This is a genomic window from Thioalkalivibrio sp. ALE20 (assembly GCF_000381405.1).
Lineage (GTDB): Bacteria > Pseudomonadota > Gammaproteobacteria > Ectothiorhodospirales > Ectothiorhodospiraceae > Thioalkalivibrio.
The window spans coordinates 114,847-171,643 of the sequence record NZ_KB906476.1 but is presented as its reverse complement, the minus strand read 5'-3'; the positions used below and the strand labels follow the sequence as shown (position 1 = coordinate 171,643).

The following is a 56,797-nucleotide window of genomic DNA, read 5'->3' as shown; positions in this document are numbered from 1 at the left end:
CCGGGGAACTGGAGGCCGCCCTGCGCGAGCAGATCGAGCGCCTGCGCGAGGAGCCGGTGGGCGAAGATGAACTGGAACGCGTGCAGGCGCGGGTCGTGGCGTCCGAGGTCTACGGCCGCGACTCGGTGCATGCGCAGGCGTCGCAGCTGGCGATGCTGGAGACGGTCGGCATCGGCTGGCGTGAGCTGGGCGCCTTCGTCGAGCGGGTGCGCGCGGTCACCGCGGAGGATGTGCGCCGCGTCGCGCAGGAATACCTGGTGCCGGAGACCCTGACGGTGGGGATCCTGGATCCGCTGCCGCTGGACGAGCGCGAGTCGGAGGAACCGGCCGCCGAGTATGGAGGTGCCCTGTGATGCGCTGGACGGGAGTGTTGCTGGCGGTGCTGTGCGCCGCGCCGGCGGCGGCGATGGAGATCGAACGCTGGGAGACCGACGAGGGCCTGCAGGTGCTGTACTTCGAGGCGCCCGAACTGCCCATGGTGGACCTGCGCCTGACCTTTGATGCCGGTGCGGCGAGGGACGGCGAATTGCCGGGGCTGGCGCGCATGACCAGCCGGAGCCTGCGTCACGGCACGACGGAGATGGATGCCGATGCGCTGGCCGAGCGCTTCGAGTCCGTGGGTGCCCGTTTCAGTACCAGCTCGCAGCGGGACATGGCCGTGGTCTCGCTGCGCAGTCTCACCGAGACGGACTGGCTCGACACCGCGATGGAAACCCTGACCACGGTCCTCGCGGAACCCGCCTTCCCCGAGGACGACTTCGACCGGGCGCGGCGCCAGGCCCTGCTGGGACTGCAACGGGAGCGTCAGGAGCCGGGCAGCGTGGCCGCGCGGCGTTTCCACGAGCTGGTTTACGCCGATCATCCGTACGCCAACTGGCCGGCGGGGGATCGCGAGAGTCTGGAGGCGCTGAGCCCCGAGGACGCGCGCGGCTTCTTCGAGCGGTATTACACGGCGCGCAACGGCGTGCTGGCGATCACCGGCGGCGTGGATCGCCGGCAGGCCGAAGCTCTGGCGGCGCGTGTCTCGCAGGCCCTGCGCCCCGGTGAACCGGCCGAACCGCTGCCGCCGGTGCCGCCGCTGGAGGGTGCGGTGACGGAGCATGTCCCGTTCCCCTCGGAGCAGGCGCACATCCGCATCGGCGCACCGGCCCTGCGGCGTGGTGACGATGCCTATTACCCGCTGACCCTGGGCAACCACGTCCTGGGCGGAGGTGGCTTCACCTCGCGTCTGTTCCGCGAACTGCGCAGCGAGCGCGGACTGGCCTATTCCGTCAGCAGCGGGTTCGGGTCGCGCGCCGCGGAGGGGCCGTTCAGCGTCTCCATGCAGACCGGCACCGAGCAGACCGGCGAGGCGGTGGAAGCCCTGCACGAGCAGATCCGGCGCTGGCATGCCGAGGGCGTGGAGCCGGCCGAGCTGGAGGCCTCGCGCGCCAACGTGGTCAACGGCTTCCCGCTGCGCCTGGCGTCCAGCTCGGGGATCGTGTCGCATCTGGCCCTGATCGGTTTCTACGATCTCGGCGCGGATTATCTGACGCACTACCCCGCACGGATGGAAGCGGTGACGCCGGACGACGTGCAGCGGGCCATACGGGAACGGGTCGATCCGCAGGCCCTGGTCACGGTGATCGTTGGTGGCGAAGAACCGTAGGCGCGGGGCGGGTTCCGCGCGGCGCCGCGGCCACGAGTCCCGGGTCCGCATCATCGGCGGCGCGTGGCGCCGGCGCTGGCTGCCGGTGGCCGACGTACAGGGCCTGCGTCCTACCGCCGACGCCCTGCGCGAGACCCTGTTCAACTGGCTGCAGCCGCATCTGCCCGGTGCGCGGGTGCTGGACCTGTACGCCGGTACCGGGGCCCTGGGGTTCGAGGCCGCGTCGCGCGGGGCGCAGTCGGTGCTGATGGTGGAGCGCGACCGGCGTGCCGTCGCGCGGCTGCAGCAGGCCGTCGAAGAGCTGGGCGCCAGCGGCGTGGAGGTGCGCTGCGCCGATGCGGCGCGCCTGCTGGAGGCGGGCCCGGACGTCGTCGCCCCGTTCCACGTGGTGTTCCTCGACCCGCCGTTCGAGCGCGACCTGCTCGCCCCGGCTCTGCGCACCCTGGCGGGTGAGGGCTGGCTGGCGCCCGGGGGGCGCGTGTATGTCGAGCTGGAAGCCCATCGCGACCCGGCGGAGGTGACGGGGGCGCAGTGGCACATCCTGCGCGAGCGCACCGCAGGGCAGGCCCGGGGGCTGCTGCTGGAGCCGGCGGAGCCGCTTTTTTGCAGTACCCCGGGGCATTCGCTACCGTAGGATCATCCGTTCAAGGCATTTCCATCCGCGTGCGGGGCCGGCGTCAGCGTCCCACGACCCGGCCGCCACGCTACCCATGCACAAGGGGAGTCATCCATGGATGAATCATCCACCCCCGGTCTGTCCCAGACCCGCGTCCGCGGCTTCGGGGTCATCTGCAGTCCGGTCTTCATCATTGCCAGCATCATCATCGTGGCCTTCGTGGTTTTCGGGGCGGCGTTTTCCGAGACGGCCGAAGGCCTGTTCGTGCAGACGCGCGACGGCATCTCCCGTTACCTCGGCTGGTACTACATGCTGGTGGTGACGATCTTCCTGATCTTTGCCCTGTACCTGATGTTCAGCCGCTACGGCGGGGTGCGTCTGGGCGATCAGTTCGAACCCCCGCGGTTCAGCTATGCGTCCTGGTTCGCGATGTTGTTCTCCGCCGGCATGGGCATCGGGCTGCTGTTCTTCTCCATCGCCGAGCCGATGTACCACTACATGTCGCCGCCGCATGCCGAGGGTGAATCCAGCGCGGCGGCGATGGAGGCGATGCGCTACACCTTCTTCCACTGGGGACTGCACGCCTGGGCGATCTATATCATCGTGGGCCTGTCGCTGGCCTACTACGCCTACCGGCACAACCTGCCGCTGCTGATCCGCTCCTCGCTGTACCCGTTCATCGGCGACCGCATCTACGGCCCGTGGGGGCATCTGGTCGACATCCTTGCCCTGTTCGGGACGATGTTCGGGGTCGCGACCTCGCTGGGTCTGGGGGTCATGCAGATCAACTCGGGCCTCAACTTCGTCTTCGGCATCGAGGAAAGCACTCTGAACCAGGTCGTGCTGGTCGCGATCATCACCCTGATCGCGGTGGGCTCCGTGGCCCTGGGCGTGGACCGCGGGATCAAGCGGCTGTCCAACTTCAACATCGGCCTGAGCGTGGTGCTGATCGCGCTGCTGCTGGTGCTCGGGCCCACACTGTTCATCCTGCGGACCCTGGTCGAATCCACCGGGGTCTACGTCCAGAACCTGCCCGCGATGAGCCTGTGGGCCGATACCATCGAGGATTCCGGCTGGGCCACGACCTGGACCATCTTCTACTGGGGCTGGTGGATCTCCTGGGCGCCGTACGTCGGCATGTTCATCGCGCGGGTCTCGCGCGGGCGCACCATCCGCGAATTCGTGACCGGCGTGCTGCTGGCGCCGACCGCGGCCGGGTTCGTCTGGCTGTCGGTGTTCGGCGGCACGGCCATGGGTTTCCAGCTGGAGGGTGTGGCCGACGTGGCCGGGCAGGTGTCCGAACAGATGGAGACCGCGCTGTTCCTGACCATCGAGGCCCTGCCGATGCTGGACTGGATGGCGATCGCGGTGATGAGCGCGGCAACCCTGCTGATCGTCACCTTCTTCGTCACCTCCTCGGACTCCGGTTCGCTGGTCATCGACACCCTGGCCTCGGGTGACGTGCGCAATCCCACCGTGACCCAGCGCGTGTACTGGGCCGTGGCCGAAGGGATCGTGGCCTCGGTGCTGCTGGTGGCCGGGGGGCTGGGCGCGCTGCAGGCGGCGGCGATCAGTGTCGGCCTGCCGTTCTCCATCGTGATGCTGATCATGATGGTGGGGCTGTACCGCTCGCTGCAGCAGACCGAGGCCGTCACGCCCAGCCGTTATCAGCGCGAGGCACCGCCGCCGCATACGCTGTTCGGCTACACCGAAGACCTCGACGAGAAGATCCGCTAGGAGGCATCGATGTCACAGGTGGCACTGCTGGGCTGCGGGCTGATGGGGACCCCCATGGGCCTGCGGCTGCTGGACGCGGGCTTCCCGCTGCAGGCATACAACCGCACCCCGGCGCGGGCCGAGGATCTGGCCCGCGCCGGGGCAACCGTGTATTCCACCCCGGACGCCGCGGTACAGGGCGCGGACTGGGTGATTCTGATGCTCAGCGATGCCCTTGCCATCGAGTCCGTGCTCGCCGATCTGTCCCCGGGAACGCTCGACGGGCGCTGTTTCATCCAGATGGGCACCATCCTGCCGGCCGAGAGCCGGGCCCTGGGCGAGCGCGTGCGGACGGCCGGAGGGTGCTATGTCGAGGCCCCGGTGCTGGGGTCCATCCCCGAGGCGCGCGACGGGCGGCTGCTGATCATGGCCGGTGCCGAGCATGAGGTGGACGTGGAGCGGGTCGCCCCGGTGCTGGAGGCCCTGGGCAGCACGGTCCGGCATGTGGGCGGCCCGGGGCAGGGCGCCGCGCTCAAGCTGGCCTTCAACCAGCTGATCGCCAGCCTTACGGCGGCATTCTCCCTGAGCCTGGGACTGGTGCGGCGCGAGGGTGTGGAGGTCGACACCTTCATGGCGATCCTGCGCGAGAGCGCCCTCTACGCACCCACCTTCGACAAGAAGCTGGACAAGATGTGCTCCGGGGAATTCGGGACCGCTAACTTCCCGGTCAAGCATCTGCTCAAGGACGTGCGCCTGACCCATCAGGCAGCCGCCGACGCGGGACTGTCCGACCCCTGGTTGCCATTGCTGGCGGATCTGCTCGAGCAGGCCGCCGATCGGGGGCTGGGCGATGCCGACTACTCGGCCATCTATTCGTCCATCGTGCCGGAGGCCGGCAACCGCGACTGACCCGCGTCAGCGCACTTCGGCGAGCAGCTGCTGTGCCATGCGCTCGGCCTGCGAGCCGTAGCCGCCGCCGAACAGGTGGTCGTGGTTGAGGATGTGGTACAGGTTGTACAGCGTCCGGCGGGTGGCATAGCCCGGATCCAGCGGCCGCTGTTCGGCGTAGGCCGCGAAGAAGTCCCGCCCGGGGTGGCCGAACAGTTCCATCATCGCCAGGTCGGCCTCCGGGTCGCCGTAATAGGTGGCCGCGTCGAACAGCGTCGGCCGGCCGTCGCCGAGGAAGTCCCAGTTGCCGCTCCACAGGTCGCCGTGCAGCAGGGATGGCTGCGGGCGGTAGTCCGTAAAGAAGCCGTCCAGGCGCTCCTCCAGCTCGGCCAGGGTGTCCAGACGCCCGCGCGGGGCCCCGCGGTCGCGGGCCAGGCGGCGCTGGAACCCCAGGCGCTCCTCGCGATAGAAATCCACCCAGTCCGCATGCGGCCGATTGGACTGTGGCGTGGATCCGATGAAATTGTCCTCGTCGAGGCCGAAGCGGCTGGCGGTGTGCGAATGCATGTCGGCGATGCCGTGCGCCAGCGCCACCGCGTCGCGCGGGCCGCCCAGGTCCAGGTCCTCTATGATCAGGAAACGGGCGCCGGCGGCCTCGCCGGTGCCGATCACCGCGGGGATCTTCAGTACCTCGCAGCGCTGCAGTTCGGTCAGGCCACGGGCCTCGGCGGCGAACATGCCGGCGTGGTCGCCGCGGTTGAGCTTGACGAAGAAGCGGCGGCCGTCGGTGCCCTCCAGACGCAGGGCCTGGTTGATGGAGCCGCCGGAGCGCGCGCTGCGGCCTGTCGCCTCGAACGGCACTCCGGTATGGTCCGTGATGCACCGGGCCAGGGCGCCGGTCAGGTCGTCGTCCCGTGCGCTGCTTCGCGTCATGTGTCTGTCTCCCGTGGCGGATGTGGCTGACAGGTTAACCACTACACACCCCGAACGTCAGGAGTCCCGAGATGGCCTTCCGCAAACTGGAACCCCTATGCGACAAGATCGGGGCGGAGCAGATCCGCGCCGTGATCGACGAGTTTTATCGCCGCGTGTCGGCCGATCCCCGGATCGGGCACCACTTCGAGCGCATCGAGGATTTCGAGGATCACGTACGGCGGATCAGCGATTTCTGGTACCAGAACCTGGGCGGGCGCCTGGAACAGCCACCGACCATCGACATGGTGGGCAAGCACGCGCCGCTGAAGCTGACCGAAGACGATCTTCAGGCGTGGATGGAGCACTTCCGTGCGACCACCGACGAGATGCTGGATCCGGCGCACGCGAAGGAATGGCAGCAGCTGGCCGAGGGTATCGCCAGCCGCATGCGTCAGGACATCCTGACCGGCTGAGGCGGCGTCAGCAGGGGTCCGCGCCGCCGCCGGGAAAGCCGCAGTAGCCGCGATTCAGGGCGATGTCGTCCCCGCCGTGCACCTCGCGCAGATGGGCCTGACGGGCCTCGGCCAGGTGCGATTCCGCGGTGACCGGGTACAGCAGGCTGGCCATCGACGGCGGTTCCTGACCGAGACGCACGGCGTACAGGATGCGGTAGGCGTACACCCGGCGGATGTACTTGCGGGTCTCGGAGAACGGGATCAGTTCCGCCCAGATGTCCGCATCCAGGGTCTCGCCGTCTTCCGGCAGCCATTGCCGGACCCGGTGGGCCCCGGCGTTGTAGGCGGCGGTGGACAGCAGCCCGTGGCCGCCGAAGCGCTCCTGATTGCGCCCGAGATAGTAGGTGCCCAGGCGGGCATTGTTCGCGGGCTCGAGGATGTCCCAGTCGGAATTCACCTGCACGCCCGCGGCCGAGGCGATGTTGCGCCCGGTGGCCGGCATGATCTGCATGATGCCCAGCGCGCCCGCGTGTGAACGCACGTCATGCAGGAAGGCGCTCTCCTGGCGTGCGACCGCCATGGCCCAGGCCGGATCAATGCCCTGATCGCGGGCGCCGGCAACGATCAGATCGTCGAAGGCCAGCGGGAAACGCAGTTCGACGTCGTCCCACTGGCGCGCGCGGGCCACGGTGAAGATCGCCCGGTCGTGCCAGCCCCATTCGGCGAACTCGTGTGCCGCGGCCACCCGCTCGTCGTTGTCCATGCGCGCGACCGCATGCTGCCATTCGCGCCGCGCCTCGGCATGGCGATCCAGCCGCAGCAGTTCGCGCATCCGCAGCATCGCGGGCTGGTTGCGCACACGCACCCGCAGGCCGTTGTCCAGATCCGCGCGCCGATGTCCGATACGGTAAGGCTGCCCGATCCGGTCGGCGGCGAGAAACCCGTGGAAATTGCGTTCGGTGGCGGCCCGCTCGTAATGATCGCGGGCGCTGTCCGCATTGCCCAGGGCCTCTTCGGCGCGCGCGAACCAGTAGCGCCACTGGGCCTCTTCGCGGGTCTCGCGCGGCATGGCGCGCACCGCGTCGCGCACGGTTTCCCAGTCCCCCGCCCGCAGGGCCACGCGTACCTGCCACTGGCGCAGCTGGGCGTCGAAGACCTCTTCGTCCAGTCCGGCGAGGAACTCGGGGGCCTCGTCGCGGTAGCGCACCGCCAGGCGCAGGCCCAGGGCGTGGGCCACCGCGTTGCGGCCCTCGCTATCCAGGGTCGCCGGGCCGTTCGCGGGCCGCTCCTGCCAGGCGTCCAGGGCGGCGTCCAGATCGGAGCGGATCCAGCGCTTCCAGGCGTCTTCGGCCATGGGGCCGGCCTGCGGGTGGTCGTCGGCGTCGAAGTCGGCCTCCGCGACCCGGGCCGGCCGTTCCCGGAGTTCGAGCCAGCGTTCGGCCCAGGCTTCGTCGTCACGGTCGAGGTAGCGGCGCAGGTAGCGCGCGAGGCCAGTCTGGCCGGCGTCCATGGCGAGGGCGAAGCGCTGCATGGCCAGTTCACTGGTCAGGCCGTCGGCCGCGCGCCAGGCATCGAGGGCCGGGTCGCAGGCCGAGGGCCGCGAATGGCCGTGCAGCCAGATCGACTCGATGTCTTCCAGGGCGGCGTCGTTCTCGTCCCGCTCCAGCAGGGCCTGGCGGCGATGGCAGTCCTGGGTCACCCCCATGGAACGCTGGTCGTCGACCATCTCCAGCAGGGTATCCCATTCGGATTCCTCGCCGAGATGGCGCAGGTAGTTGGCGTACAGGCGGTCGGCCAGCGGGGTGTCGCCGTGATGCTCGAGGAATTCCCGCACCGCGTCGGGTTCTGCCCGCCCAAGGTCACGGGCGAGGCGGCGGTAGTCGAGATACGGTGCGAGGGGGTAACCGGCCAGGGTCTCGCGCGCGCGTTCGAAGGCCTCCGTGTTGCCGCGGTTGAGCGCCCGTTCGGCGGTGACGAACAGGCCGCGCTCGAAGGCGTAGCGAGTTTCTTCCGCGCCGGAACCGGAGTCCGCGGCAGAGGGGCCGCCGACCAGCAGGGTCAGGACCATGGCCAAGATCGTGCCGGGGCCGCCGGCGATCAGCCGCTGACGAATGCGCATGCCTGTGTCTCCTGAGCCTCCGCGTATTCCACCATCATCCGTCAGGTCCGGCGGGCTGGCAATCCCCGTGCCCGTGTTTTGCGCGGCATGACGCGCAATGCCGCCCGATCAGCCGGAAAGCAGCAGGGTCTCGCCGCGGGCCAGCCCGTCGATGGTCCAGGAGGCGACGCGGTAGCGCACCAGGCGCAGGGTCGGATGGCCGACCGCGGCGGTCATGCGCCGGACCTGGCGGTTGCGCCCTTCGTACAGGGTGATCGCGAGCCAGCGGGTGGGGATGTGGCGGCGAAAGCGCACCGGCGGGTCGCGTTCCGGCAGGTCCGGCGGGTCCATACGGTCGACCTTCGCCGGCAGGGTGAGTCCGTCGCGTAGTTCGACCCCGGTGCGCAGGGCCTCCAGCGCGGCCTCGTCGGGATCGCCTTCCACCTGCACCCAGTAGGTCTTGCCCGCGGAGTCGGGGCCGGGGCGGGTTATGCGGGCGTTCAGGACGCCATCGTCGGTGAGCACCAGAAGGCCCTCGGAATCGCGGTCCAGACGTCCGGCCGGGTGCACGCCGGGCAGGTCGATGTAATCGGCCAGGGTGGGACGGCCCTCGCGGTCGGTGAACTGGCTGAGCACGCCCCAGGGCTTGTGGAACAGCAGGATCCGGCTCATGCCCTCAGTCGCAGCGCAGGGTCACACGGTCGGCAAAGTGGCGGCCGAGGTTTTCTTCGGGTTCGGCACCGTAGTCGAGCGCCATGGCGCGCGCGACCATCGCCGGATCGGGCCGTGGCCGGTCGACCTCGGCCTCGCATTCCGGTGCCCCGCGCACCCGCGGAGGGCGTTCATCGGGATGCAGGATCTCGATGAAATAGGTGGGATCAAAGACGCGGTAATCCACCGGCGTCCGCGCCGGGTCGGGTGCACCCTCGAGCGCCAGGGTGAACCGGTATTCCAGGGTGTCTCCGTCCTTTTCCATCCGCGCCTCGCCCTCCGGCCGCACCTCGATCGCGTGGCCTTCGGCCTCGAAGTGCGTGTACCAGTCGTATTCCTCCAGATTGTCGAGGATCTCGCGCGCCAGCGCGTTCAGGCGCTCGGCGTCGCTGTCGCCCTCCTGGTGGGCCAGGGCGTCTTCGTGGAGGTATTCGGAGTACATCGGGTCGAATTGCCACAGGTGATGCATGCGTACCAGCTGGCCGGTGGCGTCGCGCTCGAAGTCGACCTCGAGATCGATCCAGGCGTGCGGATGGGCGGCTGCGGTGCCGGGCAGGCCGGCCGTCGCGGCCAGCAGCAGGAATGTGGCAAGGCTCGTCGCGAGGCGCGGTTGTTTGCGGACCGGGTTCATGCCGGGATGGCCTCCGGGGTCGGGGCGGCGGCATGCAGCAGCCGCTCGTGGTAGTCGGGGTGCACGCCGAGGTCATGCAGCCGGGCGTATATGTCCCTGACCGGTCCGCGCGGCTGCAGTTCGGCGAGCAGATCGGAACCCCGGGGGAGTCCCGGGACGTGATCCACCAGACCGGTCAGCCGGCGCGACAGACGCAGGCGTTCGGGGTCGGCGGCGATCGCCTGCGCGAGGGCGGTGGCGCGGCGCAGGTTGCAGCGGCGAACCGCGTCGGGATCGGCAAGCACGCTTTCCAGGTCACCCAGGCGGCGCAGGATGCGGGCCGCTCCGCGTGGGCCCAGGCCGTGGATCCCCGGGATGTTGTCGCTGCGGTCACCGGCCAGCGCCAGCAGGTCGGCCACCTGGTCGGGGCGCACGCGCAGGCGCTTCTCCAGGGCCCGGCGATCCATGGGTCGGCCGCGTTCCGGGTCGTGCAGGTGGTCCCGGTCGCCGAGGATGGTCTGTGCCAGATCCTTGTCGGCGCTCATCACCGCGACCGGCAGCCCTGCCGTGCGCGCGTTGCGGGCCAGGGTGGCGATCAGATCGTCGGCCTCGTATTCGGGGTGTGAGAAGCGGGCCAGCCCGAGGGCGTCCAGCAGCTCGCCGATCCGCTCGAACTGTGCCCGCAGCTCGGGTGGCGCCGGCGGGCGATGGGCCTTGTACCCGGGGTCGAGACGATGGCGGAAACCGCGCCGCAGCGAGGTGTCGAAACAGAAGCCCAGCGGCCCCGGGGCGCGCTGCGGCAGCCACTGGCACAGGGAGTGGACGAAGCCGTGCAGCGCACCACCCGGACGCCCCTGCGGGTCGGGGTCGAGGCGGCGCGCGAACCAGGCGCGGAACACGAAGATGCTGGTGTCCACGACCGTGCAGGTCGGACACGGGGCGGGTTCACTGCAGGCGTTCAAGATCCTTCCGGATGCCGCCGATGGAGCGTTCGAGATCCGCCTGTTCGTCGGCCTGGAGATCCAGTTCCACGATGCGTTCCATGCCCCCCTGGCCGAGGATGCAGGGGACGCCGGTGGCGACATCGCGCTGGCCGTATTCGCCGTCCAGCAGCGCGACCGTGGGCAGGACCCGGCGCCGGTCGAGGGCGATCGCCTCGACCATCTCGGCGATCGCCGCGGCCGGGGCCGCATAGGCGCTGGAGGTCTGCTTGAGGGCGAGGATCTCGGCGCCGCCGTGGCGGGTGCGCTCGACGATGGAGTCGAGGGTTTCGCGGTCGAGGAACCGGTCCAGCGGGATGCCGTTGACATGCGAGTAGCGCAGCAGCGGGACCATGGCATCGCCATGCCCGCCCAGCACCAGGGCCTGGATGTCGTGCACCGACAGGCCGGTCTCCAGCGCGATGAAGGCCGCCATGCGCGAGGTGTCCAGCACGCCCGCCTGGCCCATGATCCGGTCGCGGCTCCAGCCGGTCTGCTGCGCCGCGCGCCAGGTGAGCACGTCCACCGGATTGGAGACCACCAGCAGGCGACTGTCGGGGGCGTGGCGCCGGACCTGGTCGAGGATTTCGTCGAGGATCGCGACGTTCTTGTCGAGGACATCGGAGCGCGACATGCCCGGCTTGCGTGGCAGCCCGGCGGTGATGATCACCAGTTCCGCACCGGCGATGACGTCCGCCTCGTGGGAACCGGTCAGGCGGGTGTCGAAGCCCAGCAGGGGCGCGGTCTCCTGGATATCCAGTGCGGCCCCGGCGGCGGTCCCTTCATGGACATCCAGCAGCGCGATCTCGCGGGCGAGGTCACGGCGGGCAAGGAACTGCGCGGTGGATTCCCCCACCCGCCCGGCTCCGACGATGGCGATCTTCTGCATGGCCTGCGCTCCTCGGACTGTGTGTTCAGGTTCGCGCCACGCCGCTGTCGCGGGCCGCCCGAGCCACCGCCTCCGGGATGGTCTCGATCAGGCGTGGATCGAACGGCGTGGGCAGGATGTAGTCCGGTCCGAACTCCAGGTGGTCGCGGCCGTAGGCGTCCAGCACGCTCTGCGGCACCGGTTCGCGCGCCAGGTCGGCGATCGCGTGGGTGGCCGCGACCAGCATGGCGTCGTTGATGCGTCGGGCGCGCACGTCCAGCGCCCCGCGGAAGATGAACGGGAATCCGAGCACGTTGTTGACCTGGTTGGGGTAGTCGGAGCGGCCGGTCGCCATGATCAGGTCGTCCCGGGTCTCGCGGGCCAGGTCCGGCTGTATCTCCGGGTCCGGATTGGACAGGGCGAAGATCACCGGATTCGGTGCCATGCTTTGCAGCATCTCGGGGGTCAGGATGTCCGGGCCGGACAGCCCGATGAACACGTCGGCGTCGCGGCAGGCATCCTCCAGCGTGCGGTCCTCGGTGTCCACCGCGAAGATCTGCTTGTATTCATTGAGGTCTTCACGGTGGCTGTGGATCACGCCATTGCGGTCGACCATGTGGATGAGATGCTTGCTCGCGCCCAGACGCACCAGAAGCTGCATGGAGGCGATGCCGGCTGCGCCCGCGCCCACGCAGACGATCCGGGCGTCGGCCAGGTTCTTGCCCTGGATGGCCAGGGCGTTGAGCAGCCCGGCCGCGGTGATGATGGCCGTGCCGTGCTGGTCGTCGTGGAACACCGGGATGTCCAGGCGATCACTCAGGCGGCGTTCGATCTCGAAGCAGTGGGGCGCCGCGATGTCCTCGAGGTTGATGCCGCCGAAGCCGCCGGCGATCCGCGCCACGGTATTGATGAAGTCCTCGGGCTGGGCGGCGTCGACCTCGATGTCGAACACGTCGATCCCGGCAAAGGTCTTGAACAGCACGCCCTTGCCCTCCATCACGGGCTTGGAGGCCAGCGCACCGGTGTTGCCCAGTCCCAGCACCGCGGTGCCGTCGGTGATCACCGCGACCAGGTTGCCCTTGCCGGTGTAGCGGTAGACCTCGTCGGGGTTGTCGGCGATGGCGCGCACCGGGGCCGCCACGCCGGGCGAATACGCCAGCGACAGGTCGTCCTGCGTGGCGGTGGGCTTGGTGACGTGGATGGCCAGTTTCCCGGCCGGTTCGCGGGCGTGGTAGTCGAGGGCGCGCTGATTGAAATCGTCGGACATGATTGCGAACGGGCCTTGTGCGGGCGGTGGGTTCAGTTGACCGGGTGGGTCGGCAGATCATTGCGGTCGCGGGCCGCCTCGTACAGCGGTCGTACCTCGTCGGCCAGCCGGGCGAGCTCGCGCTGGCGCCCTTCCGGCGCCGGATGGGTGCTGAGGAACACCGGATGGCGGCTGCCATTGGACTGTTCCGCCATCTTGCGCCACAGCGCCGGGGCGGCGTCGGGGTCGTAGCCGGCGCGGGCCGCCAGTTCGATGCCGATCTCGTCGGCTTCGGTTTCCATGCGCCGGCTGTGGGGCAGCTGCACCGCCAGCACCGCGCCCAGCGCGGCGCCGGTCAGCGCCAGCTCGGAGCGGTCGCCGGTGATGGCGAAGCCGGTGACCGCCAGATTGGAGGCCATCGCCACCGACATCTTCTCGGCGCTGTGGGCGGACAGGGCATGGCCGATCTCGTGGCCGATGATCTGCGCCAGTTCGTCGTCGGTCAGTTCCAGCTGTTCGATGATGCCGGAGTAGATCGCCATCTTGCCGCCGGCCATGGCGAACGCGTTGAGGGTGTCCGGCGCCTCGATGACCGCGATCTCCCAGTCCCAGTCGGCGGTCTCCGGGCGGTACTCGATGGCCTGCGCGACCAGGCGTTCGGTGATCCCGTGGACCCGTTCGGTCATCTCGGGGTCGGCGTTGATCCGGCCTTCGTCGCGTGCGCCGGAGAGCATCTCCACGTACGCCTCGCGCGAGGCGTCGATCGCCTGGTTCTCCGAGACCAGCATCAGCTGGGAACGTCCCGTCACCGGATTGGTGGTGCAGGCGGGCAGGCCCAGGGCCATGCCCAGTACGGCGATCAGGGCCAGCACCGGCAGGCGCCGGCGCAGCGGACGGAACAGCGAGTTCATGCGTGACCAGTTCATGCGGTTTCTGCCTGCAGGTCCCGCGGGGATGCGGGATGATGACACCTCTTCAGCATACACCCTGCGGACCGCCCTGCGGAGCCCGCACGCAAACGAGGGCACCCCGAAGGATGCCCTCGCCGGATCGGCCACGCCGGCGGGGCCGATGGGCCGCCGCCTGCCTGCGGGGCCGCGTGATGCGACCTCGCGCGGGACTTCAGAACGCGAAGCGGCGCTTGAACTTGTCCACCTGGCCGGCGGTGTCGACGATCTTCTGCTTGCCGGTGTAGAACGGATGGCACTGCGAGCAGACGTCCAGGTGCATCTCGTCCTGACCCAGGGTGGAACGGGTCGTGAACTTCGTGCCACAGGTGCAGATCACGTTGACTTCGCGGTATTGGGGATGGATCTCGGCTTTCATGGTCGACTCACGCGTGTTCGGGCGAAAAGTGCGCTAGCATAGCCGCCTCCTGTGGCCGGGCGCAAGTCGACGGCGGTCTTCGCGGGGGGCGGCCGGGATCCGGACGTGCTGTCGGGCGGTGCGAACAACTCGTTGTCTTGCGGGGCGTTCCGGCGGGGCGTGCGTTTTGCCCGAAACCGGTCGGTTCGCGTCCGAGCACGTTCCCGTCATCGCGAGTCGCGAAGCGATGTGGCGATCTCCATCCGAAGCCACCTGTTCCTGCATGCAGCCCGCTTCGGCCGATTGCCACGTCGCCTTCGGCTCCTCGCAATGACGGGGCGAGGGGGCTGCGACTCGCGATGGCGGGAGCCTGCCCGCAGGCGAACAGGGCCGGCGGGCTGCTCTCCGGGCGGTACGGGCAAGTCGTTGTCTTGCGGGGCGTTGTGCCGGGGCGCGCGAGTTTTCCCCGAAACCTGTGGAAAACTTTGTGGACGAACTGTCACTGGATGGCGCCAGCGGCTTGCTGCGGCGCAGGACTCTGGATTGGTCAGTTTTTGCCCAGAGTTTTTATATTACTGAAAATAAAGTGTTCCTTGTATGTCAATGGGCCCGGGCCCGGTGCTGCCCGGGGTCGGGACCGGCGTGAAAGGACGGGAGTCGCGTTGTGAATAACATGTCCGCATTGTCAAGCGCAGTGCCGCAGGTCGGCTTTGTCAGCCTGGGCTGTCCCAAGGCGCTGGTGGATTCCGAGCGCATCCTGACCCGGCTGCGTGCCGAGGGCTACGGGATCGTCGGGGACTACACCGGGGCGGACCTGGTGGTGGTCAACACCTGCGGGTTCATCGACGAAGCGGTGGAAGAATCGCTGGGGGCGATCGGCGAGGCCCTGGCGGAGAACGGGCAGGTGATCGTGACCGGCTGCCTGGGCAAGGATGCCGAGACCATCCACGAGCGCCACCCGGACGTGCTGGCGGTGACCGGGCCGCACGCCTACGAGGACGTGGTGACGGCGGTGCACGAGCACCTGCCGCCGCCGGCGGGCACCTTCGAGACCCTGGTGCCGCCGGAGGGCATTCGTCTGACCCCGCGCCACTACGCCTATCTGAAGATCTCCGAGGGCTGCAATCACCGCTGCAGCTTCTGCATCATCCCCGGCCTGCGCGGCGACCTGGTCAGCCGCTCGATTGGCGAGGTGCTGGCGGAGGCCGAGCGCCTGGCCGAGGCCGGGGTGCGCGAGATCCTGGTGATCTCGCAGGACACTTCCGCCTACGGCGTGGACGTGAAATACCGTACCGGCTTCCACGGCGGGCGCCCGATCCGTTCCGACATCGCGCATCTCGCCGAGGCCCTGGGGCAGCTGGGCATCTGGGTGCGGCTGCACTACGTCTATCCCTATCCGCATGTGGATCGCCTGATCCCGCTGATGGGGTCCGGCGAGGAGGGCGGGCTGCTGCCCTATCTCGACATGCCGCTGCAGCACGGCCACCCGCGGGTGCTCAAGGCGATGCGCCGTCCGGCTGCGGCGGAGAAGGTGCTGGAGCGGATCGCCGACTGGCGCGCGCAGGTGCCGGACCTGACCCTGCGCTCGACGTTCATCGTGGGCTTCCCCGGCGAGACCGAGGCCGAGTTCGAGACCCTGCTGGACTTCCTGCGCGAGGCGCAGCTCGACCGCGTCGGGGCCTTTGCCTATTCGCCGGTGGACGGGGCCGAGGCCAATGCCCTGCCGGACCCGGTGCCCGAGCCCGTGCGCCAGGAACGCCTGGCGCGGTTCATGGAGGTGCAGGCGGAGATCAGTGCCGAGCGCCTGCGCCGTCGGGTGGGCACGCAGCCGGTGGTGCTGGTCGACGGCACCGACGAACACGGCGTCGTGGTCGCGCGTTCGGCCGCGGAGGCGCCGGAGATCGACGGGGTGATCCGCGTGCCGGATGCCGATCCCGACTCGGTGGAGGCGGGGGACTTCATCGAGGTGCGGATCACCGCTGCCCGCGAGCACGACCTGATCGCCGAGGTCGCCGACCCGGACGAGTGACCGGGGCGGCCTCGCTCGGCGGCCGTGCTCAGCCGCCGTTGCGCTTCGGGGCCACCGGTTCCGGCGTGGCGTCCCAGATCTTCTCCGCGTAGTCACGCACCGTGCGGTCGATGGAGAAGAAGCCCATGCGCGCGATGTTGGTGAGCGCCGCGGCGTTCCAGCATTCCGGCTGTGCATACAGCGTGTCGGCCCGCTCGCAGGCCTCGCGGTAGGCGGGGTAATCGGCGAGCACGAAGAACGGATCCTGATGGCGCAGATAGTGCCCCAGTTCCGCATGGGTGGCGTTGTCGTCGCAGGTGAAATAGCCCTGCTCGAGCATCTCCACCGTACGCGTCAGGGCCGGACGTCCGGCGAGCATCGCTTCGGGGACCTCGCCGCGGGCGCGGTGCGCGACCACCTCGGACTCGGTCATGCCGAAAATGAAGATGTTTTCTTCACCCACCGCGTCGCGGATCTCGATGTTGGCACCGTCCAGCGTACCGATGGTCAGCGCACCGTTCAGGGCCAGCTTCATGTTGCCGGTGCCCGACGCCTCGAAGCCCGCGGTGGAGATCTGCTCCGAGAGGTCCGCCGCGGGGATGATCACGGTCGCGGCGCTGACCTCGTAGTTGGGGATGAACACGCACTTCAGGCGGTCCCCCACCTGCGGGTCGTGGTTGATGATGTCCGCGACCTCGTTGATGACCTGGATGATGTCCTTGGCGCGCTGGTAGCCGGGGGCCGCCTTGCCGCCGAAGATCACCACCCGCGGGGGCACGTCCTCGCCGTCGCGGATGCGGTTGTACAGCTCGATCACGTGCAGCAGCTTGAGCAGCTGGCGCTTGTATTCGTGGATGCGCTTGATCTGTACGTCGAACAGGACGTCGGTGCGGATGCGGATGCCGGTGCGTTCGCGCACCAGCGCGGCCAGGCGCTCCTTGTTCTTGCGCTTGACCTGCTGAAACTTCTGTTGAAGCTCCGGATCCGCGACCCAGGGCTCCAGCGCGCGCAGGCGTTCAAGGTCGTACTGCCAGTCGTGGCCGATCTTTTCGCCGAGGAACTCGGTGAGCTCCGGATTGGCCTGGATCATCCACAGCCGGGGGGTCACGCCGTTGGTGACATTGACGAAGCGTTCCGGCCACAGCTGGTAGAAATCGGCGAACAGGGTCTGTTTCAGCAATTCGGTATGCAGCGCGGCGACACCGTTGATCTGATGCGAACCGACCACCGCCAGATGGGCCATGCGGACGTTGCGCCCGCCTTCCTCGTCGATCAGCGACAGCCGCTTGAGGCGTTCCTCGTCGCCGGGGAAACGCCGGCGCACCATCTCGAGGAATTCGTGGTTGATGCGGTAGATGATCTGCATGTGCCGCGGCAGCACGCGGGTCATGAGGTCCACCGACCAGGTTTCCAGGGCCTCGGGCATCAGGGTGTGGTTGGTGTAGGCGAATACCTTGCGGCACAGCTCCCAGGCACGGGCCCAGTGCAGCTCATGGCGGTCCATCAGCAGGCGCATCATCTCCGCCACCGCGATCGCCGGGTGGGTGTCGTTCAGCTGGATCGCGACCTGGTGGGGCAGGTCGTCCAGGGTATAGCCCAGCTCCAGGTGGCGATCGAGGATGTCGTGCAGCGAGGCGGCGACAAAGAAGTATTCCTGCTTCAGCCGCAGTTCCTTGCCGATGGCGGTGGCGTCGTTGGGGTAGAGCACCATGGAGATGCTCTCCGACTGGCTCTTGTCGGCGACCGCGCGGATGTAGTCGCCCTCGTTGAAATAGCGCAGGTCGAAGTCGCGGGTCGCCTTGGCCCCCCACAGGCGCAGGTTGTTGACGTTGCGCCGGCCATAACCCGCGGTGGGGTAGTCATAGGCCATCGCCAGGATCTGTTCGCCGTCTTCCCAGGAGTAGTGCACCGAGCCGTCGCTGCGGTGATGCTCCACCACCTCGCCGTAGAAGCGGATCGGGTATTTGCGTTCCGCGCGCGGGAACTCCCAGGGGTTGCCGTAGCGCAGCCAGTTGTCCGGGTGCTCGACCTGACGGTAGGGCTCGAACTGCTGGCGGAACATGCCGTACTCGTAGCGGATACCGTAGCCGAAGCCCGGATAGCCCTGGGTCGCCAGCGACTCGAGGATGCAGGCGGCCAGGCGCCCGAGGCCGCCGTTGCCCAGCGCGGCGTCATCCTCCCAGGCAACGATCTCGTCGTAGTCCTGTCCCAGCTGAGCGAGGGCCTCGCGGGTCTCGTCGAGGATGCCGGTGTTGCGCAGGTTGGCCTCCAGCATGCGCCCGATCAGGTATTCCATCGACAGGTAATAGACCCGCTTGACGTCTTCCGCGTCGAACTGGCGGCGGGTCAGCAGCCGGCGTTCGATCATGCGTTCGCGCACCGCGAACGAGGTGGCATCGAGCCAGTCGCGCTGGGTGGCCTGTTTCGGATCCTTTCCGACGAAGCGGACCATGGCATCACGGATGGACTGTTTCAGGCCCTCGGTATCGTGCGGGAGCGGGCTGAGCGGGGGGGCCGTCGTGTCGGCGCTGGTGGACATCTTTTTTCTCCGGGGGGTTGCGGCCGGACACGCCCGCCATCGACCCCGGCGCCGTTCAGGCGGGGCGGTCGATGGCGCGGTGTCCAATATCGGTACGGAAGTATATACCCTCGAAGCGGATTTCCCCGAGGGCGGTGTAGGTCTTTTTCTGCGCGTCGGCATAATCGGTCCCCAGACCAACCACGCACAGCACGCGGCCTCCGGCGGTGATGACCTGCCCATGGTCGTCGATGGTGGTGCCGGCATGGAACACGCGGGCGTCGGGAAGCGGCTCCACCGCCTCCAGGCCCTCGATCACATCGCCCTTGCGGTATGCGTCCGGGTAGCCCTCGGCGGCGGCGACCACGCCCAGCGCCACGCGCGGGTCCCAGCGGGCCTCCACCTGGTCGAGCCGGCCGTCCAGCGCGGCCTCGACCAGACCCGCCAGGTCGCTTTCCAGGCGCATCAGGATCGGCTGGGTCTCCGGGTCGCCAAAACGGCAGTTGAATTCCAGCACCTTCGGGTTGCCGTCGGCATCGACCATGATCCCGGCATACAGGAACCCGGTATAGGCCTCGCCGTCGGCGGCCATGCCGCGCACCACGGGTTCGATGACCTCGTGCAGGATGCGGTCGTGCAGGGTGTCGGTGACCACCGGGGCCGGCGAATAGGCACCCATGCCCCCGGTGTTGGGGCCACGGTCGCCGTCATCGCGCGCCTTGTGGTCCTGCGAGGAGGCCAGCGGCAGCACGTGCTCGCCGTCCACCATGCAGATGAAGCTGGCCTCCTCGCCCTGCAGGAATTCCTCGACAACCACCCGGTGCCCGGCCTCGCCGAAGGCATTGCCGGCCAGCATGTCGCGTACCGCGGCGCGCGCCTCGTCGGTGGTCTGCGCGAGGATCACGCCCTTGCCGGCGGCCAGGCCGTCGGCCTTCACCACGATGGGCGCGCCGTGGGTGTCAATGAACGCCAGCGCGGCGTCCTCGTCCTCGAAGCTGCCGTACGCCGCCGTGGGGATGCCGTGGCGCTGCATGAAATCCTTGGCGAAGGATTTCGATCCCTCCAGGCGCGCGGCGTCGGCGGTGGGACCGAAGATCGGCTGGCCGGCGGCGCGGAAGGCATCCACCACGCCCGCAACCAGCGGTGCCTCGGGCCCGACCACGGTGAAGGCGACATCCTCGTTCCGGGCCACGGCTAGCAGGCCGTCGATGTCGGTGGCGGCGCAGTCGACGTTCTCGCAGCCGGGTTCGCCGGCGGTGCCGGCATTGCCCGGCGCGACCAGCACCCGCGCGACCCGCGCGGACTGCGCCAGTTTCCAGGCGAGGGCGTGTTCACGCCCGCCGCCGCCGATCACCAGGACGTTGATGGCCGTTTCGTTCATGAGCGTTCTCCTGCGGCCGCGATCAGTGGCGGAAGTGGCGCATGCCGGTGAAGACCATCGCGATGCCGTGCTCGTCGGCCGCGGCGATGACCTCCTCGTCGCGCATCGAGCCGCCCGGCTGGATCACCGCGGTGATGCCGGCGCTGGCGGCGGCATCGATGCCGTCGCGGAACGGGAAGAAGGCGTCCGAGGCCATCACCGAACCGGCCACCTGCAGGCCCTCGTCGGCGGCCTTGATCCCGGCGATGCGCGCGGAATACACCCGGCTCATTTGACCGGCGCCCACGCCGACGGTCTGCTGGTCACGGGCATACACGATGGCATTGGATTTCACGTACTTGCCCACCTGCCAGGCGAAGGCCAGGTCGCGGTTCTCCTGCTCGGTGGGGGTGCGCGCGGTGACGATCTTCAGGTCCACGTCGCCCAGCGAGCCGCGGTCGGTATCCTGTACCAGCAGCCCGCCCCCGATGCGCTTGTAGTCCAGTCCCGGGGCCGCAGGGGCGTCGGGGATCTCCAGCACGCGCACGTTCTTCTTCGCGGACAGCGCGCGCAGGGCCCCGGGGGTGATCTCCGGTGCCATCACCACCTCGACGAACTGCCGGCTGACGATGGCCTGCGCGGTGTCACCCTCCAGCGGGCGGTTGAACGCGATGATGCCGCCGAAGGCCGAGGTCGGGTCGGTCTGGAACGCGCGCTCGTAGCTCATCAGCTGCGACGGGGCGACCGCGACCCCGCAGGGGTTGGCGTGCTTGACGATCACGCAGGCCGCCTCGTCGAACTGGCGCACGCACTCCCAGGCTGCGTCCGCGTCCGCCAGATTGTTGTACGACAGCGACTTGCCCTGGTGCTGGCGGAAACTGGCGAGCGAGCCCGGCGCGGGTTGCGGGTCGCGGTAGAACGCCGCGTTCTGATGCGGGTTCTCGCCGTAGCGCAGGGTCTCCACCCGCTGGAAGGTCGCGTTGAGCTGGCCGGGGAAGCTTTTCCGGTGGCCGTCGTCGTCCAGTGCCGACAGATAGTTGCTGATGGCCGCGTCGTAGCGGGCCACGTGGTCGAACGCCGCCACCGCGAAGCGGAAGCGCAGCGCGGCCGGGATACCGCCGTGTTCGTCCAGGGCTTCGACGATCGCGCGGTACTGGCCGGGATCGGTGGCCACGGTCACGTCGCGGTAGTTCTTGGCGGCCGCGCGCAGCATCGCCGGGCCGCCGATGTCGATGTTCTCGATCGCCTCTTCCAGTGTGGCGTCGGGGCGCGCCACGGTGTTCTCGAACGGGTACAGGTTGACCACCAGCAGGTCGATCGGCGGGATGTCGTGGGTCTCCATCGCCCCGGCGTCGGTGTCGCGCCGGCCCAGCAGCCCGCCGTGGATCCGCGGGTGCAGGGTCTTCACCCGACCGTCCATGATCTCGGGGAAACCGGTGTGTTCCGAGACCTCGGTCACCGGGACCCCGTGCTCGCCCAGCAGACGCGCGGTGCCGCCGGTGGACAGCAGTTCGGTCCCGCGTTCGTGGAGGTGGCGGGCGAGTTCCACCACGCCGGTTTTTTCGGAAACGGACAGCAGCGCGCGGCGCACGGGAGCCTGGGTAGTCATGGGACCTCGAAATCGCGTCAAAACGGCCATTATAGCGAAGGTGTCGGGGATGTCGCGGCCGTGCGGGCGGGTGCAGTGCCGGACGGTGCGGCCGGTGGCCGATTTGTAATTTGGGCGCAAAACCTTTAGCGTATAAAAACACTTTCGGACACAACGCCTGCGTTCCGACGCAACGCATGGCACCGTTTGCGATCCCCGAGCCAGGCGCGCGAAAAGCCGCCAGACCACGGCTCGGCACCCGGGCAACCACCGAATCCTTCCGGGTGTCAGGAACCGCCGGCCAGGCCGGCGCCGGATGCTGGAAACAACGCATCCGTATCGGGAGCCCGCGATGACGGGCCGCCCGTACCCGGTCCTCGCAGGAGAAGTTTCATGCCAGCGACCCGGGGTGCGGGATCGTCTTCGGTCGTGCAGGCGTTGTAACCCGGTGCATCCGTGGCCACGAGGGCCGGACGCACTTCATTGCAGCAAAGCCAAGAGGAATCAGCATGTCAGCGAACGTGAAGAACGATCAGGATTTCGGCGACGAGCCGATTGAACGCCGCGATACCGACAACTACCACCAGGAATACACCACCGGTTTTGTCGACAAGTGGGACGACCTGATCGACTGGGACAGCCGCGCCAAGAGCGAGGGCACGTTCTTCATCGAGGAACTGAAGAAGCGTGGCGCCAAGCGCGTGCTCGACGTCGCCGCCGGCACCGGTTTCCATTCCGTGCAGCTGCTTGAGGCCGGCTTCGACGTGGTGACCGCCGACGGCGCCCACGAGATGCTCGTGAAGGCCTTCGAGAACGGCCGTTCGCGCGGCCACATCCTGCGCACGGTGCAGGCCGACTGGCGCATGCTCAACCGCGACATCTACGGCCGCTACGACGCCGTGGTCTGCCTGGGCAACTCCTTCACCCATCTGTTCAACGAGCACGACCGCCGCAAGGCCCTGGCCGAGTTCTACTCCGCCCTGAACCATGACGGCGTGCTGATCCTGGACCAGCGCAACTACGACACCATCCTGGATCACGGTTACTCGTCCAAGCACACGTACTACTACTGTGGCGACGACGTGCAGGTGGAACCGGCCCACGTCGACGAAGGCCTGGCCCGCTTCCAGTACCGCTTCCCCGACGGGTCCGAGTACTTCCTGAACATGTTCCCGCTGCGCAAGGCCTATGTCCGCCGTCTGATGCGCGAGGTCGGTTTCCAGCAGATCGAGACCTACGGGGACTTCCAGGAGACCTACCGCGAAGCCGATCCGGATTTCTTCATTCACGTCGCCGACAAGACCTATCTCGAGGACGAGAATCGATGAGCCAGGACTATTCCGACGTCGTTGAAACGGCGCGCGACTACTACAACAGCGAGGATGCCGACACCTTCTACAAGATGGTGTGGGGTGGCGAAGACCTGCACATCGGCCTGTACGAGTACCAGGACGAGCCGATCGGTGACGCCAGCCGGCGCACCGTGGCTCACATGGCCGACATGCTGGGCGAGCCGGAGCCGCACTGGCGCGTGCTCGACATGGGCGCGGGCTACGGTGGCGTGGCCCGCTACCTGGTGGAGAACTACCGCTGTGACGTGACCGCGCTCAACCTCTCCGAGAAGGAAAACGAGCGCGATCGCGAGATCAACCGGGCGCGTCAGCTGGACCACAAGATCACCGTGGTCGACGGCTCCTTCGAGAAGGTGGACGAGCCGGACGAGTCCTACGACGTGGTGTGGTCCGAGGATTCGTTTCTGCACAGCCCGAACGAGGACAAGTACAAGGTCATCCAGGAGGCAGCGCGGCTGCTCAAGCCGGGTGGCTGGCTGATCTTCACCGATCCGATGCAGACCGATGACTGCCCCGAGGGCGTGTTGGATCCGATCCTTGCACGCATCCACCTCGATTCGCTGGCCTCCCCGTCCCTGTACCGCGATGCGGCGCAGAAGGCCGGGCTGCGCGAGATCGGTTTCGAGGAGCATTCCGGGCAGATCTCGACGCACTACGGTCGGGTGAAGCAGGAACTGGAGTCGCGCGAGGAGGAGCTCAAGCGCTTCATCTCGCAGGACTACATCGACCGCATGAAGCAGGGCCTGCAGCACTGGGTCGACGGGGGCAACTCCGGGTACCTGACCTGGGGCATCTTCCGCTTCCGCAAGCCGGAATAAGAAGGCCCGTTATCGCGGGTCCTGCGGGCGTGCGTCGTCCGGGGCCCGCCAGGCTCCGCCCCGTCGACCCTCGGCGGGGCGGAATCGTATCTTGTAGTCCATGCGGGGTGCGTTCGGGATCCAGTACCCGAGATAGACATGCGGCAACCCCAGGTTCCGCGCATGCTCGATCTGGCACAGGATGCCGAACGTGCCCAGCGCACGGGCCGGAAGGTCCGGCTCGTAGAAGGTATACATGGCCGACAGCCCCTGCGGCGTACGATCGGTGATGGCGACGCCGAGCAGTTGTCCGGCGCGGCGGAACTCCAGCAGCTCCACCGGGGCGCTGCGTTCCGTCAGCATGCCGGCGTATTCCTCGCGATTCATCTGCTCCATGCCGCCACCCGCGTGGCGGTTGCGCAGATAGCGCAGGAACAGCGGCATGTGTTCGTCCAGGTCGGCCTCGGTGCGACCGTCGCCCGCCCCCGGCGGGGCGCGATATTCGATATCGAGGTCGGCGTTGGCGCGCAGGCAGCGGCGCTGGCTGCGGTTCGGGCGGAAGGCGGCCACCGGTATGCGCACCGGCACGCAGGCATCGCAGGCGGGGCAGTGGTGGCGATAGACAAAACGGCCGCTGCGGCGAAAGCCCTCGGCCAGCAGGGCCCCGAAGCCGGCGGCATCCAGCCGGGCCTCGGGGTCGACCAGCAGGGACTGCATCTCGCGCCCGTCCGTGATGTACGGACAGGGCTGCGGGGCAGTCAGATACCAGCGGATCGGGGATTCCTGCATTCCGCTATCCTGACAGCTCCGGCCCGGGGCGCCAACGCATACCGGGCCGTGCCCCCGCCACCGGCGGGACATGACCGGGGTTCGATGCCCGGCATGCTAAAGTAATGACATTTGAAACCAATGGTGTACGGCACATGACGGCAACGCGACAAGATCTCGAGAACGCCCTGAAGGAACGCATCCTGATTCTGGATGGCGGCATGGGCACGACCATCCAGCTGTACGATCTGCAGGAAGCGGACTATCGCGGCGAGCGCTTCAAGGACTGGGAAGGCGACCTCAAGGGCAACAACGACCTGCTCTCCCTGACCCGCCCGGACATCATCGAGCAGATCCACAACGATTACCTCGAGGCCGGCGCCGACATCATCGAGGCGAACACCTTCAACGGTACCCGCATCGCGATGGCGGACTACCACATGGAGGATCTTGTCCCCGAGCTGAACCGCGAATCCGCGAAGCTCGCGCGCAAGGCCGCCGATGCCTGGACCGAGAAGACCCCGGATCGTCCGCGCTACGTGGCCGGCATCCTCGGCCCGACCAACCGCACCGCTTCCATCTCGCCGGACGTGAACGATCCGGGCGCGCGTAACGTCGATTTCGACACCCTGGTCGAGGCCTACAAGGAGGCCGCCGAGGCGCTGGTCGAGGGCGGGGTGGACCTGCTGCTGATCGAGACGGTGTTCGACACCCTGAACGCCAAGGCCGCGATCTTCGCGGTCAAGACCCTGGAAGACGAGCTCGGGAAGGACCTCCCGGTGATGATCTCCGGCACCATCACCGACGCCTCCGGTCGTACCCTTTCGGGCCAGACCACCGAGGCCTTCTGGAATTCCGTGCGCCATGCGAACCCGATCTCCATCGGTCTGAACTGCGCGCTGGGGGCCAAGGAGATGCGCCAGTACGTGGCCGAGATGTCGCGCATTGCCGACACCCACGTGTCCGCGCACCCCAACGCCGGTCTGCCCAACGAGTTCGGTGACTACGACGAGACCCCGGAGCAGATGGCCGCGGACGTCGGCCCGTGGGCCGAAGAAGGCCTGCTGAATATCATCGGCGGCTGCTGCGGCACCCTGCCGGAGCATATCCGCGCGATCCGCGAGGCGGTCGAGAAGTTCCCGCCGCGCAAGGTGCCGGAGGTCTCTCCGGCCTGCCGCCTGTCCGGTCTGGAGCCGTGCAACATCGACGATAACTCGCTGTTCGTGAACGTCGGCGAGCGCACCAACGTGACCGGCTCGCGCAAGTTCCTGCGCCTGATCCAGAACGAGGAATACGACGTCGCGCTGGAAGTCGCGCTGAACCAGGTCGAGGGCGGCGCCCAGATCATCGACATCAACATGGACGAGGGCATGCTGGAGTCGCAGGATGCGATGGTCCGCTTCCTCAATCTGCTGGCCGGCGAGCCCGACATCGCCCGCGTGCCGGTGATGATTGACTCCTCCAAGTTCGAGATCGTCGAGGCCGGCCTGAAATGCGTGCAGGGCAAGCCGGTGGTCAACTCGATCTCCATGAAGGAGGGCGAGGAGAACTTCATCCGGCAGGCCGAACTGTGCCGCCGCTACGGCGCCGCGATCGTGGTCATGGCCTTCGACGAGGATGGCCAGGCCGACAACGAGGACCGCCGCGTCGAGATCTGTACCCGCGCCTACAAGCTGCTGACCGAGAAGGTCGGCTTCCCGGCCGAGGACATCATCTTCGACCCGAACATCTTCGCGATCGCGACCGGCATCGAAGAGCACAACAACTACGGCGTCGACTTCATCGAAGCGGTGCGCCGCATCAAGAAGGACCTGCCGCACGCCCTGGTCTCCGGCGGCGTGTCCAACGTGTCGTTCTCGTTCCGCGGCAACGAGCCGGTGCGCGAGGCGATCCACGCGGTGTTCCTGTACCACGCCATCAAGGCGGGCATGGACATGGGCATCGTCAACGCCGGCCAGCTGGCGGTCTACGACGATATCGACGCGAAGCTTAAGGAAGCGGTCGAGGACGTGGTCCTGAACCGCCGCGATGACGCGACCGATCGCCTGCTCGAGCTGGCCGAGGAGTACAAGGGCCAGGGCGGTGGCAAGAAGGAAGAGAACCTCGAGTGGCGCGAGTGGGAAGTCAGCAAGCGCCTCGAGCACTCCCTGGTCAAGGGTATCGACACCTACGTGGTGGACGACACCGAAGAGGCCCGTCAGGCCTACGACCGCCCGATCCAGGTGATCGAAGGCCCGCTGATGGACGGCATGAACGTGGTCGGCGACCTGTTCGGCGAGGGCAAGATGTTCCTGCCGCAGGTGGTCAAGTCCGCGCGCGTTATGAAGAAGGCCGTGGCGCACCTGATCCCGTACATCGAGGCCGAGAAGACCGGCACCGAGAACAACGGCAAGATCCTGATGGCCACCGTGAAGGGCGACGTGCACGACATCGGCAAGAACATCGTCGGCGTGGTCCTGCAGTGCAACAACTTCGAGGTCATCGACATCGGCGTGATGCAGCCGGGTGCCGAGATCCTGAAGGCCGCCAAGGAGCATGATGTCGACGTCATCGGTCTGTCCGGCCTGATCACGCCCTCGCTGGAGGAGATGGCGAACTTCGCCGCCGATCTGGAGCGCGAGGGCATGACCACGCCGCTGATGATCGGCGGGGCGACCACCTCGCGCGCCCACACCGCGGTCAAGATCGAGCCGAACTACTCCGGCCCGGTGGTTTGGGTGAAGGACGCCTCGCGTGCGGTGGGCGTGGCCCAGAGCCTGATCAGCCCCGAACTGCGCGAGAACTACGCCGCCGAGATCCGCGAGGAATACGAGAAGCTGCGCGTGCAGAACGCCGGGCGCAAGAAGAAGGTCCAGTGGCTGTCGCTGGAGAAGGCCCGCTCCAACAAGCCGGAGATCGACTGGTCCGCCTACGCCCCGACCAGGCCGAAGGCGCTGGAGACCGACGACCTGCCGGGCGAGCCGACCGTGCTGCATCCGCACGGCGATGGCTCGGTGCTGCTGCGCTTCGATGACTTCGACCTGAACAAGGTCAAGGAGTACATCGACTGGACGCCGTTCTTCCATTCCTGGCAGCTGCATGCGGCCTACCCGCGCATTCTCGAAGACGAGAAGGTCGGGGAAGAGGCACGCAAGCTGTTCAAGGATGGCCAGGAGATGCTGCAGCGCATGATCGACGAGAAGTGGGTGACCTGCCGCGGCGTGGTCGGCTTCTTCCCGGCGAACAGCGTCGATGACGACGACATCGAGGTCTATGCCGACGAGAACCGCAGCCAGGTGCTGAAGAAGCTGCACCACCTGCGCCAGCAGACCGAGAAGCGTCGCGGTCAGCCCAGCCACTCGCTGGCGGACTTCGTGATGCCGAAGGAGGCCGGTGGCCCGGACTACATCGGTGCGTTCGCCGTCAGTGCCGGCGGTGACGTGGATGCGAAGGCCGAGGAATACGAGAAGGCCAACGACGACTACCACGCCATCCTCGTGAAGAGCCTGGCCGACCGCCTGGCCGAGGCCTTCGCCGAGTGCATGCACGAATACGTGCGCAAGTACTACTGGGGCTACGTCGCAGACGAGCAGCTGGCCAACGAGGACCTGATCGAAGAGAAGTACCAGGGCATTCGTCCGGCGCCGGGCTATCCGGCCTGCCCCGAGCACACCGAGAAGGCCACGCTGTGGGAGCTGCTGCAGGCGGAGGAAAACGCCGACATGACGCTCACCGAGAGCTACGCCATGTTGCCGGTGTCGGCCGTGTCCGGCTGGTACTTCGCGCATCCCGAGTCGCGCTACTTCGGCCTCGGCAAGGTCAACCGCGACCAGGTCGAGGACTACGCGAAGCGCAAGGGCATGTCGTTCGAGGAGGCCGAGCGCTGGCTCGCGCCGAACATCGGCTACGACGACAGCGACGAGGCCAAGGCGGAAGCCGCGGCCGAACGCGAGGCGCGCAGCGCGTAACCGCAGGGTCCGCCCTGCGACCCGAATCAGGCCCCGCCCCGTGCGGGGCCTTTTTCGTGGGCGCAATCCCGTGGAAGACCTGTCCCGGTTTCCGCGCGTCGCCGGATGTTTGTATCCTGCAGGCATGTCCCGGCGGGCGCCCGCGCTCGTCGCCCCATACCAACGGAGCCCCGCATGACCTCAGGTCAGGAAACCGATTCCACCCAGCACGTCCTCACCCTGCGTCAGACCCGGCTGGAGGACTACGACGACATCCGCGAGATCATGGAGCGGGTCTACCAGGACCTGGACGGGGCGTGGAGCGAGGCGCAGTTCCGCTCCCAGGTCACGCGCTTTCCCGAAGGGCAGATCTGCATCGAGGACAACGGGAAGGTGGTGGCCGCCGCCATCAGCCTGATCGTCGAGTACAAGCGCTTCGGCGATCACCACAACTACTGGCAGATCACCGGCAACGGCTTTCTCACCACCCACGATCCGGACGGGGACACGCTGTACGGCGTGGACATCTTCGTGCACCCGGATTACCGCGGCCTGCGCCTGGGGCGGCGGCTGTACGATGCGCGCAAGGAGCTGTGCGAGAAGCTGAACCTGCGCGCGATCGTGGCCGGCGGACGCATCCCCGGATACGAGGCCCATCGCGACGAGATGACGCCGCAGCAGTACGTGGAGAAGGTCAAGAACCACGAGATCACCGATCCGATCCTGACCTTCCAGCTGGCCAACGATTTCCACGTGCGCAAGATCATCACGGACTACCTTCCGGACGACGAGAAGTCCGGGGCGTATGCCACGCTGATCGAATGGCTCAACATCTATTACGAGGAAAAGGAAAAGCTGATCGGCGGCAGCCGTTCGGACGTGCGCATCGGCGTGGTCCAGTGGCAGATGCGGCCCACCGCCGACCTCGATGCCCTGTTCCAGCAGGTGGAGTACTTCGTGGACGCGGTGTCGGGTTACCGCGCCGACTGCGTGCTGTTCCCGGAGTTCTTCAACGGTCCGCTGATGGGCGCGTTCAACCAGGACTATCCGGCCGAGGCCGTGCGCCGACTGGCGGAGTACACCGAGGACATCCGCGAGGAGATGGTGCGCCTGGCGCTGTCCTACAACATCAACATCGTCGCCGGTTCGATGCCCGAATACCACGACGACGTGCTGCGCAACGTGTCCTACCTGTGCCGCCGCGACGGGACCTGGGATCGCCAGTACAAGCTGCACGTGACCCCCGACGAGATCGGCTACTGGGGGCTGCAGGGCGGTGACGAGGTGCATGTCTTCGACACCGACTTCGGCAAGATCGGGATCCTGATCTGCTACGACGTCGAGTTCCCCGAGCTGCCGCGGGTGATGGCCGATCACGGCCTGCAGATCCTGTTCGTGCCGTACTGGACGGACACCAAGAACGCCTATCTGCGGGTACGCCGCTGCGCCCAGGCCCGGGCGATCGAGAACGAGTGCTACGTGGTCATGTCCGGCTCGGTGGGTAACCTCCCGCGGGTGGAGAACATGGACATGCAGTACTCGCAGGCCGCGGTGTTCACCCCTTCCGACTTTGCGTTCCCGCACGACGCGGTGGCCGCCGAGGCGACCCCGAACACCGAGATGACCCTGATCGTGGATCTCGACCTCGACAACCTGAAGGAACTGCGCAACCACGGCTCGGTGCGCAATCTGCGGGACCGTCGGCGGGATCTCTACGCGATCGACTGGAAATCCAGCCCCGTATAGAGACGTCCGGAGCCAAAACGTGAAGATCTTCCGCGGATCCCCGCCGGGGCGGGGTGGTATTGTTCGATCATCAGCCGTAATCTGAACTACGGACGTGTCGTCCGCTGCCGTGGGCGCAGGAGGCCACGGAAAGGCATCGAGGTTTTCAGGGGGTAACCATGGCGGAAGCAGTGACGAGCGAAACGCCCGGGGCGTCTGCCGGCGGGCCGCGTACGGCCGTTCTGGTCGTGGACGATTCCAAGGTGATCCGCGTGGCCCTGCAGCGCATCCTCCGGGATACCCATACCGTGTACGAGGCCGCGGACGGCGAAGAGGCATGGGCCCGCCTGCAGGAACAGAACGACATCGGTCTGGTGCTGACCGATCTCTCCATGCCCAGGCTCGACGGGCAGGACCTCCTGATGCGCATCCGGGACGGCGCCGATGGCGTTCCCGCGGATCTCCCCGTGGGGATCGTTACGGGGCAGGAGAACGACGAACAGTCCGAGGAAGACTGGCGTTCCATGGGCGCGAACGCCGTGCTCAAGAAACCGTTCGTGCCGGGACGGGTCCGCGAGGTGGTGGCCGAGCTCCTGCCAGAGCATCCCGTGGCCGACGAGGAGACCGAGGCCGAGCTGCGCCACCTGCGTGACGAGGTCGAGCGGCTGCGGCGCGAACTGATGCTGCGCCAGAGTTCCTCCGGGGATCGCGAGCTGCACAACGAACTGGACCGGCTGCGCCAGGCCCTCGCCGAGTCCCGCGACGATGCCACCGCTGCCTATCAGCGCGCCGACGAATACGAGGAAAAGAGCCGTTCGCTCGAGCAGGAGCTGGAAGAGGCGCGCCAGCGCCTGAGCGAGGCCAGCGAGACCCTGGAGCAGGCGCAGGAACAATCGGCGGAGGAGGCCGGGGCCGCGTCCGACGACGACCGCCAGCAGCGGGTGACCGAGCTGGAAGGCGAGGTGATCCGGCTGGAGCACGAGCTGGTCGAGCTGGAGCGCGAGCGCGACAAGGCCCGTGAGGAACGCGATGCGGCGAACAAGACCGCCGAGCGCCTGCGCGGGGAACGCAATCAGCAGACCGAACGCGCGTCGGCGGCGGAGGCCGCGCAGCACGAGCTGGAGACGCAGTGCTCCGATCAGGAGAGTACGCTGGCCCAGCTGCGCGACAGCCTTGAACAGCGTGAACGCGAGCTGTCGGAGGCGATGCACAAGAACAAGTCCCTGCGCGCGCGCATCCGTGATCTGGAGCTGGAGCTCAACGGGGGGCCGAAGGCCGCGCCGGAGGCCGAGGGGCCTGCCTCGGAGCAGGGTGGGGAGGCCCCGGCCGCGACCGGCTCCGGGAAAGCCAGCTTTGATCCCCCCAGCGATCGCCTGTGGTCGCGGCCATGGTTCCGCGGGGTGCTGGTGGCCGCGGTGCTGGCCGTGATCTTCCTGGGCGTGCTGATCTACCTCCGGGGGTTCTGAGCCCCCGGAGGTTCGTGCAGCGCCCGCGTCGGGCCTATTTCAGACGACGCTCCAGGGCCCCCAGCAGGTACTGCCAGGAATCCCGGTCGGCGCGTTCGTCATAGCCCACCGGCATGTCGAAGCGCTCGGCGATGCTGTCGGCGTCGGGGTTGGTGAAGCTGTGCAGCACGCCACCGAAATCCACCAGGGTCCAGTCCGCGTCGGCGTTATCCATCTCCTCGCGGAAGGCATCCACCTGTTCTTTCGGCACCATCGGGTCGGCCGCACCATTGAAGACCAGGACCTCGGGCTTCAGGGTGTCGGCCGACGCCGGGTGCTCGGTGGCCAGTGCGCCGTGGAAGCTTGCCACCAGGGCCAGATCGGCTCCGGCGCGTGCCGCTTCCAGCGCCACCGTGCCGCCAAAGCAGTAGCCCACGGCCGCCACCGGTTGGTCCGCGGTCTGATCGTGGCCGCGCAGGTAGTCGTGCGCGGCGCCGAAGCGCTCCAGCATCATGTCCCGGTTTTCGCGCACCTGCCCGGCGAACTCGCCGGCCTCGGACGGATGGTCCGCGGTGCGGCCGTCGCCGTACATGTCCAGCGAGAAGGCGGTATAGCCTTCCGCGGCCAGCTGCTCGGCGCGGCTGCGGGCGTAGTCGTTGTGCCCCCACCATTCGTGGACCACCAGCACGCCCGGACGCGGACCGTCGACCGACGGGTCCCAGGCGATGAAGCCCTCGAAGGTCTGCCCGTCGTGCTCGTAGGTCACGGATTCGGTGTGCAGGTCGGCCAGCGCCAGGCCAGGGAACAGTGCGGCCAGCGCCACGGCGGCACTCAGGGTTCGCAGTGGTTGCATGGGTGTCTCCTTGTCGAATCGCCGAATCGGCCATTCGAGTATGGTCCCGCTCCGGAATGCGAACAAGAGCGCCCGTTCCGGGATGCGTCGGGGCCGCGCAGGGGCTAAGCTGGAAATGCGGCGCGGAAGGGTAATGCCGCACGGGAGGAGATCCGATGAGCGACGAGACGGGCTTTGCGAGCCTCGAGGCCCGGGTGGAGGCGGCCGACCGGCTGCTGGCCATGCCGCAGGTGGTGTTCGAGGTCTCGCGGCTGCTGGACGACGACGAAAGTACCCAGCCGCAGATCGCTGCGGCCCTCGGGCGTGATCCCGGTCTGGTGGCTCATGTGCTGCGTCTGGCCAACAGCCCGGCCTACGCGCCGTCGCGCGCGGTGGATTCGATCGAGCGGGCGGTGGCGATGCTGGGGCGCGACGTCCTGCAGCGTCTGGTGGTGGCGAGTGCCGTGACGCGCTCCATGAACACCCTCCCCGAGCAGGAGCGTCTGCCGCTGGAGACCTTCTGGCGTCATTCGGCCTACTGCGCCGTCATCGCCCGGCAGCTGGCGCAGGCGGTGGCCCCGCGTGCGGCCGGCGTGGTCTTTCTGGCGGGTTTGCTGCACGACCTGGGCAAGCTGCTGCTGTTCTCGCAGTCGCCCGAAGCGGCGCACCGCGCCTTCCTGGCGAGCCTGGATACCGCGCAGGGGCCGTCGCCGCAGGCCGCCGAGCGCGAACAGATGGGCTTCGACCATGCCCGTCTGGGCGGGGCACTGGCCGAGCGCTGGGGGCTGCCCGAGGCCCTGGTGGAGGGCATTGCCTGGCACCACGATCCGCTTTCCGCCAGCGATCGCCATCGACCCTCGGTGGCCCTGGTGCATCTGGCCAACACCGGCGCTCACCTAGCCGAGATCGATTCGCGCGACTGGGCCGATGCGCCGCCGCTGGAAGAACAGGCCTGGGCGATCGCCGGGGTCTCGCCGGAGATGCTGCTGCAGGCGGTGGAAGACGCCCAGCACGAGGTCCTGGCGGTGCAGGCCCTGTCCGACCCGGAGGTGGGTACGCCGGCCGGCTGATGGCCATGCGAGAACCCGGGCGGGGCGGCGGCGGTCTACCGGAATGACTGTGAGGAACTTGCCATGACCCGTTGCTCCCGCGCTCGCTCTGTTCCCGGAATACCGTGTTCCGGCCGTGTGCTCCGGTTGGCACTGCTGCTGATCGTCGGCCTCGGCGTGGTCGGTTGCGCCTCGGTGCCCGAGCGGCTGGGGCCGCTTCCCGACCAGCGCCTGGATCTGGCTACGGTGCGTGCCGATGTGGCTGCCGCCGAAGGTGCGCTCGTGGTCTGGGGCGGGGTGGTCGCGGGGGTCGATAATACCGACGACGGGACCCGTCTGGAGATCGTCGCCCGCCCTCTCGGACGCGATGCGCGGCCGCGGGAAACCGATGTCTCTCCCGGGCGGTTTCGCGTGTGGGTGGATGACTTCCTCGAACCGCGGGACCATGCCCCGGGGCGCGAGGTGACCGTGCGCGGACGGATTGCGGGCAGCGAAGAAGCCCGCATTGGCGAGCATGTCTACGAGTTCGTGCAGGTGGAGGCCGAGGTCGTGCATCTCTGGGAACGACGCCCGCCGCCGCAGGATCGACGGTACGATCCCTGGTACGACCCGTGGTATGACCCGTGGTACCACTCGGGCATGCCCCGCGGTTACTACGGGCCCGGCTGGCGTCACCCCCGTCCGCTGCATCACGATCCGTATCACGACGGGCACTTCCGGTGAATCCGATGCACGAACACAGATCCGGTAACCGTTGTTTGTCCCGTCGCGTGTCGGGCGTTGCGCGGGCTCTGCTGGCGGCCCTGCTGGCGCTGGTCCTCGCGGGTTGCGCGGCCACGCCGCTGGAGGTGCCGCGTCCCGCCGAACCGGTGGAGCCGCGCGCGGTTACCGCCGAGCGGCTGCCGCAGACCGACCAGATGTGGGGCGGCGTCATCGCCGAGGTCGACCACGGCCCCGAAACCACCGTGCTCGAGGTTCTGGCCTATCCATTACGGGGGCAGGAGCCACGCACCGGGGCGGCCAGTCAGGGGCGTTTCCGGGTCGTGGTGGAGGGTTTCCTTGATCCGGTGGATTATCGCCCCGGGCGCCGCATGACGGCCACCGGACCGGTCACCGCGGTCGAGACCGGCCGGATCGGCGAGGCGGAATACCGCTTCCCGGTACTGGAAGCCCGGCAGCTGCATCTGTGGCCGGCGGGCACTCCCGCCGCGCCCGGACGGGTGAACTTCGGCATCGGTATCGGGATCGGACTGTGACCCGTTCAACCGTTTCAATCAGGGAGTGACATGCAAGCCATCCAGTTCAACGAGCCCGGCTCTGCCGACGTTTTATACCTGGGCGAATGCCCCGACCCGGTGATCCGCGAGCCCGACGAGGTGCGTGTGCGCCTGCTGGCGGCCGGCGTGAATCCGGTCGACACCAAGGTCCGGGCGGGCGGCATGCTGGTCGAGGGCGCGCCGCACAATACCCCCGGCTGTGACGGCGTAGGGGTCGTCGAGGCCTGCGGCGACGCGGTGCAGCACGTTCGCCCGGGGCAGCGCGTGGCGTTCTGTTTCGGTGGCACCGGCGCCGACCCGGGGACCTGTGCCGAACAGGCGGTGGTGCCCGAGGCCGCCCTGGTGCCGGTGCCCGATGCGGTCTCTGACGCCGAGGCGGCGGCGCTGCCGCTGGCGTGGATCACGGCCTGGGAGGCGCTGATCGACCGCGGCGGCCTGCAGAAGGGCGACTATGTCCTGGTGCATGCGGCCAGCGGAGGAGTCGGGCAGATTGCGGTTCAGCTGGCGCGGGCGGCCAATGCCCGGGTGCTCGGGCTGGTGCGCAGCGATGCCGGTGTGGAGGTGATGCGTGCCCTGGGGGCGGATCACGTCGACATCCGCAGTGACCGTGCCGCGACGGATATCGCCGCCTTCACCGACGGACGGTATTTCGACCTGGTGCTGGATACCGTCGGTGGCGACACCTTCGTCGAGGGACTGGGGCACATCCGCTTTGCCGGGCGCCTGGTGACCCTGCTGGCACCGCCCGACGGCATGGACTGGAACCCGGCGCGGCTGCAGAACGCGGCCATCCATCTGGAACTGATGCTGACCCCGATGCTGCAGCGCAGCCGGACGGGGCTGGCGCGGCAGGCGAAGATTGTGGCCGACGGGCTGGCACGCCTGGAGGCCGGCAGCCTGGAGGTCAACGTCGAGGACGTGCTGCCGCTGGCACAGACCGCGGAGGCGCACCGGCGGATCGAGGCCGGCGGGCGTCGCGGCAAGCTGGTGCTGCGTATCCCCGATTGAGGCGGGCGCGACTGAGGAACCGGGTATTCAGCCGCCAAACAGGTGGCTGAATACCCGCGCGCCGCCGATGTACGTTCCGGCCGCCGAGCCCAGGGTCGTCAGCAGGAACACCAGCAGCACGCGCGAGACCCGGTTGTGCCACCAGCCCCGGGCGTGGGTGGTGTCCTGGCGCAGGCGGGCGAAATCCGAGACCCGGGGCTTGCGCAGGAAGATCTCCGCGGCGGCAGCCACGAAGCCGACCCCGATGGTGGGGTTCAGGGAGGTCAGCGGCGCGGCCAGCGCCGCGGTCAGCAGGGTCAGCGGATGAGCCAGGGCGATCGCCGCTCCCACCGCGGCCAGTCCGCCATTGATGACCACCCAGTCGATGATCATCTGAATCCCGATGTCGGGGTTGCGCAGGAATCCGATCACGAAGCCGGTCAGGATCACCCCGACCACCACCCACGGGATGATCTTCGGCCAGCGGGCCTTCGGCGGGGCCTGGTCGAGGTCGTCCAGGATCTCGTCCGGCGGCTGTTGCTGCTGGCCGATCTGTTCGGCGATGCCGGCCAGGTGCCCGGCGCCGACCACCGCGAGGATGCGCCGGTGCTCGCCGCTGGCGGCCATGCGCCGCAGATGCGCGGCCATGTACAGGTCACGTTCGTGGATCAGCGTGCCGTACAGGGCCTCGGACTGCTCGGCGAACTCGCTGAAGGTGTTCTCCAGCATGTCGCCTTCCTTCAGGCGCTCGATCTCGCTCTCGTCGATCTTCTCGCGGCTGAGCACGCTGCCCAGCAGGCCGCCGACCAGGCCCATGCGCTGCCACCACGGCACGGCCCGGTAGGTGCGTCGGAGGGTCAGGCCCAGGTCGCGGTCGATCAGCGCCAGCGGCACGCCCTGATCCAGGGCGCCGTCCATGGCCGCGCGCATCTCCGCCCCCGGCTCGATCCCGTACTGCTCGGCCAGACGCTGCTGATAGGCCCCCAGGGCGAGACTGGCGGCGATCATCGGGGCCTGGCCCTGCCGGATCACGCTGAACAGATCCATCCGGCCCAGCGCATCCGGGTCCAGCATGGCCCGCTGGCGGCTCTCGCACAGCTCGATGGCGACCGCGTCGAAGCTTTCGGTGTCGATCAGGCTGCGTACCCGGTCCGCGCTGGCCCGCGAGACATGGGCGGTGCCCAGCAGCACGACCTCGGTGTCCCCCAGCTGCAGTACGCGATGGGGTTCGCTGGCGATCAGGTCCTCGACGTTCGGAGTCATGTTCGGGCCGGTGGGCTGTTTTCGGGTGATCGAATCCTATCAGGCTCGTTCGCCGCCTGCCGGTTCACGGGGCGGGCCGCAACGGCTCACCCGGGGTCTCCGGCCCGTCCGCCGGGCCGCGCAGGGAGTCCAGACGCTCCAGCACGCGCCGGCCGCGTTCACGGGCGCTGCGCAGCCCGGCGTGTTCGGGATCGAGTTCCAGGGCGCGTTCCCAGGTGTCCAGGGCGTCGTGAATGCGGCCGGCGGCGTAATGCGCGCTGCCCTGTTCCAGCAGCTCGGCCGTGTGTGCGTCGCGTTGTTCTTCCCAGCGCTCGCACAGGGCATCGTGGCGGTCGCGAGCGCTGTCACCCAGGCGGTCGGTGGCGATGTTGCGGCAATGCTGCCGGGCCGCGATCAGGTCCTCCTCGTCCAGCGCGCGTTCCAGTGCATCCAGCAGCGCCGTGCTGTCTTCCTGATTCACTGGTTCGGGGTCCGGCCGGAGCTCGGCCTCCAGCTCGGCGATGCGCCGGTCGCGCTCCGGATCGGGCTCGAGTTCGCGCGCCAGCCGCAGACGTTCCAGTGCGGTCTCGGGGGCGGCGTCGCGGGCATCGCGGTCGAGCTCGGCGGCGAGGCGGGCGCCACGGCGGCGCAGATCGTCGACGTTTTCGGGCAGGGTGTCGTCGTCACGCGCCAGTGGTTCCATGATGTCCAGCAGCCGCAGGCGTTCGGCCAGGGCCCGTGCCTCCATCATTCGGTGCCGGCGTTCCAGGGCGCTGAGACCGGTTCGGCGGTCACGTTCCAGCTCGGCGATGCGGCGCTGGCGTTCCTCGCTGGCCGGCAGTCGGGCATCGGCCTCCTCGAGGATATCCAGGGCCCGCCCCACGGCGCCTTCGGCCGCCTGATCTCCGGCCTTTTGCAGGGCATTCTCCGCGGCCTCGGCCGCGCGGGCCTCGATGGTCTCGCGACGTTCTTCGCGCGCTGCCCGTTCCTCGGCGGGCAGCGCGTCGAGGGTTTCCAGTGCCGCGCGATATTCGCCTTCGGCCACCAGCCGGTCGACGCGCGTGTCGGGGTCCTGGAGCGGCTCCAGCAGGGCGCAGCCGTGCAGCGTGGCGAGCGCCAGCAGCACCGCGAGCAGGATGTAACGGATCCGGCGTCGAATCATGCCGTGGTCCGCGAGGGGTGCACCCGCACCACGTCGACCGGCTCGCTCAGGCCGTGGAGGGCATGCTGGCCGAGGTCTTCCTGCACCAGCTTCCCGGTATTGTGCTGGCTCATGTGGGGATGCTCCATGAAATCGCGCGTGGTGACGAGGCCCCCGGGGGGTGCGATGGTCACCAGGCGGGCGGCCAGATTGACCGTCTCGCCCACCACCGTGAACTGCATGCGTTCCCGGGCCCCCATGTTGCCTGCCAGCATCTCGCCGGCATACAGGCCGATGCGGAATTCCACCCGCCGTTCGCCGCGTGCCTCGCGCTTCGCATTGATGCCGGCGATGGTGTCCAGCAGCGCCAGGCCGGTACGCAGGGCCGTGATGCGATGGTCGGGGTCGGGCCGGGCCGCGCCGAAGACCGCCATTGTGCAGTCTCCCATGTACTTGTCCACCGTGCCGCCGTGCTCCGCGATGCACTCGGTCATGGGGCCGAAAAACTCGTTGAGCATGCGTCCGAGTGCCTCCGGGGTGCACTGCTGGGACAGCGCGGTGTAGCCGGTGATGTCGGCGAACAGCACCGAGCCCTCGACCGCGCGGCCGCCCAGCTCCACGCGGTCCAGGTTATCCAGGATGTCCTCGGCCACTCCGGTGGAGACATAGCGTCGCAGCGCGGCCTCGACCTGATCCTTGCGCAGCAGATCGTGGGCCATGGTGTTGAACGCCTCGGTCAGCTGGGTGATCTCGTCGCGCCGCAGCACCACCCGCGGGTCGTCCTGTTCGTCCGGTCCGGGCTGCATGCGTTCGCGCATGGATTCCGCCAGGCGTTCCAGCGGACGCACCAGGCGCTTGGAGATGTCGATGGCGAGGATCAGGCTCAGCAGGAAGACGATCGCGGCGGTGATGACACCCGCATTGATGGTGTTGCGCATCAGTTCCTGCATCGGTGCCGAGTCGATCCGGGCCTCGATGTAGCCGACCTGGACGTCCTGGAACCGGACTTCCTGCCGGTAGGGTTCGGCCCCGGCCGTCAGCGGCCAGACCCCGTCGGCGTCGTCGGCCGGCGGAGACCCGGCCTCGGCGACCCGGCCGCGGTCGATGGCGTAGGCGGCGATGTGCTCGACCCGACCGTCCTCGACCAGCGAGTTGAGAAGGGTCTCCAGCGTGAGGTGATCTTCGGCGAGGATCAGTTCACCCGAGGTGCGGGCCACCGGGGCGACGGTCAGTTCGGCCTGGGCCTGGATCTGGTTGTTCAGCACCGTGCTGACCTGGCTGAGGATGACCCATGCCAGCACGCCGATCCCGGTCAGGGTGAGCCCGGCGATGACCGCGACGATCTTCCAGGCGATCGGCAGATAGCGGGGCGTGAAATCCGCGGCGCGCCGCTGTTCCGGTGGCCCCCCGCGACGGAACAGCCGCATCATGCCGACGCTCCGGAGTCGGGCGGGTCCAGTTGTTCGGTAATCCAGGCATGCCAGACGGCCTGCAGCTGCGGGGCGCGGGCCGCGATCGCCGGGCGCCGGGCCAGATCGCGGCGGAATACCGGTGCGCCGGACAGGTCCGCCATCGCGCCGCCCGCACGTTCCAGCATCAGGGTGCCGGCGGTGCTGTCCCACAGCGCCTGGCCGCCGTGCAGGTACAGATCCGCACGCCCGGCCGCCAGCCATGCCCATTCCAGGGCGCAGGCGCCGAGGTTGCGCTGCGAAGCGAACGGGGCCGCGTCCAGCAGCGCCCGTCCCAGGGTGCGGGGAACGCGCTTGTAGTCGACCAGGGCGATGCAGCGCCGGATTTCGGGTGGAGCGGTGGCCGCGGTTTCCGGCTCGCTGCCGTCCAGCAGCAGCGGGCCGTCCTCCGTGACGGAAAACAGTTCGCCGCGCACCGGGTCGAGGGTAGCCCCGTGGGTCACCCGCTGGCCCTCGATGCGTGCCAGGGAGATGGCGAAAAACGGCAGCCCGGTGGCGAAATTGCTGGTGCCGTCCAGGGGGTCCAGCAGCCAGAATGCCGGAGCTTCGTCGAGCACGCGCTGCTGTTCCGGTTCGTCCTGTTCCTCGCTGAGGACCGGTTCGTCGATGCCGCAGTCCTGCAACAGGCGGCGTACCGCGGCGTCCGCGGCATGGTCGGCCGGGGTGATCACCGATCCGTCCGCCTTGTAGTCCACCCGTGTGCCGCTGGCGAAACGCGGCAGGAGCTCTTCCCGACCGATGGTCCGCAGGCCTTCCAGAAGGGCGGAGAAAGGGATGCTGTTGCCGTTCATGCGGTTTCCTGGACGGGGCCGGGCCTCGTCTGTGCGGCGCCGGGACCCGGGGATGGCGGCACATCCGGCGGATCGGCGGGCGTTTGCGGTGTCAGTATGCGTATCATACCGATCCATGACCGGTGTGTTGATCCTGTTAGCCCTGGCCGCGCTGGTGGCCTACCTGAACGCCAACTGGCGGGCGCACGAGCGCGCGCGGCATATCGCGCGGCAGGCATGCGACCGCGCCGGCGTACAGTTTCTCGACAGCAGCGTGGTGCGGCGACGGCTGCGGCCGGTGCGTCATCGGGGCAATCCGGTGCTGCGGCGCGAATACGTGTTCGAGTTTGCCGGCGACGGCGTGGAACGGCGGCGGGGCTGGCTGATCCTGCGCGGGGCGGCGCTGGAGCGTATCACCCTGGACTGGCCCGAAGGCGGGCGAACGGTGGATGAAGTCGGAGGCGGCAGTCATGACCCTGAGTGAGTTGCGCTACGCGGTGGCCGTGGCCGATGCGCGGCATTTCGGCCGGGCGGCGGAGGCCTGTCACGTGTCGCAGCCGTCGCTGTCGGTGGCGGTGCGCAAGCTGGAGGACGAACTGGGCGTGATGCTGTTCGAACGCGGCCACGGCGAGATCAGCGTGACGCCGGCCGGCGAGCGGGTGATCGCCCAGGCGCGCCAGGTGCTTTCCGAGGTGGAGCAGCTGCGCAACGTGGCGGCACAGAGCCAGGATCCGATGGTGGGCCCGCTGCGCCTCGGGGTGATCTACACCATCGCGCCCTACCTGCTGCCGGAGCTGATCCCGGTGCTGCACGCACGGGCCCCGCAGATGCCGCTGGTGATCGAGGAGAACTACACCAGCCGGCTGCGCGAACGACTCAAGCAGGGCGACCTGGACGTCATCATCGTGTCGCTGCCGTTCGAGGAGCCGGGGATCGTGACCCTGCCGCTGTACGACGAGCCGTTCGTCGGCGTTCTGCCGGGGAGTCATCCGCTGGCGGAGCGGGAGACGGTCGAACTGCAGGCGATGGCGCAGGAAACCCTGCTGCTGCTGGGTGCGGGACACTGCTTCCGCGATCAGGTGCTGGAACGCTGCCCGGAGTGTCAAAAAACCGTCACCGCGGACGGCAGCACCCCGAGCAACCTGGAGGGGTCCTCGCTGGAGACCATCCGCCACATGGTGGCCTCCGGGATGGGCGTGACCATCCTGCCGTGCACCGCCGCCGGGGCCGACCGCTACGCCCAGCGGCTGCTGGCGGTCCGGCGTTTCGAAGAGCCCGTGCCGTCGCGCCGCGTGGCGCTGGCCTGGCGCAGCCGGTTCCCGCGACCGGAGGCGGTGGAGGCCCTGCGTCAGGCGATCCTGCAGACCCCGCTGACCTGCGTGGACTTCATCCGGCCGGGAGACGGCGACGGCTGACCCGCTGCCGGTCCGTCAGTGTCGGGCCAGTACCCGGTCGCGTCCCGAGGTCTTGGCCGCGTACAGGGCCTCGTCGGCGGTCTGATACAGGCTCTGCAGGGTCGTGTGGCGGCCCAGTGCGGCCACGCCGATGGAGGCGGTGACGGCGGCTACCCCGTCGCTTTCGACGGCGGCGTCCTCTTCGCCACGCGCGCAAACCCGCACGCCGCCGATCGCCTGCCGGATCCGTTCGGCGCAGTCCATGCCGGCGCGCAGGTCCGCTCCGGGCAGGATCACGAGGAACTCCTCGCCCCCCATGCGCACGCACAGGTCCGACTGACGGCTGGATTCGCGCAGCGCGCGGGCCACTTCGCGCAGGATCTCGTCGCCCACGGTGTGGCCGAAGCGGTCGTTGAGCTGCTTGAAGTGGTCCAGATCCACCGCCAGCAGCGACAGCGGGCGGTCCTGGCGCAGACAGTCGGCCAGCCACTGCTCGCCCTGGATCTCGAAGGCCCGCCGGTTGCCCAGGCCGGTCAGCTCGTCGCGCTCCAGGTTGGCCCGCAGCCGCCGGAAGCGCCAGGCGTTGTGCAGGGCCGGAGCGGCCAGGCCGAGGATGGATTCCACCAGGGCCTGCTCCTGGTCGTCGAAGCGCCGGCCGCGCATCAGCACCAGGGAGCCGAGGTCGGTGCCGTTGTAGCTGAGGGCGTATTCGATCCGATGACGGTCGGGTTCGCCGCCTTCACGGATCTCGCCGTCGTCCGTGGTATAGATCCAGCCGCTGTGCTCCAGGTGGCCGGCCAGATGCTCGTTGATACGGTCGATCACCGCGCCCAGCTCCAGGGTGGCGGTCACCGTCTGGACGAACCCCAGGGCGTCCAGCGGTGCGCTGCGCTGCGGTCCCCCGCCGTTACTGGAGACCAGACGCAGATTGGTGGCGTTGTTGTCGCTGTTCATGGCTGCCTCGCGGTGATCGATGATTCCTGGCCGAAGCAGAAGCGAGAACCGTGCCATGTTTGCAAAATGCTGTTTCCGAAAGGATTTTTGCCAGTTGAGGAGGGCGGAGTGTCGGGTTGTCGGCACATTCTCCGGTCGGGACGGAAAAAATCCGCCGGTTCGACCGGCAAAAAGCGGCAGGATTTCGACGCCATCCAGGGTGGCAGCACGCCACGTGCACATCGAACGGCGTTTCCCTATGCTGCCGCAGCGTACAGGCCACCGTGGGAGAAGCGCCGCCATGATCCGCATGCACAACGTTGAACTGCGACGTGGACGCCAGATCCTGCTGCAGGGGGCGGAACTCACCGTGCACCCCGGCTGGCGGGTCGGCCTGACCGGCGCGAACGGTTCCGGCAAGTCCAGTCTGCTGGCCGCGCTGCAGGGCGAACTGTCACTGGATGCCGGGTCCATCGAGCAGCCGGACGACTGGGTGGTCGCGCATCTGCCGCAGGAAGTCCCGGGCAGCGCGCGCCCGGCGGTGGAGTACGTGCTGGACGGTGACGCCGAACTGCGCGAACTGCAGCGGCGCCTCGAGGAAGAATACGACGGGGACGGGGCGGAACAGGCGCGGCTGTACGCGCGCCTGGATGCGATCGACGGCTGGACCGCCGAGGCCCGCGCCCGGCGCCTGCTGGCCGGGCTCGGGTTTTCCGACGCGGACGGCGACCGGCCGATGTCGGATTTCTCCGGCGGCTGGCGCATGCGCCTGGGGCTGGCGCGCACCCTGATGACGCGCTCCGACCTGCTGCTGCTGGACGAACCCACCAACCACCTGGACGTGGAAACCATCGTCTGGCTGGAAGGCTGGCTGGCACGTTACCCCGGCACCGTGATCGTGATCGCCCACGACCGGCGTTTCCTCGACGCCGTGGTCACGCATATCGCCCATATCGAACGCGGCGCCCTGACCCTGTACAGCGGCGGCTACACCCAGGCCGAGGCCCGGCGCGCCGAGGCCATGGCGCAGAGCGAGGCGGCCGCGGCGAAGGTGGCCGCGGAACGCGCCCATCTGGAGCAGTTCGTGCGGCGTTTCCGTGCCAAGGCCAGCAAGGCGCGCCAGGCCCAGAGCCGACTCAAGCGGCTGGAGGCACTGGAGGACGTCGCGGTGATCCGCGCGGCGCGCCCGGTGCATCTGCACATCCCGTCACCGCAGCGGCTGCCCGACCCCCTGCTGGCCCTGGACCACGCGACCGTGGGCCATGGCGAGTCGCGGCGTCTGCATCCGGCCAGCCTGCGGTTGCGCCCGGAGGACCGGGTCGGGATCCTCGGTCCCAACGGTGCCGGAAAATCGACGCTGCTGGCCCTGCTGGCCGGCGAGCTGGAGCCGGATACCGGCGAACGGCAGCCGGCCCCGGACCTGCGCATCGGCTATTTCGCCCAGCATCAGCGCGAGCAGCTGGACCTGGCGGCCTCGCCGCTGGCGCATCTGCAGCGGCAGGATCCGCGCGCTGCGGAACAGGACCTGCGCAATTTCCTCGGTGGGCTGGGGTTCGGCGGGGAGCGGGCCGACCGTCCGGTGGGCGAGTGCTCCGGGGGCGAGCGCGTACGCCTGGTGCTGGCACAGCTGATGTGGCAGGCGCCATCGCTGCTGCTGCTCGACGAACCCACCAACCACCTGGACCTGGACATGCGCGAGGCGCTGGGCGAGGCGCTGGAGGCCTACGCCGGGGGACTGGTGGTGGTGGCCCACGACCGCGAGCTCCTGGCGCGGGTCTGCGACCGCTTCTGGCGGGTGGAGGACGGTCATCTGAGCGAATTCGACGGCGATCTCGATGACTATGCTCGTGAACTCCAGGAGCGTCGGAGCCGGGATGAAGCGGGACCGGAACCGGCCGGGCCGGGTGGTGCGGCGGTGGCTTCCGGAGATGAAGCCGGGGGTGGCCCGGCGTTGTCGCAGAAGGATCGCCGGCGCGAGGCGGCGCGGGCCCGCGAGGCCCTCAAGCCCCTGCAGCAGCGCGCCGATCGCGCCGAGGCGGAGTGCGCGCGCCTGCAGGAGCGGCTGGACGCGATCGAGGCCGAACTGGCTGACGGCGAGCTGTACACCGGTGATGCCGAGGCCGCGGACCGCCTGGCGGCGCTGACGCGCGAGCAGGGCGAGCTGCGTCGCCGGCTGGAGGACCACGAAGGGGAATGGATGGAGGCCATGGAGGCCCTGGAAGCGGCACGCCCCGATGCCGGAGGCTCCCCGGCGGAGAAGTGAAAGGCCGACCCTTGAACTCGGAAATTTTCGGGTCTATATAAACGGGTGAGTGCAACGAAACGAGGAGTCATGCGATGAACGCACAGGAGCTGAATCGTCGTTGTGTCGAACTCTTCCATCACCCGGACGCGCAGAACCACATGTGGCATCCGCGGATGTTCTGGGAGACGAATCAGGTCGAGAACCCGAAGCCCGAGGACCTGCAGCGGCCGAAGGTGGATCTGCGCGAACTTGAGGTCCTGCTGTCCGAGGTCACGCACCAGCCCTCGGAATGCGCGGACGAGCTGGAAAAGGAAGAGCCGGGTCGCGTGTCGCTGATCCGGCACATGACCGATCGCGGCGACATGCCGTTTCTGCATCGCCCGCATTGAACGAGGCCGGGGTTGTCCGGCGCCGGATCGGCCAGGGGGCTGGCCTCCTACGGGGTGTGGATGGGTGCCCGTTCGGCAGGAGGCCGGCCCTCCGGCCGATGGGAGCTTGCGCCGTGATCGGCCAGGGGGCTGGCCTCCCACGCGGTGGGGCGGATTATGTCGTAGGAGGCCGGCCCTCCGGCCGATGGCGGCGGTGGGCCGGTCCCCGGCCGTTGGTGCAGCGGTTGGGCCTGATCGGCCAGAGGGCTGGCCTCCCACCGGGGTGTGGATGGGTGCCCGTTCGGTAGGAGGCCGGCCCTCCGGCCGATGAGGTCCGGCGCCGAAATCGGCCAGGGGGCTGGCCTCCTACTGGATGATGAAGTTGGAGAAGTACAGGGCGTCGATCAGCGGGGCGCCGGTAAGCTCTTCCATGATCTCGCGTAGCTCCTCCACGGCTTCGCCGCGCAGCGCTTCGCGGCCGTCGCTGCGGCGCACTTCAGCCGGGTCGCGTCCGCCCATGACGTGGATCAGGCGGTCGCGGACCGCGGGCATGTGGTCGCGCACCCGGTCCGCGTCTTCCTGTGAGGCGGTCTCCAGCTGGATGTTCGTCTGCAGGTAACGGGCCGCGCCGGGGTCCTCGAGGTTGACCACCAGGCTGTCCAGGGTTACGTAGCGCGAATCGCCGTCTTCCGCTGAGGCCGGGACGGCGGCCAGCGCCAGCAATACGAGCAGCATCAGGGCCGGGAGTCCGGTGCGGGGGACGGGGTGTTTCATGGATCGGGGCATCATGTCGGTCTCGGTTCGGGGATGGATGTCGCGACCGCCGCCGCGCGGCGATGGGGCTGCTGGCGGAAATAACCCGCCATTTCCTCGTAGACCGCGGGCAGGTCCCGCCGCAGGCGGTCAGGCTCGAAAAAGAAGGCCTCGGCGGCCACCGCGAGGAATTCCTCGGGCGCGGTGGCGGCATAGGGATCCAGCGGCAGATCCTCCTCGGACACGCCCGGGGCGTCGACCCGGGTATTGAACCATTCCCAGGCCTCGCTGAAGGCGGCGGTCCAGGCGGCCGGGTCGCGGTCGCGCGGCAGCGGCGGGAAGCCGTTCACGTCGCCGTTGCCGCCGTCCAGGATATGTGTCACCTCGTGCACCACCACCGCGCCGTGCTCGAGGACGTCATTCCACGACAGGATCACCGGGCCGCGCTCCCAGGCCTCACCGGCCTGGGGCATCGCCCCCCGGTGCACGATGCCGTCCTCGTCCACCCATTCGTGATCGGGCACGAAGGTGTCGGGGTAGATCAGCACGGTATGCCAGTCGCGGTAGGGTTCCAGCCCCAGTTCCAGGACCGGCAGGGCGGCGTAGGCGGCGATCACGTGGCATTGCCAGGGTTCCGGTTCGTGGTCGATCCCGACGAACTCCTTGCTGCCCAGCAGCCCCTCGATGCGTTCACGCAGGCGCTCGGCCTCCGCCGAGTTCAGGGTGCGGATAAACGGGACCCGCCGGCGCAGGTCGGTCCATTCGGTGTCCGCCAGGGTCACGCGCCGCCCGTCGCACGCCCGGGGCGGGCGGCCCAGGCTGCGCAGCCAGTCTCCCAGGCGTCGGGGCAGGGGCAGGTTCACGATGGATGCGGATCCGAAGGGATGGATGACCAAACTGCCAGAACCCGCGCGCGCTGCAAAGCGCCCCCCGGGAAGTGCACGGGAAAGCGCGGGTGTCTGGCCGGTGTTACCCCAGGGCCTGGCAGAGGTCGTCGATCAGGTCCTGCGGATCTTCCAGGCCGACCGACAGGCGCACCATCGAACCGGTGATCCCGCGGCGTTCGCGTTCCTCCGGCGACACGCCGTGATGGGTGGTGGTGACCGGCTGGGTCACCAGACTCTCGGTGCCGCCCAGACTGGGGGCGATGGCGAACAGGCGCAGGCGGTCGACCACCGCGCTGGTGCCCTCGGTGTCGGCATCCAGTTCGAGGGTCAGCATGCCGCCGAAGCCGTACATCTGTTCGCGCGCGAGCGCATGCCCGGGATCCCCCGGCAGGCCCGGGTAGCGCACGCGGGTAACCCGCGGGTGGCTCTGCATCGCCTCGGCGATGGCCCGGGCCGCGGCGTTCTGATGGCGGACCCGCACCACCAGCGTGTGCAGGCTGCGGGCCAGCTGCGCGCAGGTCTCCGGGGCGGGCGTGGAACCCAGGTTCTTGCGCCACCCGGCCACGGTCGCGATGTGCTCCGCCGAGCCCATCAGGGCCCCGGCCGTCAGGTCGGAATGGCCGCCCAGGTATTTGGTGGCACTGTGGCTGACCAGGTCGGCACCCAGCGCCAGCGGGTTCTGGTTGACCGGCGAGGCGAAGGTGTTGTCGACCGCCAGCAGCGCCCCGCGGGCGTGCGCCCGGGCGGCGATCTCGGAGATCGGAAACACCTCCAGGGCCGGATTGGTCGGGGTCTCCAGGAACACCAGTCCGGCACCCTGTTCCAGGCAGGCGTCCAGGCGGTCGAGCTCGTCGCCCAGCAGGAACTGCGTGCGGATGCCGAGCTGCGGCAGCTGCTCCGAGAGCAGTTCCATGGTCCCGCCGTAGGCATCGCCGATGCAGACGACCCCCGCGCGGCCCAGGGCCAGGAACAGCGCGGTCTCCGCCGCCATGCCCGAACTGAATACCAGCGCGGCCTCGGCTCCTTCGAGGCTGGCGAGCTTGGATTCCACGCTGCGGATGGTCGGATTCATGCCGTAGCGGGTGTACAGGCTCCCGCTGGTGCGGCCCTCCACCACGTCCAGAATGGCCGCGGTGGAGCGGTACTTGAAGGTGGTCGTCGGGTAGATCGGCGTCAGTGCGCTGCCATGGGCATCGCCGATCTCGCCGGCGTGGATGCAGCGGGTGGACAGGCGTCGATCGTCGGATTCGGCCATCGGCAGGCTCCCGGTCGCGAGGGGTGTGTTCGGCTCAGGCACGCCTGGCCGCGCCGGGGCATTCTAACCGCCGGTCAGGCGTGGCGCAGGGTGCCGTCGAAGTAACGCTGCAGGAAGGTGTCGAAGTCCAGGGTGTCGGCCGCTTCGATCTCCGCCTGCTCGGCCAGGCTCTGGCGCGCCAGGGCCTCCAGCATGTCGGCGCGCGGCAGCGGTCCGTTGGAGCGGAACGCCTCGCGGTGCTGGGCCGACAGGCGCCGGGCGTGCACGTGGAACCCCTCCTCGCGCGCCATCATGTCTTCCAGCATGCGCGCCGACGGGGTCAGGTCGGCCTGCTCGACCTTGCCCCACTGCTCGCTGAGAGCGCGGCGATACGGGTCGCCCGGGCGGTCCTGGTCGAGTACGGCGGCCACCGGGCGCATTAGCGCCAGCAGTTCGCGCGCCCAGTCCGCCAGTGGAGTGTCGCCCTGCGGACGCTGGAGTTCCAGTCCGGGGCGCCGGCCATAGTGCGCCGCCTGCAGCAGATTGGCGTCGATTGCGTCCAGCTCGCCCGGGCCGAACGCGGGACTGGGCTGCAGCAGGCAGGCCAGCGCAAAGGTCTCGAGAAAGCGCAGCTGGGTCTCGTCCACGCCGAGCGGGTGCTGTGCGTTGATGTCGACCGAACGCAGCTCCACGTACTCGATGCCGCGGGCCTCCAGCGCGTCGGTGGGCTTCTCGAAGCGCTCCAGCGGCTGCTTCGGACGCACGGTGGAGTAGTACTCGTTCTCGATCTGCAGGATGTTGGCGTTGAGCTGGCGGTATTCGCCGTCGACCTTGACCCCCAGTGCCTCCCATTCCGGGCTGGGGGTGTTGATCGCGCAGCGCAGCGAATCGACGTAGCCGGCCAGCGAGTTGTAGTCCGCCTTGATGCCGGTGTCCGCCTCCTTGCGGTTGGTGTAGCCGATATCGCCCATGCGCAGGCTGGTGGCATGCGGCAGGTAGCTCGTGTCGTCGTCGAAGTCCTCCAGCGTGGCGCCGTGTCCCTCGAGAAACGAGTTGCAGACCGCCGGCGAGGCACCGAACAGATACGGCACCATCCAGCCAAAGCGCAGCAGGTTGCGGATCATCCCCATCATGCGCGCGTCGCGGAACTCGCGGGTGTCGGTCTCGCCCAGTACCTCGGCCAGCGCCGGCCAGAACTCCTCGCGCGGGGAGTAGTTGAAATGCACCCCGGCGATTACCTGCATCTTGCGCCCGTAGCGATGGCCCAGGCCCAGGCGATAAACCGTCTTCATGCGCCCGGCATTGGAGGGTCCGTAGTCGGCCACCGGGATCGCCGAATCATCGGCGGTCACGCAGGGCATGGAGGTGGACCACAGGATCTCGTCGCCCACGCTGGCCGCGGCGAACGCCTGCAGGTCGTGGAGGAAGCCGAGGGTCTCGCGCACGTCGTCGAACGGCGGGGTCACGAACTCCAGCAGGGCCTCGGAGTAGTCGGTGGTGATGTACGGATGGGTCAGGGCCGAACCCAGTGCCGGAGGATGCGGCGTGCGCGCCGGCGCGCCGTCCGCGCCGACGCGCAGGGTTTCCTTCTCCAGGCCGATGCGGCCATGCAGGCTGCCAGCGGGGAGCCGTTCCGCCAGTCGCGCCACCAGAGCCTGCAGATTGCGTTCGTCGCTTCCCACGTGCGGACCGCCTTGCTGGATCGAACTTGCTGGATGGAGGGGCGAAAAATACCGGAATGTGCCGCTCCGGTCACCGGGCCGGGGGGTGCCGGTTCTCTTCTTTCGCCTCCACCGGTATATTAGAGCTGGCTGATATTAGAGAGGGAGGCCGGCATGAGCAAGAACCCGGAGGAGCATGATCCGCGCGAGCTGAGTGACCGCGTGATCGATTTCCTGCGCGCCCCGGCCACCCTGCTGTTTCTGGTCGGCCTGGTCGTCGGGGGGCTGGCGATGCACCTGTTCACCGAGCCGGAGGTCCCGGAGGGCATGCTGCTGGTCACGGTCCACAACGACACTGACGAGATGATCGAGGCGATCCATTTCAACTTCAGCCACGGTCAGAGCCTGACGGAGATGCGCGAAGGTCGTATCCGGCCGGGCGAGCGCCGCGACGTGGCGCTCAACCATCCCCCGGCGGCCGGCTTCAACATGGAGGTGCGCTACGCCGACGGCGAGGAGCAGGCGTTCTGTGCCAACCGTGGCGTGGAAGGCCGGCGTCAGGAGGTCCGCCTCTACCGCTGAACCGGGCAGCGCGGTTCTGGACAGGGCGCGAGGCCGTGAATAGACTTTGTAACTGCTCAGGGGAGTAGTTACCCCGTCCACGCGTGACGGGGGCCTGCGTCAACATCATTGGCCCGCACGGGCCGTGGCGCAGGCAGCCGCATCCGGCCCGACGAGACCTGTGGCATGGATCTCCGGCCCGCCGTAACGGCGGCGGGCGTGCTCGTGGCCGGGCGGCGGGGGTCGATGCCACCGGTCATCGCCCGCCCGGCCCGGATCGCCCGTCATGGAACTCTTTCTCCTTTCCGTCTTCGCCGTGGCCGTGGCCGAGATCGGCGACCGGTCGATGTTCCTCGCCGCGCTGTTCGGCCTGCGCTGCAACCGCCTGTGGCCGGTGTTCTGGGGCATGGCTGCCGGGCTGTTCGCCAACCAGCTGGTGTCGGCCGTGGCCGGGGTGTGGCTGTTCTCGGTGATCGACACCGACTGGCACCTGTGGCTGGTCGCGATCGCGTTCCTGGCCATGGCGGTCTGGGTGCTGATCCCGGAGGACGACGAGGACGGGGTGCCGGAGAACCCCTGCGCCCGCAGTCTGTTCTTCACCGCTGCGACCACCTTCTTCCTGTTCGAGATGGCGGACAAGACCCAGCTGGCGGTGGTCGCGCTGGCCGGGGGCTCCGGCAGCCTGGTGCCGGTGGTGCTGGGCGCGACCCTGGGGATCCTGCTGATCACCGTGCCCGGGCTGCTGCTGGGGCGGCGCTTTGCCGAGCGCATGCCCGTGCACACGCTGCGCTGGTTCGCCGCGGCGCTGTTCCTGCTGATCGGTCTGTGGAGCCTGCTGGAGGCGCTGGGGTGGATGCCCGGTCTCGGCCTGCCGGACTTCTCCGGCGCCCTGCTGGAGGCCGTCGGCCGGAGCGCCGAGTGATTGCGGCGAGGAGGGTCGATACCGTTCGTTTTTGTCGTCGGGTTTTCGCGAAAATCCGCGATTTTCATTCGATTGCATCGATGGGATCATCATCCGGGTGAACCATCCGGAGGAATGGCCATGAGTCTGCTGATCAACGGCGAGCTGCGCGAAGGCTGGCTGGAGGAGGAATCCGACGAGAACGGCGATTTCGTGCGCCAGGATCAGCAGTACCGCAACTACGTCACCCCCGACGGCAGCCCCGGCCCGCTGGGCGAGGGCGGTTTCACCGCGGCTTCCGGGCGCTATCACCTGTACGTGTCGTATGCCTGTCCGTGGGCCCATCGCGCGCTTATCCTGCGCCGGCTGAAGGGCCTGGAGCCGCACATCGGGCTGTCGGTGGTGCACCACTACATGGGCGATGCCGGCTGGTCATTCGATGACTGCGACGGCTGCACCGGGGACCGGGTGCACGGCTCGCGTTACATGCACGAGCTCTACACCCGCACCGATCCGCACTACACCGGCATCGTGACCGTGCCGGTGCTGTTCGATACCGAACGCGACCGCATTGCCAACAACGAGTCGCTGGATCTGGTGCGCATGTTCAACAGTGCCTTCGATCACATCACCGGCAACACCCTGGATTTCTATCCGGAAGACCTGCGCGAGGAGATCCACGCGGTCAACGACCGGGTGTACGAGAACGTGAACAACGGGGTCTATCGCTGCGGCTTCGCGACCACCCAGCAGGCCTACGACGCCGCCTTCGACCGCCTGTTCGAGACCCTCGACTGGCTGGAGGAACGCCTGGCGCATGAGCCCTTCCTGGTCGGTGACCGTCTCACCGAGGCCGACTGGCGACTGTTCACCACGCTGGTGCGTTTCGATCCGGTGTACTACAGCCACTTCAAGTGCAACCGCCAGCGTCTGAGCGACTTCCCGGCGCTGTCGGCCTATCTGCGCATGCTCTACCAGCGCCCGGGCGTGGCCGAGACCGTGCGCATGGACCACATCAAGGCGCACTATTACGGTTCGCATCCGATGCTGAACCCGTCGGGGATCGTGCCGAAGGGGCCGGTCATCGATCTCGACGCCGCGCACGGACGGCCGCTGGGCGCACTCCCCGGGGACCTGCGGAACCCGGGCGAATGAACCGGGTCGGTTGGTCATGTACAGGCACCTGCCTGCCGGGCGGCCCTGCCCCGCGGGTGGCGTGATGAAAGGAGTCCATTGGTGAAGGCAAGCGGGATCATCGGCGGCATCCTCGTCCTCGCCCTGGCGGCGGGCGGGGCGTGGTGGCTGCAGCAGCAGGACGATGCGGGGGCCGCGCGCGCGACCCTGCCGGACTCCGGCGAGCGTGACGAGCGCACGCCCGTGCGCGTCAGCGAAGTGGCGCCGCGCGAGTTCGAGACCGTGATCGAGGCGCTGGGTACGGTCGCCGCGCGCGAGTCGGTCACGGTGCGCGCGCCGGTTACCGCACGGGTGGAATCACTGGAGTTCGAGGACGGTGATCGCGTCGAGGCGGGCGATGTTCTGGTGGAGCTGCGCGCGGAAGAGGAGCGCGCGCGCCGCGACGAGGCCCGCGTGAGGGTCGAGGAGGCCAGCCGCGAGCTGGCGCGGGTGCGCGACCGGGTGGAGGACGGCATCGTGACCCGCCAGGAGGTCGACCAGCAGGCCTCGCGGCTGGCCGAGGCCCGGGCTGCGCTGGCCGCGGCCACGGCGCAGGTGGAGGACCGCACCATCCGCGCGCCCTTCACCGGCACCCTGGGCCTGCGCGAGGTGAGCCCCGGGGCCATGGTCACGCCGGACACCGCGCTGGTGGAACTGGACGACATCCGCACGGTGCGCCTGGACTTCCCGGTGCCGGAGCGTTTTGCCGGGGCCATCGAACTGGGCATGCCGGTCACCGGGCACAGCGCGGTCGGCGATTTCGCGGCCGACGTGACCGCACTGAGCAACCGTATCGACGCGGCCACGCGCACCCTGAACGTGCGCGCGGTGGCCGACAACCCGGAACAACGCCTGCGTCCGGGCATGCTCGCCACGGTGCGCCTGGCGCTGGATCCGCAACGGGCGCCGGCGGTGCCCGAGGGCGCGGTGGTGCAGACCGCCGACCAGCACTTCGTCTTCCGCCTGCAGGAGGATGAAACGGTCAGTCGCGACCGGATCCGCATCGGTCGCCGCGCGCCCGGATGGGTGGAGGTGCTGGACGGCGTCGAAACCGGCGACACGGTGGTTTCCGAGGGCGTTTCGCGGGTGCGGGACGGCATGACCGTGCGCGTGCTGGAGTCCGGAGACGACGGATGATCCTCTCCGATGTCGCCAATCGCCGGCCGGTACTGGCGATCGTCTTCAACCTGTTGCTGGTGACCTTCGGCCTGATTGCCTGGGATCAGCTGCCGCTGCGTGAATACCCCGACGTCGACCCGCCGGTGGTCACGGTGGACACCAACTATCCCGGCGGCAGCGCGGAGATCATCGAACGCGAGGTGACCCAGCGCCTGGAGGACCGCATCGCCGGGGTGGAGGGCATCCGCTACATGGAGTCCTCCAGCGACGACGGGCGCTCGCGCATCACCATCGAATTCGGTCTGGACCGCGACATCGACGCCGCCGCCAACGACGTGCGCGAGGCGGTCAGCCGGGCGCAGCGCAACCTGCCCGACGAGGTCGAACCGCCGCGCATCACCAAGGCGGATTCGGATTCCTCCCCCATACTCTGGCTCAACCTCTCCAGCGATCGCATGAACGCGCTGGAGCTGGCGGACTATGCCGAGCGCAATCTGGTCGACCGCCTGTCGGTGGTGGACGGCGTGGCACTGGTGCGTCTGGGCGGTGCACGCAGCTACGCCATGCGCGTGTGGATCGACCGCGAGGCGCTGGCGGCGCGCGACCTGACCGTGCTCGAGATCCAGGACGCGCTGGAGCGCGAGAACGTGGAACTGCCGGCCGGGCGGCTGGATTCCGACGAGCGCGAATTCCGCATACGCGTGGAACGCAGCTATCGCTCGCCGGAGGACTTCGAGAACCTGGTCCTGCGCCGCGGCGCGGACGGTCAGCTGGTACGCCTGGGCGACGTGGCGGCGGTGAACATCGGCGCCGACACCGAGCGCACCGAGTTCCGCGGCAACGGCGAGGACATGATCGGGCTGGGCATCATCCGCCAGTCCAACGCCAACGTGCTGGAGGTCGCCAGTGCGGTGAAGGCACTGGCCGCCGACCTGGAAGGCAGCCTGCCGGAGGGGACCTCGCTGGTCCCCACCTACGACGAATCGGTGTTCATTGAGGGGGCGTTGCAGGAGGTCTACGTGACCCTGGGCGTCGCGACCCTGGCGGTGGTCGCGGTGATCTACCTGTTCCTCGGCAGCTGGCGCGCCACGCTGATCCCGGCGGTGACCGTGCCGGTGGCCCTGACCGCGGCCTTCATCGGCATCAACCTGTTCGGCTTCTCGGTAAACCTGCTGACCCTGCTCGCGCTGGTGCTGGCGGTGGGCCTGGTGGTGGACGATGCCATCGTCATGCTGGAGAACATCCATCGGCGCATCGAGCGCGGCGAGCCCGGGCTGCTGGCCGCGTGGCGCGGGGCACGTCAGGTCGGTTTCGCGATCGTCGCCACCACCTCGGTGCTGGTGGCGGTGTTCGTGCCGCTGGCCTTCCTCGACGGCATGGTCGGGCGGCTGTTCGCCGAGTTCGCGATCGCGATGGCGATCGCCGTGGTGTTCTCCAGCATCGTGGCGCTGACCCTGGCGCCGGTGCTCTCCGGGCGCCTGATGCACAAGGGCGATGACGAGACCGGTGCGGCGCGTCTGGTGGGGCGGGCGTTCGGCGCCATCGAGACCGGTTACGGGAAACTGCTGTCCGGTGGACTGCGCGTGTCCTGGCTGGTAGTTCCGCTGCTGGGCGGGGTGCTGATCGGGGCCTGGTACCTGTTCGACAGCCTCCCCGAAGAATTCGCGCCGGAGGAAGATCGCGGTGCGTTCTTCGTGATGGTGGATGGCCCCGAGGGCGCCAGTTTCGACTACATGAGCCGGCAGATGGCCGAGGTGGAAGAGCGTCTGCAGCCGCTGATGAGCGAGCAAGGCGGACCGATCCGGCGCGCCCTGGTGCGCACGCCGCGCGGGTTCGGCGGCGTGGAAACGGTCAACGACGGTTTCGTGATCGTGATCCTCGAGCACTGGAACGACCGCGAACCCTCCGGGCGCGAGGTCATGAACTGGATCGAGGGCAGCGTCGGCGAGATGCCGGGCGTGGAGGTCCGCGCGTTCATGCGTCAGGGGCTCAGTACCGGTGCGCCGGGACCACCCGTGCAGTTCGTGATCGCCGGGCCCGATTTCGACACCCTGGAGGAATGGGGCAACGTGGTGCTGGACGAGGTGCGCGACGTGGACGGGTTGCGTAACCTGCGGCTGGACTACGAGCCGACCCAGCCGCAGCTGAGCCTGAGCGTGGACCGCGACCGCGCCGGGGATCTGGGCATCTCCATGCGCGACATCGGGCGTACCCTGGACATCCTGCTGGGTGGCCGCGCGGTAACCCGCTGGCAGGACCGTGGCGAGGAATACGACGTGATCCTGGAGGGGTTGACCGACCAGCGGCGCACCACCGAGGCCATCGACAATATCCACCTGCGGGCCGAATCCGGCGAGCTGGTGCCGCTGTCCAGTGTGGTGCGTTACGAGGAACGTGCCGGGCCGGCCTCGCTGTCGCGCTTCAACCGCGGCCGTGCGGTGACCCTGCAGGGCGGCGTGGGCGGCGACCTGACCCTGGGCGAGGCGCTGGACACCCTCGACGCGGCGGCGGAACGGGTGCTGCCGGACGAGGCGCAGATCGACTACAAGGGCGAGTCGCTGGACCTGCGCGAGGGCTCGGAGGCGATCCTGTTCGTGTTCGCGCTGGCGCTGCTGGTGGTGTTCCTGGTGCTGGCGGCCCAGTTCGAGAGCTTCGTGCACCCGTTCGTGATCATGCTCACCGTGCCGCTGGCGGTGGTGGGCGCCTTGCTGGGGCTCAGCCTGACCGGGCAGACGCTGAACATCTACAGCCAGATCGGGATCGTGATGCTGATCGGGCTGGCGGCGAAGAACGGCATCCTGATCGTGGAGTTCGCCAACCAGCTGCGCGACCGTGGCCGCGAGTTCCGCGATGCCGTGATCGAGGCCGGACGTCTGCGCCTGCGCCCGGTGCTGATGACCGCGCTGACCACCGTGGCCGGTTCCATCCCGCTGATCCTGGCCTCCGGCCCGGGCGAGGAGACGCGCTTCGTGATCGGGGTGGCGGTGTTCTCCGGCGTGCTGTTCGCCACCGTGTTCACCCTGTTCGTCATTCCGGCCACCTACTACCTGATCGCCCGCGGAACCACCTCCCCGCTGGCCACCACGCGGCGGCTGCAGTCACTGGACGAAGAGGTCAGGGATGTAGACGGGGCGACCCGCCCGTAGGAGGCCGGCCCTCCGGCCGATGTCGGCGGTGGGCCGGCCCCGGCCGTCGGGGCACCGGATGGGCCGGATCGGCGAGGGGGCTCGCCTCCTACAAGGGGGGTGTCGATGGGTG

At 68.6% G+C, this 56,797-nt stretch carries 48 protein-coding genes and 1 riboswitch (1 of these 49 cut by a window edge); of the genes, 25 read left to right on the top strand and 23 right to left on the bottom strand.

The window, feature by feature from the left end:
* From F790_RS0110245 to F790_RS0110225, 5 genes are all read left to right on the top strand, one after another.
* Window positions 1-353, top strand: the end of a protein-coding gene (locus F790_RS0110245; protein ID WP_019591606.1) for a pitrilysin family protein. 1,045 nt of this gene lie to the left of the window's left edge; 353 of the gene's 1,398 nt are visible here — the last part of the coding sequence; its start codon lies off the left edge, out of view; the stop codon is at window positions 351-353.
* The gene (locus F790_RS0110240) at window positions 353-1,648 is read left to right on the top strand and encodes a pitrilysin family protein (RefSeq protein WP_019591605.1); all 1,296 of its coding nucleotides are present in this window, start codon (window positions 353-355) and stop codon (window positions 1,646-1,648) included. Before F790_RS0110245 ends, F790_RS0110240 begins: the two co-directional genes overlap by 1 nt.
* Window positions 1,632-2,282: a 16S rRNA (guanine(966)-N(2))-methyltransferase RsmD gene (gene rsmD / locus F790_RS0110235; protein WP_019591604.1), complete on the top strand. Its 651-nt coding sequence runs from the start codon at window positions 1,632-1,634 to the stop codon at window positions 2,280-2,282. Before F790_RS0110240 ends, rsmD begins: the two co-directional genes overlap by 17 nt.
* Before the next feature lie 96 nt (window positions 2,283-2,378).
* The gene (locus F790_RS0110230; RefSeq protein ID WP_019591603.1) at window positions 2,379-4,001 is read left to right on the top strand and encodes a BCCT family transporter; all 1,623 of its coding nucleotides are present in this window, start codon (window positions 2,379-2,381) and stop codon (window positions 3,999-4,001) included.
* Between the two features lie 9 nt (window positions 4,002-4,010).
* Complete coding sequence (locus tag F790_RS0110225) at window positions 4,011-4,889, top strand: NAD(P)-dependent oxidoreductase (RefSeq protein WP_019591602.1); 879 nt, start codon at window positions 4,011-4,013, stop codon at window positions 4,887-4,889.
* A 6-nt stretch (window positions 4,890-4,895) separates the two neighbouring features.
* Here F790_RS0110225 and F790_RS0110220 read toward each other — a convergent pair whose 3' ends face one another.
* On the bottom strand, window positions 4,896-5,801 hold the full coding sequence (locus tag F790_RS0110220) for a fructosamine kinase family protein (RefSeq protein WP_019591601.1): 906 nt from the start codon (window positions 5,799-5,801) through the stop codon (window positions 4,896-4,898).
* 71 nt (window positions 5,802-5,872) lie between these two features.
* Between F790_RS0110220 and F790_RS0110215 the strand changes: the two genes are divergently transcribed.
* Window positions 5,873-6,256, top strand: a complete 384-nt coding sequence (locus F790_RS0110215) for a group III truncated hemoglobin (RefSeq protein ID WP_018869099.1) — start codon at window positions 5,873-5,875, stop codon at window positions 6,254-6,256.
* A 7-nt stretch (window positions 6,257-6,263) separates the two neighbouring features.
* Here F790_RS0110215 and F790_RS0110210 read toward each other — a convergent pair whose 3' ends face one another.
* The 8 genes from F790_RS0110210 to rpmE form a co-directional block, all read right to left on the bottom strand.
* Window positions 6,264-8,357 (bottom strand): transglycosylase SLT domain-containing protein, encoded by a 2,094-nt coding sequence (locus F790_RS0110210; protein ID WP_019591600.1) that lies wholly within the window; start codon window positions 8,355-8,357, stop codon window positions 6,264-6,266.
* 108 nt (window positions 8,358-8,465) lie between these two features.
* On the bottom strand, window positions 8,466-9,008 hold the full coding sequence (locus F790_RS0110205) for a pseudouridine synthase (protein WP_018869101.1): 543 nt from the start codon (window positions 9,006-9,008) through the stop codon (window positions 8,466-8,468).
* A gap of 4 nt (window positions 9,009-9,012) precedes the next feature.
* Window positions 9,013-9,678, bottom strand: a complete 666-nt coding sequence (locus tag F790_RS0110200) for a DUF1007 family protein (protein ID WP_018869102.1) — start codon at window positions 9,676-9,678, stop codon at window positions 9,013-9,015.
* Entirely contained in the window at window positions 9,675-10,619 is a 945-nt protein-coding gene (locus F790_RS0110195) for a 5'-3' exonuclease H3TH domain-containing protein (RefSeq protein WP_019591599.1), read from the bottom strand. Before F790_RS0110195 ends, F790_RS0110200 begins: the two co-directional genes overlap by 4 nt.
* Window positions 10,603-11,526: a malate dehydrogenase gene (gene mdh / locus F790_RS0110190; protein ID WP_019591598.1), complete on the bottom strand. Its 924-nt coding sequence runs from the start codon at window positions 11,524-11,526 to the stop codon at window positions 10,603-10,605. Before mdh ends, F790_RS0110195 begins: the two co-directional genes overlap by 17 nt.
* A gap of 25 nt (window positions 11,527-11,551) precedes the next feature.
* Entirely contained in the window at window positions 11,552-12,772 is a 1,221-nt protein-coding gene (locus F790_RS0110185) for a malic enzyme-like NAD(P)-binding protein (protein WP_019591597.1), read from the bottom strand.
* A gap of 32 nt (window positions 12,773-12,804) precedes the next feature.
* Entirely contained in the window at window positions 12,805-13,662 is an 858-nt protein-coding gene (locus F790_RS0110180) for a M48 family metallopeptidase (RefSeq protein WP_019591596.1), read from the bottom strand.
* Window positions 13,663-13,873: 211 nt separating this feature from the next.
* Window positions 13,874-14,077, bottom strand: a complete 204-nt coding sequence (gene rpmE / locus F790_RS0110175) for a 50S ribosomal protein L31 (protein ID WP_018869107.1) — start codon at window positions 14,075-14,077, stop codon at window positions 13,874-13,876.
* A 652-nt stretch (window positions 14,078-14,729) separates the two neighbouring features.
* On the opposite strand from rpmE, the gene rimO reads away from it, so the two are divergent.
* The gene (gene rimO, locus F790_RS0110170; protein ID WP_038036736.1) at window positions 14,730-16,085 is read left to right on the top strand and encodes a 30S ribosomal protein S12 methylthiotransferase RimO; all 1,356 of its coding nucleotides are present in this window, start codon (window positions 14,730-14,732) and stop codon (window positions 16,083-16,085) included.
* 28 nt (window positions 16,086-16,113) lie between these two features.
* Here the strand turns inward: rimO and F790_RS0110165 are convergent, their stop codons facing one another.
* The 3 genes from F790_RS0110165 to purH are packed head-to-tail and all read right to left on the bottom strand — an operon-like array spanning window position 16,114 to window position 21,551.
* Window positions 16,114-18,603 carry a glycogen/starch/alpha-glucan phosphorylase gene (locus F790_RS0110165; protein ID WP_019591594.1) on the bottom strand — a complete coding sequence of 830 codons (2,490 nt, stop codon included), beginning with the start codon at window positions 18,601-18,603 and terminating at the stop codon, window positions 16,114-16,116.
* A gap of 55 nt (window positions 18,604-18,658) precedes the next feature.
* Window positions 18,659-19,948 (bottom strand): phosphoribosylamine--glycine ligase, encoded by a 1,290-nt coding sequence (gene purD, locus F790_RS0110160; protein ID WP_026279423.1) that lies wholly within the window; start codon window positions 19,946-19,948, stop codon window positions 18,659-18,661.
* Window positions 19,949-19,985: 37 nt separating this feature from the next.
* Window positions 19,986-21,551 (bottom strand): bifunctional phosphoribosylaminoimidazolecarboxamide formyltransferase/IMP cyclohydrolase, encoded by a 1,566-nt coding sequence (purH, locus tag F790_RS0110155; protein WP_026332924.1) that lies wholly within the window; start codon window positions 21,549-21,551, stop codon window positions 19,986-19,988.
* A 488-nt stretch (window positions 21,552-22,039) separates the two neighbouring features.
* Here purH and F790_RS0110150 point away from each other — a divergent pair, with 488 nt between their 5' ends.
* Window positions 22,040-22,858 (top strand): class I SAM-dependent methyltransferase, encoded by an 819-nt coding sequence (locus F790_RS0110150; protein ID WP_018869112.1) that lies wholly within the window; start codon window positions 22,040-22,042, stop codon window positions 22,856-22,858.
* On the top strand, window positions 22,855-23,700 hold the full coding sequence (locus tag F790_RS0110145) for a methyltransferase domain-containing protein (protein WP_018869113.1): 846 nt from the start codon (window positions 22,855-22,857) through the stop codon (window positions 23,698-23,700). Before F790_RS0110150 ends, F790_RS0110145 begins: the two co-directional genes overlap by 4 nt.
* A gap of 9 nt (window positions 23,701-23,709) precedes the next feature.
* Here the strand turns inward: F790_RS0110145 and F790_RS0110140 are convergent, their stop codons facing one another.
* Window positions 23,710-24,468 (bottom strand): arginyltransferase, encoded by a 759-nt coding sequence (locus F790_RS0110140; protein ID WP_018869114.1) that lies wholly within the window; start codon window positions 24,466-24,468, stop codon window positions 23,710-23,712.
* A gap of 134 nt (window positions 24,469-24,602) precedes the next feature.
* On the opposite strand from F790_RS0110140, the gene metH reads away from it, so the two are divergent.
* From metH to F790_RS0110125, 3 genes are all read left to right on the top strand, one after another.
* Window positions 24,603-28,394, top strand: coding sequence for a methionine synthase (gene metH / locus F790_RS0110135; RefSeq protein WP_018869115.1), 3,792 nt, complete (start codon window positions 24,603-24,605; stop codon window positions 28,392-28,394).
* Between the two features lie 174 nt (window positions 28,395-28,568).
* Window positions 28,569-30,119 (top strand): bifunctional GNAT family N-acetyltransferase/carbon-nitrogen hydrolase family protein, encoded by a 1,551-nt coding sequence (locus F790_RS0110130; RefSeq protein WP_019591592.1) that lies wholly within the window; start codon window positions 28,569-28,571, stop codon window positions 30,117-30,119.
* A 158-nt stretch (window positions 30,120-30,277) separates the two neighbouring features.
* Window positions 30,278-31,564, top strand: coding sequence for a response regulator (locus F790_RS0110125; protein ID WP_018869117.1), 1,287 nt, complete (start codon window positions 30,278-30,280; stop codon window positions 31,562-31,564).
* A gap of 34 nt (window positions 31,565-31,598) precedes the next feature.
* On the opposite strand, the gene F790_RS0110120 is transcribed toward F790_RS0110125, so the two are convergent.
* Window positions 31,599-32,396, bottom strand: coding sequence for a dienelactone hydrolase family protein (locus F790_RS0110120; RefSeq protein ID WP_019591591.1), 798 nt, complete (start codon window positions 32,394-32,396; stop codon window positions 31,599-31,601).
* A 155-nt stretch (window positions 32,397-32,551) separates the two neighbouring features.
* Here F790_RS0110120 and F790_RS0110115 point away from each other — a divergent pair, with 155 nt between their 5' ends.
* The 4 genes from F790_RS0110115 (at window position 32,552) to F790_RS0110100 (ending at window position 35,709) form a co-directional block, all read left to right on the top strand.
* Window positions 32,552-33,445, top strand: coding sequence for an HDOD domain-containing protein (locus F790_RS0110115; protein WP_019591590.1), 894 nt, complete (start codon window positions 32,552-32,554; stop codon window positions 33,443-33,445).
* A gap of 63 nt (window positions 33,446-33,508) precedes the next feature.
* Entirely contained in the window at window positions 33,509-34,147 is a 639-nt protein-coding gene (locus F790_RS0110110) for a Slp family lipoprotein (protein ID WP_304412357.1), read from the top strand.
* 47 nt (window positions 34,148-34,194) lie between these two features.
* Window positions 34,195-34,680, top strand: coding sequence for a Slp family lipoprotein (locus tag F790_RS0110105; RefSeq protein WP_019591588.1), 486 nt, complete (start codon window positions 34,195-34,197; stop codon window positions 34,678-34,680).
* A gap of 30 nt (window positions 34,681-34,710) precedes the next feature.
* Window positions 34,711-35,709 carry a zinc-binding dehydrogenase gene (locus tag F790_RS0110100; protein ID WP_019591587.1) on the top strand — a complete coding sequence of 333 codons (999 nt, stop codon included), beginning with the start codon at window positions 34,711-34,713 and terminating at the stop codon, window positions 35,707-35,709.
* A gap of 27 nt (window positions 35,710-35,736) precedes the next feature.
* On the opposite strand, the gene F790_RS0110095 is transcribed toward F790_RS0110100, so the two are convergent.
* The 4 genes from F790_RS0110095 to F790_RS0110080 all read right to left on the bottom strand — a co-directional run bounded on the left by F790_RS0110095 (window position 35,737) and on the right by F790_RS0110080 (window position 40,331).
* Window positions 35,737-36,951: a TraB/GumN family protein gene (locus tag F790_RS0110095; protein ID WP_019570169.1), complete on the bottom strand. Its 1,215-nt coding sequence runs from the start codon at window positions 36,949-36,951 to the stop codon at window positions 35,737-35,739.
* Window positions 36,952-37,015: 64 nt separating this feature from the next.
* Window positions 37,016-38,092 (bottom strand): tetratricopeptide repeat protein, encoded by a 1,077-nt coding sequence (locus tag F790_RS0110090; RefSeq protein WP_019591586.1) that lies wholly within the window; start codon window positions 38,090-38,092, stop codon window positions 37,016-37,018.
* Window positions 38,089-39,501, bottom strand: coding sequence for an adenylate/guanylate cyclase domain-containing protein (locus tag F790_RS0110085; protein WP_019591585.1), 1,413 nt, complete (start codon window positions 39,499-39,501; stop codon window positions 38,089-38,091). Before F790_RS0110085 ends, F790_RS0110090 begins: the two co-directional genes overlap by 4 nt.
* Window positions 39,498-40,331, bottom strand: coding sequence for an inositol monophosphatase family protein (locus F790_RS0110080; RefSeq protein WP_019591584.1), 834 nt, complete (start codon window positions 40,329-40,331; stop codon window positions 39,498-39,500). The genes F790_RS0110085 and F790_RS0110080 overlap by 4 nt, the downstream gene beginning before the upstream one ends.
* A 115-nt stretch (window positions 40,332-40,446) precedes the next feature.
* On the opposite strand from F790_RS0110080, the gene F790_RS0110075 reads away from it, so the two are divergent.
* Window positions 40,447-40,794 (top strand): DUF3301 domain-containing protein, encoded by a 348-nt coding sequence (locus F790_RS0110075; protein ID WP_018869127.1) that lies wholly within the window; start codon window positions 40,447-40,449, stop codon window positions 40,792-40,794.
* Window positions 40,781-41,725, top strand: coding sequence for a hydrogen peroxide-inducible genes activator (locus tag F790_RS0110070; protein WP_019591583.1), 945 nt, complete (start codon window positions 40,781-40,783; stop codon window positions 41,723-41,725). The genes F790_RS0110075 and F790_RS0110070 overlap by 14 nt, the downstream gene beginning before the upstream one ends.
* A gap of 15 nt (window positions 41,726-41,740) precedes the next feature.
* On the opposite strand, the gene F790_RS0110065 is transcribed toward F790_RS0110070, so the two are convergent.
* Window positions 41,741-42,658: a GGDEF domain-containing protein gene (locus tag F790_RS0110065; protein ID WP_019021625.1), complete on the bottom strand. Its 918-nt coding sequence runs from the start codon at window positions 42,656-42,658 to the stop codon at window positions 41,741-41,743.
* A gap of 280 nt (window positions 42,659-42,938) precedes the next feature.
* Between F790_RS0110065 and F790_RS0110060 the strand changes: the two genes are divergently transcribed.
* Window positions 42,939-44,900, top strand: coding sequence for an ABC-F family ATP-binding cassette domain-containing protein (locus tag F790_RS0110060; RefSeq protein WP_019591582.1), 1,962 nt, complete (start codon window positions 42,939-42,941; stop codon window positions 44,898-44,900).
* Between the two features lie 74 nt (window positions 44,901-44,974).
* On the top strand, window positions 44,975-45,271 hold the full coding sequence (locus F790_RS0110055; RefSeq protein ID WP_018869131.1) for a hypothetical protein: 297 nt from the start codon (window positions 44,975-44,977) through the stop codon (window positions 45,269-45,271).
* 345 nt (window positions 45,272-45,616) lie between these two features.
* On the opposite strand, the gene fliL is transcribed toward F790_RS0110055, so the two are convergent.
* From fliL to gshA, 4 genes are all read right to left on the bottom strand, one after another.
* Window positions 45,617-46,039: a flagellar basal body-associated protein FliL gene (gene fliL, locus F790_RS0110050; RefSeq protein ID WP_019591581.1), complete on the bottom strand. Its 423-nt coding sequence runs from the start codon at window positions 46,037-46,039 to the stop codon at window positions 45,617-45,619.
* Window positions 46,036-46,866: a M90 family metallopeptidase gene (locus F790_RS0110045; protein WP_026332922.1), complete on the bottom strand. Its 831-nt coding sequence runs from the start codon at window positions 46,864-46,866 to the stop codon at window positions 46,036-46,038. Before F790_RS0110045 ends, fliL begins: the two co-directional genes overlap by 4 nt.
* A gap of 106 nt (window positions 46,867-46,972) precedes the next feature.
* Complete coding sequence (locus F790_RS0110040) at window positions 46,973-48,145, bottom strand: PLP-dependent aspartate aminotransferase family protein (protein ID WP_018869134.1); 1,173 nt, start codon at window positions 48,143-48,145, stop codon at window positions 46,973-46,975.
* Window positions 48,146-48,219: 74 nt separating this feature from the next.
* Window positions 48,220-49,806, bottom strand: a complete 1,587-nt coding sequence (gshA, locus tag F790_RS0110035; RefSeq protein WP_019589932.1) for a glutamate--cysteine ligase — start codon at window positions 49,804-49,806, stop codon at window positions 48,220-48,222.
* Window positions 49,807-49,959: 153 nt separating this feature from the next.
* Here gshA and F790_RS0110030 point away from each other — a divergent pair, with 153 nt between their 5' ends.
* The 5 genes from F790_RS0110030 to F790_RS0110010 all read left to right on the top strand — a co-directional run bounded on the left by F790_RS0110030 (window position 49,960) and on the right by F790_RS0110010 (window position 56,685).
* The gene (locus F790_RS0110030) at window positions 49,960-50,367 is read left to right on the top strand and encodes a hypothetical protein (protein ID WP_019591579.1); all 408 of its coding nucleotides are present in this window, start codon (window positions 49,960-49,962) and stop codon (window positions 50,365-50,367) included.
* A 49-nt stretch (window positions 50,368-50,416) separates the two neighbouring features.
* A riboswitch (yybP-ykoY riboswitch) is annotated at window positions 50,417-50,546 on the top strand.
* 86 nt (window positions 50,547-50,632) lie between these two features.
* Window positions 50,633-51,268 carry a TMEM165/GDT1 family protein gene (locus F790_RS0110025; RefSeq protein ID WP_019591578.1) on the top strand — a complete coding sequence of 212 codons (636 nt, stop codon included), beginning with the start codon at window positions 50,633-50,635 and terminating at the stop codon, window positions 51,266-51,268.
* Window positions 51,269-51,388: 120 nt separating this feature from the next.
* Entirely contained in the window at window positions 51,389-52,402 is a 1,014-nt protein-coding gene (locus tag F790_RS0110020; protein WP_019591577.1) for a glutathione S-transferase family protein, read from the top strand.
* Between the two features lie 81 nt (window positions 52,403-52,483).
* Window positions 52,484-53,557 carry an efflux RND transporter periplasmic adaptor subunit gene (locus tag F790_RS0110015; RefSeq protein ID WP_019591576.1) on the top strand — a complete coding sequence of 358 codons (1,074 nt, stop codon included), beginning with the start codon at window positions 52,484-52,486 and terminating at the stop codon, window positions 53,555-53,557.
* Window positions 53,554-56,685, top strand: a complete 3,132-nt coding sequence (locus tag F790_RS0110010) for an efflux RND transporter permease subunit (RefSeq protein WP_019591575.1) — start codon at window positions 53,554-53,556, stop codon at window positions 56,683-56,685. Before F790_RS0110015 ends, F790_RS0110010 begins: the two co-directional genes overlap by 4 nt.
* Window positions 56,686-56,797: the final 112 nt, after the last annotated feature.

What these genes read in the sequence shown, in the direction of transcription:
- F790_RS0110130 (WP_019591592.1), top strand. Translation starts at nt 28,569, where the DNA reads ATGACCTCAGGTCAGGAAACCGATTCCACCCAGCACGTCCTCACCCTG.
- F790_RS0110210 (WP_019591600.1), bottom strand. Translation starts at nt 8,357, where the DNA reads ATGCGCATTCGTCAGCGGCTGATCGCCGGCGGCCCCGGCACGATCTTG.
- F790_RS0110220 (WP_019591601.1), bottom strand. Translation starts at nt 5,801, where the DNA reads ATGACGCGAAGCAGCGCACGGGACGACGACCTGACCGGCGCCCTGGCC.
- fliL (WP_019591581.1), bottom strand. Translation starts at nt 46,039, where the DNA reads ATGATGCCCCGATCCATGAAACACCCCGTCCCCCGCACCGGACTCCCG.
- F790_RS0110150 (WP_018869112.1), top strand. Translation starts at nt 22,040, where the DNA reads ATGTCAGCGAACGTGAAGAACGATCAGGATTTCGGCGACGAGCCGATT.
- F790_RS0110100 (WP_019591587.1), top strand. Translation starts at nt 34,711, where the DNA reads ATGCAAGCCATCCAGTTCAACGAGCCCGGCTCTGCCGACGTTTTATAC.
- F790_RS0110025 (WP_019591578.1), top strand. Translation starts at nt 50,633, where the DNA reads ATGGAACTCTTTCTCCTTTCCGTCTTCGCCGTGGCCGTGGCCGAGATC.
- F790_RS0110085 (WP_019591585.1), bottom strand. Translation starts at nt 39,501, where the DNA reads ATGATGCGGCTGTTCCGTCGCGGGGGGCCACCGGAACAGCGGCGCGCC.
- F790_RS0110125 (WP_018869117.1), top strand. Translation starts at nt 30,278, where the DNA reads ATGGCGGAAGCAGTGACGAGCGAAACGCCCGGGGCGTCTGCCGGCGGG.
- F790_RS0110180 (WP_019591596.1), bottom strand. Translation starts at nt 13,662, where the DNA reads ATGAACTCGCTGTTCCGTCCGCTGCGCCGGCGCCTGCCGGTGCTGGCC.
- F790_RS0110040 (WP_018869134.1), bottom strand. Translation starts at nt 48,145, where the DNA reads ATGGCCGAATCCGACGATCGACGCCTGTCCACCCGCTGCATCCACGCC.
- F790_RS0110140 (WP_018869114.1), bottom strand. Translation starts at nt 24,468, where the DNA reads ATGCAGGAATCCCCGATCCGCTGGTATCTGACTGCCCCGCAGCCCTGT.
- F790_RS0110090 (WP_019591586.1), bottom strand. Translation starts at nt 38,092, where the DNA reads ATGATTCGACGCCGGATCCGTTACATCCTGCTCGCGGTGCTGCTGGCG.
- rimO (WP_038036736.1), top strand. Translation starts at nt 14,730, where the DNA reads ATGTCCGCATTGTCAAGCGCAGTGCCGCAGGTCGGCTTTGTCAGCCTG.
- F790_RS0110145 (WP_018869113.1), top strand. Translation starts at nt 22,855, where the DNA reads ATGAGCCAGGACTATTCCGACGTCGTTGAAACGGCGCGCGACTACTAC.
- F790_RS0110200 (WP_018869102.1), bottom strand. Translation starts at nt 9,678, where the DNA reads ATGAACCCGGTCCGCAAACAACCGCGCCTCGCGACGAGCCTTGCCACA.
- rpmE (WP_018869107.1), bottom strand. Translation starts at nt 14,077, where the DNA reads ATGAAAGCCGAGATCCATCCCCAATACCGCGAAGTCAACGTGATCTGC.
- F790_RS0110055 (WP_018869131.1), top strand. Translation starts at nt 44,975, where the DNA reads ATGAACGCACAGGAGCTGAATCGTCGTTGTGTCGAACTCTTCCATCAC.
- F790_RS0110115 (WP_019591590.1), top strand. Translation starts at nt 32,552, where the DNA reads ATGAGCGACGAGACGGGCTTTGCGAGCCTCGAGGCCCGGGTGGAGGCG.
- F790_RS0110010 (WP_019591575.1), top strand. Translation starts at nt 53,554, where the DNA reads ATGATCCTCTCCGATGTCGCCAATCGCCGGCCGGTACTGGCGATCGTC.
- F790_RS0110120 (WP_019591591.1), bottom strand. Translation starts at nt 32,396, where the DNA reads ATGCAACCACTGCGAACCCTGAGTGCCGCCGTGGCGCTGGCCGCACTG.
- F790_RS0110240 (WP_019591605.1), top strand. Translation starts at nt 353, where the DNA reads ATGCGCTGGACGGGAGTGTTGCTGGCGGTGCTGTGCGCCGCGCCGGCG.
- F790_RS0110060 (WP_019591582.1), top strand. Translation starts at nt 42,939, where the DNA reads ATGATCCGCATGCACAACGTTGAACTGCGACGTGGACGCCAGATCCTG.
- mdh (WP_019591598.1), bottom strand. Translation starts at nt 11,526, where the DNA reads ATGCAGAAGATCGCCATCGTCGGAGCCGGGCGGGTGGGGGAATCCACC.
- F790_RS0110095 (WP_019570169.1), bottom strand. Translation starts at nt 36,951, where the DNA reads ATGACTCCGAACGTCGAGGACCTGATCGCCAGCGAACCCCATCGCGTA.
- F790_RS0110230 (WP_019591603.1), top strand. Translation starts at nt 2,379, where the DNA reads ATGGATGAATCATCCACCCCCGGTCTGTCCCAGACCCGCGTCCGCGGC.
- F790_RS0110020 (WP_019591577.1), top strand. Translation starts at nt 51,389, where the DNA reads ATGAGTCTGCTGATCAACGGCGAGCTGCGCGAAGGCTGGCTGGAGGAG.
- F790_RS0110080 (WP_019591584.1), bottom strand. Translation starts at nt 40,331, where the DNA reads ATGAACGGCAACAGCATCCCTTTCTCCGCCCTTCTGGAAGGCCTGCGG.
- F790_RS0110030 (WP_019591579.1), top strand. Translation starts at nt 49,960, where the DNA reads ATGAGCAAGAACCCGGAGGAGCATGATCCGCGCGAGCTGAGTGACCGC.
- purH (WP_026332924.1), bottom strand. Translation starts at nt 21,551, where the DNA reads ATGACTACCCAGGCTCCCGTGCGCCGCGCGCTGCTGTCCGTTTCCGAA.
- F790_RS0110110 (WP_304412357.1), top strand. Translation starts at nt 33,509, where the DNA reads ATGACCCGTTGCTCCCGCGCTCGCTCTGTTCCCGGAATACCGTGTTCC.
- metH (WP_018869115.1), top strand. Translation starts at nt 24,603, where the DNA reads ATGACGGCAACGCGACAAGATCTCGAGAACGCCCTGAAGGAACGCATC.
- F790_RS0110165 (WP_019591594.1), bottom strand. Translation starts at nt 18,603, where the DNA reads ATGTCCACCAGCGCCGACACGACGGCCCCCCCGCTCAGCCCGCTCCCG.
- F790_RS0110070 (WP_019591583.1), top strand. Translation starts at nt 40,781, where the DNA reads ATGACCCTGAGTGAGTTGCGCTACGCGGTGGCCGTGGCCGATGCGCGG.
- F790_RS0110075 (WP_018869127.1), top strand. Translation starts at nt 40,447, where the DNA reads ATGACCGGTGTGTTGATCCTGTTAGCCCTGGCCGCGCTGGTGGCCTAC.
- F790_RS0110185 (WP_019591597.1), bottom strand. Translation starts at nt 12,772, where the DNA reads ATGTCCGACGATTTCAATCAGCGCGCCCTCGACTACCACGCCCGCGAA.
- F790_RS0110205 (WP_018869101.1), bottom strand. Translation starts at nt 9,008, where the DNA reads ATGAGCCGGATCCTGCTGTTCCACAAGCCCTGGGGCGTGCTCAGCCAG.
- F790_RS0110225 (WP_019591602.1), top strand. Translation starts at nt 4,011, where the DNA reads ATGTCACAGGTGGCACTGCTGGGCTGCGGGCTGATGGGGACCCCCATG.
- F790_RS0110215 (WP_018869099.1), top strand. Translation starts at nt 5,873, where the DNA reads ATGGCCTTCCGCAAACTGGAACCCCTATGCGACAAGATCGGGGCGGAG.
- F790_RS0110065 (WP_019021625.1), bottom strand. Translation starts at nt 42,658, where the DNA reads ATGAACAGCGACAACAACGCCACCAATCTGCGTCTGGTCTCCAGTAAC.